Here is a 55,134-nt window from a genome sequence, read left to right as displayed (position 1 = left end):
GCTGCTCGGCAACGGCGACGTGCGGCTGTCGTACGTCGTCGCCGACAAGGAGAGCCCGCTCTACCGCAACGGCATCGGCGACGAGTGCCTCTACGTCGAGGACGGCGACGCACTCGTCGAGACGGTCTTCGGCGACCTCGAGGTGGGCAAGGGCGACTACGTGATCGTGCCGCGCGCGACGACGTTCCGGATCGTGCCGCGCGGGAAGATCCGGATCTACGTCATCGAGGCCAACTCCCACATCGGCCCGCCCAAGCGCTACCTCTCCAGGTTCGGCCAGCTGCTCGAGCACGCGCCGTACTGCGAGCGCGACCTGCGGCTGACCACCGAGCCGCGGGTGCACACCACCGACGAGCCGGTCGACGTCTACATCAAGCACCGCGGCCCGGGCCCGGGCGGCATCGCCGGCACCGTCCACACCGTGCCGCACCACCCCTTCGACGTGGTCGGCTGGGACGGCGGTCTCTACCCCTACGCGTTCAACATCAAGGACTACGAGCCGATCACCGGGCGCGTCCACCAGCCGCCGCCGGTGCACCAGGTGTGGGAGGGCCACAACTTCGTCGTCTGCAACTTCGTGCCGCGGAAGGTCGACTACCACCCGCTCGCGATCCCGGTGCCCTACTACCACTCCAACGTCGACTCCGACGAGGTCATGTTCTACGTCGAGGGCGACTACGAGGCGCGGAAGGGCTCGGGCATCGGCCCCGGCTCGATCAGCCTGCACCCCGGCGGTCACGCCCACGGCCCGCAGCCGGGTGCCTACGAGCGGGCGATCGGCGCGGAGCGCTTCGACGAGCTCGCGGTCATGGTCGACACGTTCCGGCCGCTCGACCTCGGCGAGGCGGCGCGGGCCAGCGACGACGGTCTCTACGCGTACTCTTGGGCGCAGGGCCCGCAGTGACCGGGCCGCACCACGGCCTGTTCGACGGCCTGTACGACGACGCCGCCATCTTCCCGCCCGGCAACGGCCCGCTCGACGAGGCCGTGCCCGCCCACCGCGCGTGGCTGCGGTCGCCGTACGCCGGGCTGGTCGGCGTCTTCGTCTGCGCCGCTGCCCGCCTCGACGAGCTGGTCGCGCTGGGCGCCGACTTCCCGGTCTCGGTGACCTACCCCCCGGCGGTCGAGGCCCCGGGGGTCGAGGAGGCCGTCTACGGCCGTCACGAGACCCACGAGACCCTCGACATCGCCTCCGTCGAGGTCCCGTTCGCCGAGGACAGGTGGGACCTCCTCGCCGCTGCCGTACGGCGGACGCGGGTGTTCGCCGAGGTCGCACTCGGTGACCTCACCCCCGCGCTCGCCGAGCGGCTCGGCGGCGCCGGGATGTTGCTCAAGGTGCGCACCGGCGGTGCGGAGGCCTCGATGTTCCCGACCGCCGCGGCACTTGCCGGCGGGATCACCACCGCGGTCGCGGCCGGCCTGCCGTTCAAGCTCACCGCGGGCCTGCACAACCTGCTGCGCCATCGCGACCCGGCGACCGGCTTCGAGCACCACGGCTTCGGCAACGTGCTGGCGGCCACGGCGTCCGCGCTGGGCGGCGCCGGAGCCGACGAGGTGGCGCGCGTCCTCGACACCACCGACGCCGACACCGTGGCCGGACTGCTGCGCGGCCTGTCGGCGACGGAGATCGGCGCGGTGCGCCGGCAGTTCCTCTCCTTCGGCACCTGCAGCATCCAGGAGCCCCTCGACGACCTCGCGGCCCTCGGGCTGCTGCCCGCAGGAGCTGACGCGTGACCCGACTGACCGTGCCGGACGATTCGCTCTTCGGCCTCGCCAACCTGCCCTACGGGGTCTACTCGGTCGCGGGGCAGGAGCCGCGGGTGGCGACCCGCTTCGGCGACCACGTCGTCGACCTGGCGCTGCTGCTCGACGACCCGGTCTTCGCCGGGCCCACGCTCAACCCGTTCATGGCGCAGGGCCACGAGCGGTGGGTCGCGGTGCGCGAGCGCATCACTGAGGCGCTCGGCGGCGACGTACCGGACGAGGCGGTGCACGACCTCGGCGACGTGACCCTGCACCTGCCGTTCGAGGTGGCCGACTACGTCGACTTCTACGCCTCCGAGCACCACGCGTCCAACCTCGGCCGGCTGTTCCGCCCCGACAACCCGGAGCCGTTGCTGCCGAACTGGAAGCACCTGCCGGTCGGCTACCACGGCCGGTCCGCGTCGATCGTGGTCTCCGGCACGGACGTGGTGCGACCGTCCGGGCAGCGGAAGGGCCCCGCTGACCCGGCCCCGGTGTTCGGTCCGTCGGTGCGCCTCGACATCGAGGCCGAGCTCGGCTTCGTGGTCGGCATCGGCAACCCGATGGGGGAGCCGATCCCGGTGGCCGACGCCGACCGCCACATCTTCGGCGCGGTGCTGTTCAACGACTGGTCGGCGCGCGACATCCAGGCCTGGGAGTACGTCCCGCTCGGGCCGAACCTCGGCAAGTCGTTCGCGTCCACCATCTCGCCCTGGGTGGTGCCGCTGCTCGCTCTCGACGCCGCCCGGGTGCCGACACCGGTGCAGGAGCCGGCGGTGCTGCCCTACCTCGCGCTGGACGAGCCGTGGGGCCTCGACATCGACCTGGAGGTCGAGTGGAACGGCGACGTGGTGACGCGGCCGCCGTACGCCGCGATGTACTGGTCGCCCGCGCAGATGCTCGCGCACCTCACGGTCAACGGCGCGCCCACGCGCACCGGCGACCTGTTCGCGTCTGGCACGATCTCCGGGCCGGAGAAGGACCAGCGCGGCGCGTTCATCGAGCTCACCTGGGGCGGCAAGGAGCCGGTCACCGTCGCGGGGCAGGAACGCACGTTCCTCGAGGACGGCGACGAGGTCGTGCTGCGCGCGACCGCGCCCGGTCGCGCCGGCGCCCGGCTCGGCTTCGGCGAGGCCCGCGGGCGGATCCTGCCCGCTGTCGGTGGTTGAGGGCGGGCAGCGCTAGCGACGAGGGGTACGCCGGTGGTCGAGGTGCGAGGAGCGCTAGCGACGAGGGTACGCCGGTGGTTGAGGTGCGAGGAGCGCTAGCGACGAGGGGTACGCCGGTGGTTGAGGTGCGAGGAGCGCTAGCGACGAGGGTATGCCGGTGGTTGAGGTGCGAGGAGCGCTAGCGACGAGCCTCGAAACCTCCGGCTCCAGCGTCAACCTGCTCCCCGAGCACGCGCCGGAGCTCGCCGACCGGCATCGGCCGGTGGAAGAGGTAGCCCTGGGCGGTCAGCCCGGTCGTGTCCTCGCGGAGCGTCGCGAGCTGGCTCTCGCGCTCGATCCCCTCGACCACGACGCCGAGGCCCAGCGTCTGGCCCATGACGGCGACCGACCGCAGCAGGGTGCGGGCACGCTCGTCGACGTCGATCCCGGCGGTGAGCGACGCGTCGACCTTGACGAAGCTGACGGGCAGGTCGGTGAGATAGCTCATCGAGGAGAAGCCCACGCCGAAGTCGTCGACCGCGAACCGGACGCCCATGGCCGCGATCGTCGACATCGCGTCGAGAACGCCCGCGGTCAGCGTGACGTCCTCCCGCTCGGTGATCTCGAGGACCAGGGGGAACGGCCGCGCCGCCGCCACGGCGGTCTCCACGCTCGCCACGAAGCCCGGGTGGAGCAGCTGTGACGGGGACACGTTGACCGTCACGGTGGGCGGGCCGGACCCGGCGCCCACCCGCAGGGCACCGACGTCGGTGGCGACCTTGGCCAGCACGACGTCGCCCAGCGGCACGATGAGGCCGTTCTCCTCGGCGACCGAGATGAACAGGTCGGGACGGATCTGCTTCCCGTCGCGCTGCCAGCGGGCGAGCGCCTCGAAGCCGACCACTTTCAGGTCGTCGACGGCCACGATCGGCTGGTAGACGACGTCGATCTCGCCCTCAGCGACGGCCGCGCGCAGGTCGTCGGCCAGGACCAGGCGCCCCAGCCTCCGGCGCCCGATCGCGTCGTCGTAGACGACGAGGTCGCTGCTCCCCGCCGACTTCGCCTCGTACATCGCCAGGTCGGCACGCCGCAGCAGGCTCTCCGCCGAGTCGCCGGCGCCGCCGTACGCAACCCCGGCACTGGCGGACAGGTGGATCTGCTGGCCGGGCACGTCGATGCCGGCCTCGATCGCGGCGAGGGTCCTCGCCCACAGCGGGTCGGGGTCTGCCGTGCCGTGCCCGTCGACCAGGATCGCGAACTCGTCCCCGCCCACCCTCGCGACCTCGTCGTGCTCGCCGAGGCAGGCGCGGATCCGGCGGGCGAGCTCGATGAGCACCTGGTCGCCGGTCGCGTGACCGAAGCGGTCGTTGATCGGCTTGAAGCCGTCGAGGTCGAAGAAGATGAGGGCGACGCTCCGACCGTCGATGCGCGCGGCCTCGAGCGCCGCGTTGACCTTGTCGACGAGGATGCCCCGGTTGGGCAGGTCCGTCAGCGGGTCGTGGCGCGCGACGTGGACCATCTCCTCGTTGAGCTCGATCCGCGACCAGGCGTCGGAGGCGACGGCGGCGAGCGCGCGCAGCGCCTCCTGGTCGGCGGCGACCGTCGAGCGCGCGCGGTCCGTGGCCCGTGCGACGATCCAACACTCGGTGCCGCGCTGGACCGCGGCGCCGATCTCACCGTCACCGGGAGCCGTGGCGCGGATGTCGACGTCCTTGAGCTTGAGTAGCCGGCGTCCGTCCTCGACCAAGCCGGTCAGCACGGCGTCCCGCGTCGTGTAGCGCTGGGCGCGGACCGAGGCGTCGAAGAGCACGGTCAGCCGGCGCGCGTTCTCGCGACCGCGGGTGACCGCGCGGGTGGCGACCAGCAGGGTGACGAGCGGGATCGCCAGGATCGCCTGCGTCCACCACGGGTGGTCGCGGTAGACCACGGCTCCGAGGTAGCCCAGCGTGTCGAAGGGCACGAAGCAGCCGAAGGCGAACGCGGTGCCGCCGTTGACGAGCAGGGGCCAGAAGCGGGCGCCGCTCTGCAACCAGACGGCGATCGCGGACAGGACGTAGTCGGTGAGGAAGTACGCCGTCGCGCCGAGCGCCACGGCGATCAGCTCGCGCGGTGCGCCGATCATCTCGGCGCGCACCATGTCGAGCACCCCGGTGGCCAGGGCCCCGGCGAGGATCCCGACGCCGGTGTTGAACACCTTGGCCGGCCACCGCTTGCCGCTCGTCAGCTGCGTCGCCAGGACCCCGACCGACCAGATCGCGAGCGCTTCGTGGGCGTCGTGCGTGCAGAGCAGGAACATGAGGATCGAGGAGTCGAACCCGACCTCGATGCCTGCACCGTCGTCGCGGTCGAGGATCAGAGGCACCCGGGCGACGACCACGATCAGCAGGATCGTGATGACCGCGGTCGACGGCGTCGTGACGCCGCTCCGCGCGGTCTCGACGGCCGCGACGGCGAACACCGCGAGCCCGGCGAGGCACACGAGCACGTGGAACCGCTCGGCGAGCGGCTCCGTCGCGGTGCCGGGCGGAGGCGAGGTCATCGTCGAGCGTGATCGGCCAGCGTCGGGAGCGGGTGAGCCATCCGACCTCCTCGGTCCAACGGGTGACCGGTGGAGTACCCGCCCGACGCGGCCGTATCCACCGCGCGGGTCTTGCCCGGGCGGCGGCGGGGTACTGCCGCAGCATGCGCAAGACTTGGTTGCTCGGTCCGCTCGCGGCCGTCGGAGCCGTCGCCGCCCGCGACCTCGTGCAACGCGATCACGCGATCCTGCGGACGTTCCCGGTGCTGGGACACGCCCGGTTCCTGCTGGAGTCGATGGGCCCGGAGCTGCGGCAGTACATCGTGGCCGGCAACGACGAGGAGCGGCCGTTCAGCCGCGACCAGCGACGCTGGGTCTACGCGTCGGCGAAGCTCCAGAACAACTACTTCGGCTTCGGCACCGACAACGACCTCGAGCACTCCAACGGCAACGTCGTGGTGCACCACCGCACGTTCGGCGAGGAGGAGCCGACCCACGGCGCGGTCGGCCAGGAGGCGCGGCTGCCCTCCGCCAAGGTGCTGGGCGGCCCGCGCGGCCGGCGGCACGCGTTCCGGCCCGACTCGGTCGTCAACATCTCGGCGATGAGCTTCGGCTCGCTCTCGGGCAACGCGATCGAGGCGCTCAACCGGGGCGCGGCCGAGGTCGGCTGCCTGCACAACACGGGGGAGGGCGCGGTGTCGCCGTACCACCGGATGGGCGGCGAGCTGGTCTTCCAGATTGGGACCGCCTACTTCGGGTGCCGTGACGAGCAGGGCCGGTTCAGCATCGACCGGCTCAAGGACCAGGTCGACCGGTCGCCGATCCGAGCCCTGGAGATCAAGCTCAGCCAGGGCGCGAAGCCCGGCCTGGGCGGCGTGCTGCCGGCGGCGAAGGTGTCGCCCGAGATCGCGGCGACCCGCGGCGTGCCGGTCGGGCAGGACTGCCTCAGCCCCTCGCGCCACGCGGAGTTCAACGACGTCGACTCGATGCTCGACTTCGTCGAGATGCTCGCCGCCGAGACCGGGCTCCCGGTCGGGATCAAGTCCGCCGTCGGTGACCTGGGGTTCTGGCAGCAGCTCACCGACGAGATGGCTCGCGGCGACCGCGGCGTCGACTTCGTCACGATCGACGGCGGCGAGGGCGGCACCGGCGCCTCGCCGCTGATCTTCACCGACTCGGTGTCGCTGCCCTTCCGGCTCGGTTTCGCCCGGGCGTACGCCGAGTTCGCCCGCCGTGGTCTGCACGAGCAGGTGACGTTCGTCGGCGCCGGCAAGCTCGGGCTGCCCGACAACGCCATCGCTGCCTTCGCCCTCGGCGCCGACCTGGTCAACGTCGGGCGGGAGGCGATGCTCGCAGCGGGCTGCATCCAGGCGCAGAAGTGCCACACGGGCGGCTGCCCGACCGGCGTCGCGACGCAGCACCCGTGGCTGGTGCGCGGCGTCGACCCGGTCGCGAAGGGCGAGCGGGTCGCCAACTACGTGCGCACCCTGCGGCGCGACCTCCTGAAGGTCGCCGAGACCTGCGGGGTGCCGCACCCGGGCCTGATCGACGCCGACGCCGTCGAGGTCCTCGACACGCTGTCGGACGGCCGGTTGCTCGGTCAGGTCTACGGCTACGAGCCCGGCTGGGGGCTCCCGTCCGCGGCCGACCGCAAGGAGATCTCCCGGATCATGGCGCGCACGGTCGAGGAGGAGGCCGCGACCGAGGGCCCGCCCGAGACCGCCCAGGGAGGCGCGCCCAGCGACGACATGGAGGGCGACCTGCCGGACACAGCCGGTGGCTGAAGCGCGAGGAGCGCCAGTGACCAGCCTCGAATCCACCGGCCGACGTCACGGATGACGCCAGCCGGTCTCCTTCTGGTCGTGCCCGTGTGCGGCCATCATCGACAATCCGCCGTCAACGGTGTAGGTGCTGCCCGTGACGTACGCCGCCCGCGGGGACGCGAGGAAGCCGATCACCGATGCGACCTCGTTGACGTGGCCCGGTCGTCCGAGCGGGTTGCCCGGTCGCTCCTGGTGGTAGGCCTCCTCGGTCTGCATGCCCGTCATGTCGGTCGCGATCTCACCGGGTGCGACGTTGTTGACGGTGATGCCGTGCTCGCCGAGCTCGAGCGCCAGGACCTGGGACAGCGCGCCGAGCCCGGCCTTCGCCGCGCAGTAGGCCGCGGAGCCGACCCGGGGAAGGTACTCGTGCACGCTCGTCACGTTGATGATCCGGCCGCCCTCGCCGCCGCGCACCAGATGACGCGCGGCGGCCTGGCACGTCAGGAACGGCCCGTCGAGGTCGGTCGCGACGACGTGGCGCCACTGGTCGAAGGCGAGGTCGAGCACGGGCGTGCTGTGGCCCGTGCCCGCCACGTTGACGAGCACGCCGAGGCCGTCGAGCTGCTCGACCAGCCGGTCGACCACCGCGCCCGCATCGGACGACGACGCGTCGAACGGCTCCACGAACGCCCGTCCTCCACGCTGCTCGATGTCGCGGGCGGTGTCCTGGGCCCCGCCGACGTCCTGGTGGGAGGTGAGACCCACGTCGAACCCCTCGGTCGCCAGCAGGGTCGCGGCCGCCCGGCCGATGCCGGAGTCGGCGCCGGTCACGATCGCCTTGTACGGATAGGTCATCTGAGCCTCCTCGGTTCGACTGCACGGTGCCCCGTGGGCGCATTTCCATGAGGACCGGACCGAAGCTGGCGCGTCGATGCTGGCCGCGCTACTCCGGTGGCTCGGCGTTGCGGCGCCGCGTCGCCCACGCCTTCTTCGCCGCCCGGCTCCGCTTGCGGCGCAGCCGTTCGGCCTCGGCCGCCCGTCGCTCGCGGGCGCGCTGCTCGCGACGTACGGCGTTCTCCGCCCGCCGGATCTCCGCCGCGACGACGGCCGGCGACCGGACCGGCCACACGTACGGCAGGTCATCGGCCACGTCCACGAACAGTGGTCCGTAGTGCTCCGGGTCCTTGCGGAGCAGGGACGACTGATGGCTGCGGTGGAGCTCGTCGTCTCCCAGCCAGGGTGGCAGCGCCCCGGCCGCCGCCAGCTCGGCCTGGCTGCGCACCGTGTCGACACCCGCTGCGCGCAGGTCGGTCGCGATCGTGAGCGCGCAGGAGTCGCCGTGTCCCAGCTCGGTCCAGACGGCGCAGCAGGTGAAGCCGTAGCGTCCCAGCGCCTCCTCGAATCCCTTCCACATCAGGACCGCGGGGTGGTTGGCCCAGCCGTAGCCGGGACGGGTCAGGGCCCGTACCACCTGGATCGTCTCGACGCGCTGCTTGCCGAGCCTCTTCTGGTCGAGGGCGCGTGCCGACGCCTCGAAGTCGGGATAGGGCAGGAACGTCTGCACGTCACCAGTCTCCGGTCACGACGGTCAGCCCAGCTCGGCGAGCACGGCGGGGACCTGCGCGGGCAGCTCTCGGGCGAGGTAGCCCACCGGGCCGACCGACGCCGCGAGGCGCTCCCCGCACCGGGCGTGCAGGTGCCCGGCCCACAGGGCAGCGACCAGCGGGGCGGCTCCGCGCGCCAGCACGCCGGCGACGATGCCGGCCTGTACGTCGCCGGAGCCCGACGTCGCGAGTCCGGGGCCGCCGCCCTCCACGACCCACGCCTCGCCGTCCGGTGCTACGACGTGCTTGACGGTCCCTCCGCACAGCACGACGACCCGGCTGCTGCTGGCCACCCGCGCCGCTGTGCCGACCGGGTCCTCGGCCACCTCGTCCCGGTCCGCGCCCGCCACGTGGGCCAGCTCGCGCGGGTTGACCGTGAGCACCACGCGTCCGTCGAGGTGGTGGAGCCCGTCGGGGCGGCGCGCGAGGAAGGCGCTCCCGAGCGCGTCCAGCACCACGGTGGCCCCGGTGCGGGGGAGCACCCGGTCGAGGAGATCGACGGCGTGGTCGGGGTCGACCAGGCCCGACCCGGCGAGCAGCACGTCGGCATCCCCGGCGTGCTCGATGATCCTTGGTGCCTCGTCGACGTCGATCGACCCGTCGGCGCCGGTCGCGAGCGGGACCAGGGCCGCCTCGGGCACCAGGGGCGCCAGCCCGGCCAACACCTCCTCGACGGTCGCGAGCGCGACCTTGCCGGCGCCGGCACGGAGCGCGCTCTCGCCGGCGAGCCGCACGGCTCCGGGCGAACGCGTCGAACCGCCGACGACCACCACCCGCCCGCTGTCGTTCTTGTCCTCGCCCGGTGGGGGCAGGGGGCGCTCCCGCAGCGCGGCAGGGGAGACCACCTGCACGCTCCGTCCCTCAGCCGACACGGTCGCCCCGCTCGCCCTGCGGTGCCTCGTGGGTGGTCTCGACGTCGACCTGGTCGACGGCGGTGGTGTCGGCGAACTCCTCCGGCTCGAGGACGTCGCCGCGCCGGCGATAGGTGGTCACGGAGGCGTTGGGGATCCGCACCGTGCGGTCCAGCTCGAGCACCTCCGCCTCGTCGATGCCCTCCAGCACGTAGCGGAACGTCATGATCACGGCCTGGTGCGTGAACAGCCACACCTGCTCGCCGTCGTGGCCGACCCGCAGGTCGGCGAGGAACGTCCGCACCCGGTGAGCGACGTCCGCCCAGCTCTCCCCGCTCGGCGGCTGGTAGTAGAACTTCCCCAGTCGCTTGCGCCGGGCGGCCTCCTCGGGGTGGCGGGCCCGGATCCCGGCGCCCGTCAGGCCGTCGAGCACCCCGAGATCGCGCTCGCGCAGCCGCTCGTCGTGCTCGAGCGGGAGGTCGACGCCCTCGAGCGCGAGCCGCGCGGTCTCCGCCGCGCGTTTGTACGGCGACGTCACGACCCGCGTCGGCCGCGACCTCTCGTCGCGCTCCGCGAGCCAGCGTCCGAGTGCGCGGGCCTGCTCGCGTCCGGTGTCGGAGAGCTCGACGTCGGCGTCGCGCGCATCGAGCTCGAGCTCCTCCGCTCCTGCTTCGCGCGCGGCCGCGTCGGCCCGGTTTCCCACGCTCTCGCCGTGCCGCACCAGCACCAGCCCCGCGGGGCCGCTGTCCCACCTCGGTCGCATCCTGCCTCCTGTCCCCGGCGGCAGTACCCCGCAGCGGGCCCGGGATGCCCCACCCGTGCCGGGGTAGCTCCCGGTCGTGGCGACGACGATCGACGAGGGCAACCTCGGGGCCTGGCTGCTCAAGTGCAATCCGGCCGTCTACGACCTGCGGGCCGCGGTCGATGCCGGCGTCGACTACGTCGACAGCTGGAGCGTCCGCCCGGGCTATCGCGCGGAGATGATGGCGCCGGGCCAGAAGGCCGTCCTGTGGGTCTCCGGCGACGGCACCCGCATGGCGCGAGGCATCTGGGGCGTCGGCTGGGTGCGTGGCCGGGTCCGTCCCGCGGACGCCGAGGGTGCCGGCTTCTGGACCGACCAGGGAGCCCGGCGGTCGGTGCGGATGGCGATTGCGCTCTGGATCCCCGTCCTGGCGGAGCCCGTCACGGTGAAGGAGATCCGCGCGGCGGGCGTCACGGACCTCGAGGTGCTGAGAATGCCGCAGGGGTCGAACCCTTCGTGGATCTCGCAGGCCCAGCTCGCCGTGCTCGAGCACCTGCTCCCCGAGTGGCCGACCGAGCCACGGGGTTCGGCGAAATGACAAAGACCCCCGCCGTGGCGGGGGCCTCTGTGCTCGGTGGGCAGGGGCGGGGTCGAACCGCCGACCTTCCACTTTTCAGGCGGACGCTCGTACCAACTGAGCTACCTGCCCGAGCGATGGGCCACCTTACCGGAGGCGGCGGCGCCGTCCGAATCCGGGGGAGCGCGGGCAAATACCGATGCCAGCCGCGGAGCCTGGTCCGTCTATGCTGAGCGGGCTGCGCCGGCCCGCCGGAGGCAGCGGGCCCCCTTCGTCTAGCGGCCCAGGACCCCGCCCTTTCACGGCGGTAGCGCCGGTTCGAATCCGGTAGGGGGTGCAAGCGTTGTCGAGGCCTTCGCCGCAGGTCTACTTCTGCTCCGTAAGGAGCCCGTGCGCGACTGCGTCCGTGGCGACGCGCAGGAGGTGGCGGAGCTCGTCGTCGGAGCGCCGAAGCGGATCGGAGCGCCACCCCAGGCTGATGATGCCGTTCCACGCTGCCCACAGCACCGTTGCGACGTCCTCGGGATCGACGTCGCGGATCGCTCCGGCCGCGATCCCGCGCCGCAGGGCGGTAACCATCCGCTCGTTCTGCTTGTCGACCGACGCGGCGAGCCGCTCGGCGAGGTCGCGGCCCGCGGGATAGCTGCCGGGGTCGCCGGGAAAGGCGAGCATCCGGAAGTACTCGGGGTTCGCGAGGTAGAACTCCAGGTACTCCTCGGCGGCCGCGTAGAGCTGGTCGACCGGAGAGCGCTCGGTCGTGTAGGCGCGGTCCATGAACCGGCGGTCTGCGTCCACCGCCCGCTCGACCAGCGCCGCGTGCAGGCCCGCCTTGGAGCCGAAGTGGTTGTAGACGGAGCCGATCGCCACCCCGGCGGTGGTCGCGATCTCCTCGACCGTGACCTGGTCGACCGGCCGCTCGCTGAACAGGCGCTCGGCGGCGCTCAGGAGGGCGTCGATCGTGCGCGCGGCACGCGGATCCACTCGTCCATCCCCTCTCCGGTGGCACGCCTTCGGCTCTCGGGCGCGGCCAACATAGCCCCAACGACTCGACCACACCGTCGCGAGTCGCTCACGCGACCCGGGTGCGTTCGCCGTCCGCGTCGATCCTGACCACCCTCTCGACGACGTCGTCGATGCGCGCCACCTGCCCGGACACGCAGACCTCGGCCAGCGCGTTGCTTCGCCCGCGCCGGCGTCGCTCCTCGTCGTAGGGATAGTCGGCGACCGGGCGGAACGATGCCGGTCCGCGGCGCGGCGCGTTCGGGTACAGGGTGCTGCCGGAGTTGAACGCGCAGAGCGTGACTGCCGGGCCGCACTCCTCGAGGAGGCGGCGGGTGCTCACCGTGATCACGTCGCGCCTGCGCCCGCGGTGGCCGCGGGCGCGGAGGTGGTTCTCGAGGCGCCGCTCGGTCGCCCAGAAGAAGACCCGGGCGTTGAGCTCACGGCAGAACTCCTCCACCGAGCAGTCGAGGCACCGCTGGAGGATCGGGAGCCGCAACGGTCGGTTGTCGAAGATGACCGCCCGGCCGTGGCGCGGATGGGTGAGCTCGACCGGCACCGGCCGCGGGCGGCTGAGGAGGGTGCCGCGGTCGGGCTCCGGCACCTCGAAGCGGTCGAGCAGGGCCCGGGTGCTCAGGAGGCCGGTCCGGCTGATCGCCTCCCAGGCTCCGCCGGTCGTCACGTGGTGCACGAGCGGGTGGCGCTCGGCGAGTTCTTCCGGAGACATATTGCAATCATTACAACAACCGTCGTACGGTGTCTTGCAATCCTTCCAAGAAAGGTTGCGACAGATGACGGACGCTGTGGTGGTCGGAGCAGGGCTCTCGGGCCTGGTGTGCGCGCGACGGCTCGCCGGGGCGGGCGTCGACGTGGAGGTCCTCGAGGCCCGCGACCGCGTCGGCGGGCGGACCCTCAACCAGGCCATCGGGCCCGGGCAGGTCACCGAGCTCGGCGGCCAGTGGGCCGGGCCGCAGCACACCGCCGTACGCCGGCTCGCCGCCGAGGTCGGGGTCGAGACGTTCCCGACCCACATCGCCGGCAGGCACCTCTACCACCACGCCGGCCGCGCGACGCGCTACCGCGGCGACGTTCCGGCGCGGATGCCGCTCGGACTCGGCGACTTCCGTCTGGCGCAGGCCCGGCTCGAGCGCCTTGCCCGCCGCATCGACCTCGACGATCCGGCTGGTGCGCCGTGGGCGCGGAGGTACGACGAGATGACCGTCGAGACCTGGATGCGCCGGCACATGCGCACTCGGTCCGGTCGGTCCCTGATGCGCTTGACCATCAAGGCTGTCCTGGCGGTCGAGCCCCGCGAGATCTCGCTTCTCGGCTGGTTGTTCTACATCGCCAGCGGCGGTGGCCTGGACTCACTGATCCGGACCGACGGCGGCTACCAGCAGGACCGCTTCGTCGGGGGCTCGCAGGAGATCGCACTGCGGATGGCGGCCGACCTCGGGCAGCGCCTGCGCCTGGCGACTCCGGTGCGTCGGATCGAGCACGGGCGCGACGGGGTGCGGGTCCACGCCGACGGCGCGGTCGTGGACGCCCGGTCCGTGGTGGTCGCGATCCCGCCGCACCTCCATCCCACCATCGAGTTCGCACCCGGACTCCCGGCCGTGCGCAACCAGCTCGCGACCGCGATGTCGGCCGGCATGGTGACGAAGTTCGTCGCCGTCTACCCCGAGCCGTTCTGGCGCGAGGCCGGGCTCTCGGGCCACGCGACCTCCACGGAGGGGCCGATCAGCATGACGTTCGACAACTCGCCCCCGGACGGGAGCCCGGGCGCCCTGGTCGCGTTCGCGTTGGCCGACGGCGCCCGCGCGTTGGAGGCGATGAGCCCGGCCGACCGACGCGGCGTCGTACTCGACGCCCTGGTCGCGCTGTACGGCGACCGGGCGAGCACGCCGCAGCAGCTCCACGAGCAGTGCTGGGCCCGCGAGCAGTGGACGCGCGGGTGCTACGTCGGCTACTTCGGGCCGGGCGGCTGGACGTCGTTCGGATCGGCGCTGCGCCGGCCGGTGGGACGGATCGTGTGGGCCGGCGCCGAGACAGCCACGCACGGCCACGGGTCCATGGACGGCGCCGTCACGGCAGGGGAGCGGGCCGCCGAGGAGGCGCTGGCCGCCTTGCGGCTCGAGGCCGGAGTGCGGGCGTGAGAAGGGCGGTGACGCCGGCGGCGCTCGTCGCGTTCGGCGCGAGCTACGTGGTCCTCGGCGCGTGGGCCGGTGTCCACGCCGCGTCCTTCACCGAGGCGGTCGCCGACTTCGGGCCGCCCAACGACCACCTCGTCCACGACTACGGCGCCGCGTCCGTCGCCGTCGGTGGCGGGCTCCTGCTCGCCGTACGACGGCCCGGGTGGTGGCTCCCGGTGCTTGCGGTGGCGGCGATCTGGAACGCGCTGCACACCGTCTCCCACCTCGTCGGCATCGATCAGGCGGGGTCGCGCGCTCTCGGCGTCGCCGAGGCGGTGGTGCTGTTCGCGTCGACCGTGCTCCTCGCCGGACTGGCGACGATGGCGAGGGAGGAGCCATGACCGACTGGCGTGCCGCTCACGAACGGGTGGTCGACAACTTCCGCACGGGCTGGGACCGGCCCGATCCCCACGCCTGGGACGAGCTCATGGATCCTGAGATGCGGTTCGTGCAGCCGATGCTGCGTGACGGCACCGGGCCGGAGCACTGGTGGCGGGAGAGCGCCCGCACCCTTGCCCTGCTGCCCGACCTGCGCGCCGACGTGCTGAGCTGGGCCGGTTCGGGCGAGAACCTGTTCATCCACATCCGGTTCACCGCGACGCTCGCCGGCCGGCCGCTGTCCTGGGAGGCGGTCGACCTGCTGAGGGTCACGCCCGAGGGCGTTGCGCTCTTCCGCGAGTCGTTCTTCGACTCCGTGCCCGTCGCGACCCAGGTCCTCAGCCGCCCGCGCTCGTGGCTGCGGTGGTGGCGGTCCGGGGTCGGCCCGTTCTTCGCGCGCAGGCGCCTGCTGCGACCCCCACCCACGCACGTCCACGGAGGCTCCTCATGACATCGACCCCCGACCTGCACACGGCCGCCCAGGCCTTCGTCGCCGAGGCCGAGCGGATGACCAACCAGCGCGACGTGGACGGCATCCGCGACGTGTTCGCCGAGGACGGTCACCAGGTCGCCGTGCTCGACGGCATCCTCATCGAGTCCCGAGGGATCGACGAGATCCATTCCGCGTGGCGAACGATGTGCGCCTTCATGGAGCGGCGGGCCATGTTCGTCGAGAAGTCGCTCGTCGCTGCCGACCGGACCACGATCGTCAACGAGTGGACCGGCACCGTCGCCGGGAGGAGGTCGGCGCGCGGCATCGAGGTCTGGCGCCGCGGTGAGGACGGGCGCGTGGTCGACCAGCGCCTCTACGGCTTCCTCGACCCTCGCCCCGAGAGCAGCCCCGTCGCGGGCCTCCGGATGCTCGCGTCGCACCCCTTGACGGCGCTGGCGCTCGCACGGGCGCGGCGCAACCCCTGACCCGGGGCAGCGGCGTCCACGCTCCGCTAGGGCGAGAGCTCCGAGAAGAAGTTCGCCCACCAGCCGGGGCGACCGGACGGCCCGCACGCCGTGCTCGCCACGACGATCGCAAGCTCGTCGACAGGATCGAGGACCTGGCTCTCGCGCCGCATCCGGAAGCGCAGCTCGGCGGTGCTGTCGTGACGTTGCCACGGCCACCGCCACCCGGTCCGCCGCATGGTGACCACCGGCGTCCCGTCCCGCTCGATCAGCGTCCGTCGGCGCGTCAGGTGGCGGACGGCGTACCTCCGGCCGGCGAGCACCACGTGCCCGTTCCGGTGCGTGCGCCTCCAGCCGTGCTGCTTGCCGTTCCATGCCTCGCCGACGGTGCCGTCGGGCATCAGGATCGACGCGAGGCCGCCGTGCAGCAACCCGCCGTGCCGGCTCTTCCATGCGCGGAGCGGGACCTCGTCCACCCACCGGCCGATGGGCCCGAGGATCTGTGTTCCAGGGGTGTCGGCGACGACGAGCGCGAGCGTTGCGCGGAGGCGCCTCCCGGCGTCATACAGCTCCAGCTGCGCCGTGTCGCTCCTCCAAGCAGCACGCCAGGTCAGAGGTGGTTCCCACGTCAGCCCCATGCGACGACCCCTCGGTGTGACGTCCTGTCCATCGGAAAGTCAGCAATCGTCGCTGTCGTCGGCCTATTCCCCGGCGCGCTGGTGCAAGCGGGGTCAGCCGTGGAGCTGGATCAGCTGGAGGTAGTTGCCGTCGGGGTCGCTGAAGGTCCCGAACCGCCCCGACGGCCGGTCCTCCGGCGGTGCGATCCACGTGACCTCCGCGGAGTCGAGCTGGGCCTGGTAGTGGTCGAAGTCGTCCACGTGGAAGTTGAGGATCGAGCGACCGGGCTCCGGGTTGACCTCGCTGACGTCCTCTCGCTGTTCGATGATCAGCCAGAGCTCACCCAGCACGATCGGGCCGTCTCCGGCGTGGTCCGGCGCGATCACCCGGCGGTACCAGTCGGTGAGGTCCGCGGCTCGGGTGCTGCCGAGGAGGATGCTTCCTGCAGGCATGGTGGGCATTGCTTCAATCTCCGTTTCTGTGCGGGTTGCGTCGGCGAGGATCCGAGGCGCGGTGCCGGCCGAAGCCCGCTCGCCACCGACGGGAGGACGGGCGGGCCGCCTTCAGCTGCACGAGCCGCTCGGTGATGCGCTTGATCCGCCTCAGGCGGTCGTCCCAGGCGTCCGGCTGCTGCACGGCTCGCCGTCCTTCCTCGGGCGTTCAATATGCAACGAATGGTTGCGTTGACCCTAGTGGACAAGGAGGGCAGATGCAACTATTGGTTGCGCGACAGCGGTTGCGCGCCAGGTTCAGTTGCCGCGGCGTCGAGCGAGCGCGTGGTCACCCGGCGCTCGGCATCGCGTCGACCTCCGCCGCGCCCGGGCACGGGAACGCGCGTCGATAGTCCGTGGGCGTGACTCCGACGACCTGCTGGAAGTGGCGCCGGAGGTTGGCCCCGGTCCCCATCCCGCTGCGATCGGCGATGCGCTCGACGGACAGGTACGTCGTCTCCAGCAACAGCTGCGCGAAGGCGATCCGCTGGTTCAGGAGCCATTGCATCGGCGCCATCCCGGTTGCCTGCTGAACCCTTCTGAACAGCGTGCGCGGGCTCAGGTGCGCGCGCTGGGCGAGCGAGTCGACAGTGATGGGCTCGGAGAGGTTCTCGCGCGCCCATTGCAGCACGGGTTCGATGCTCGCGTCGTCGGAGCGCGGCACGGAGAGATCGACGAACTGCGCCTGCCCCCCGGTCCGGTGCGCTGGGGTGACGAGTCGCCGGGCCAGGTGGTTCGCCGCGAGCGGGCCGAGGTCGGATCGGACGAGGTGCAGGCACAGGTCCATGCCGGCCGTCAGTCCCGCACTCGTGAGGACGTCGCCCTCGTCGACGTAGAGGACGGTGGGGTCGACCTCGACCTGCGGGAAGCGGCGCTTCAGGTCGTCGGTGTGCCACCAGTGGCCAGTCGCCCTCTTCCCGTCCAGCAGGCCCGCGGCAGCGAGGGCGAACACGCCGGTGCAGAGGGAGACCATGCGCGCACCGCGCCCGTGTGCCTCACGGAGGGCCGCCGTCAGCTCGGGCGCCGGGTCGTCCGTCCGGGTCAGCCAGCTCTCGGGAACCGACGGCACGATCACGGTGTCCGCCCCCGCGATGTCGTCCAACCCGTACGGCGTCGTCAGGCCGAAGCCGTTGTCCGGGCGTGGGACGTCGATCGAGCACCACCGCAGGTCGTACCAGGGATCGACGAGCTCCGGGGCGGGGATCCCGAAGACCGCGTTGACGATGCCGAACTCGAACATGTCCCACGGGTGGATGTTCGACGACTCGACCACGACTGCTGCGACGGTCCCGACGGCCATCACCCCAGTCTGGCACGATCCGTTCGCTCATAGGCAATCCTGCCACTGTCGGGAGGGCGCGCCGGCGGCGACGCTTCCGTGTCATGACAAGTGATGCCCTCGAGCCCGCGGCGCCCGTCGCCCGCCCTGTCCTTGACCCGCGGCGTTGGAAGGCGCTCGCGCTCCTGTGCGTGGCGTTCTTCATGGTCATCGTCGACTCCCAGATCGTGATCCTGGCTCTCCCCGAGATGCGGTCGGACCTCGGGATGTCGGCCACCGAGTCGACGTGGGTCATGAGCGCCTACATGCTCAGCTTCGGCGGCCTGTTGCTCCTGGGAGGTCGCACCGCTGACCACCTCGGCGGTCGCCGGATGTTCATGGTGGGGACGGCGCTGTTCATGGCCGCTTCCGTGGCGTGCGCGCTCGCACCCACGGGCGCCGCGCTCATCGCGGCGCGGCTCGTCCAGGGCGCGGCGGCGGCGATCATGACGCCGACCGCGATGACCGTGCTCATGGCGACGTTCCCCGAGGGCGCCGAGCGCAACAAGGCGCTGGGGATCTGGACGGGGATCGGTGCCTTCGGTGCCACGGCGGCCTTGCTGATCGGTGGCCCGATCACCGACGGGCTGGGTTGGCCGTGGGTCTTCTACATCAACGTGCCGCTCGGTCTGATCGTCCTGGTGCTCGGGCCGAAGGTCCTGCGTGAGACGGCGCGGGTGGTCGGAAGGAGCCGGTTCGACGCTCCCGGAGCCGCTCTTGTCACGGGTGCGGTGGGAGCGCTGGTGTACGCGATCATCGAGGCGCCTTCGGCGGGGTGGGCGAGCGGGCAGACGCTGGCTCTGCTCGTCGGCGCCGCGATCCTGATGGTCGGGTTCGTGCTCGTCGAGCAGCGCTCCCCGGCGCCGTTGGTGCCCCTTCGGATCTTCCGCTCTGCGACGTTCGTCAGCGGCAACGTGATCGTGCTGCTGGTGGGCATGGCGGTGTACGGCGGCGCCATGACGCTCTCCCTCTACGCGCAGGACGTCCTGGGCTACTCCGCTGTCGCGTTCGGGCTCAGCACCGCCATCTACGCTGCGATGTCGCTGATCGGCTCCAACGTCGCCGGGCGCCTGATCACGACAGCCGGATTCAGGCGCATCGCGCTCGTCGGGTCGACCCTGATGGGCACCGGGCTCGTCGTACTCGCGTTCGTCTCTCCCGACGGCAACTACTGGGACGACCTGTTCATCGGGCTGGTCGTCTTCGGCTCCGGTATCGGCACCACCCACGTGGCCGGGTCGGTCGCTGCGCTGAGCGGCGCCAAGCCGGAGGAAGCCGGCCTCGCCTCCGGCGTCACGAATGCCGTGTTCCAGGTGGGGGCGGCGCTCGGCATCGCCATCACGTCGACGGTGGCGCTGGCGACGAAGGGCGCCGGCGAGAGCGCGGGCGCCCTGACCGAGGGCTATCGGGCGTCCTTCTGGACGTGTGCGGTCTTCGTCCTCGTCGCGTTCGTGATCGCGTTGGCGACCCGACGGACGCCGCGGGACGAGCGGGAAGGGGCGAGCGCCGGGACCTCGGCTTCGTGATGCGCCGCGGCGATTCCTCGTGCGCCCGCGTCCGGTCCTTAGGGATGGAGCTCGTCGCGAGGGCTCGGGACCGGGAGGTCGAACGGGATGGAAGGCTCGGACGCGCTGATCGACAGGGTGCTGGCGCCGTCCCTGCGCTTCGCGACCCGCGCCTCCGCGCTCCTTGCGCCCGACGCGTCGCACCGGCCGACGCCGTGCGCGTCGTGGAACGTCGCGGAGCTGGCCCGGCACCTGCTGGAGTCGCTCCACGTCGTCACCACCTCGCTGAACTTCGGGATCACCCCACCGCCGCCGGCGTGGCTCGCGCACTGGGACGACCTCTCCGAGTTCGAGCAACGGCTCGGTGGCGTCGCGCGTGACCTGCTTGCCGCTGCGCGACGGGGGAGGCGTCCATCCGTCTCGATCGACGGCGTCGACCTGGACAGAGGGTTGGTGCTGATCGTCGCCTCGCTCGAGGCATCGGTGCACAGCTGGGACCTCCTGGCGGGCGCAGGTACGCCGCTCCCTCTTCCTGCGCCTCTCGCGCGGAACCTCGGACGCGTCCTTCCGGCGGTGCTCGACACCGAGGCGAGGGGATCCCAGTTCGCGCCGCCCGTCCCGGTGCCCGACGGCGCCTCCCCCAGCGACCGGATCCTCGCCGCCGTCGGACGGTCGCCGGACCGTTGGAGCCGGGGCGGCAACAGGCGGGCCTGACGCGGCGCGGGACTCGCGATTCCTTCGCGCCCGCACATCGGTCTCTTACTCCGTACCCGGAAAGCAAGGAACGGAGCGAGGAATGGGAACGATCACGGTGTCGGCGTTCGTGACCGTCGACGGCGTCCAGCGTGATCCGGTGGCCTGGATCGGCGACTGGTTCAGCGACGACCTCGTTGCCCACGCCACCGGCCTGCTCGGGCAGGCGGACGCGATGGTCATGGGACGGGGGACCTACCAGTACTTCGCCGAGCGGTTCCCCCACATCCCGGGGCCCCACGCAGACCGGGTCAACACGATGAGGAAGCTCGTGGTCTCGAGCTCCCTCAGCGAGGTGGGCTGGCAGAACGCCGAGCTGGTGCGCGGGGACGCCTTCGAGGTGGCGATGGGCCTCCTCGGGCGGGAGCAGGGCTCCTACGTCATGTACGGCTACGGCTCCCTCGCGGCCCGGCTGATCCACAACGGCTTCGTGGGGACGCTCGAGTTCCTCGTCGTCCCCACGTTGCGCGGTTCGGGGTCCTCGATGGTCCAGGAGAGCCTGGGCCGCGACCTGGTCCTGTCGTCGAGCCGCACGTTCGAGTCCGGCGTCGTCGGCCTCACCTACACGCCGCAGTGGGACTGAGCGGCGACAGCGTCATCCGCGACGCGGGTCGCCGCCCTCGGCCCCTCCGGCGCCGGGCACGGACGCCACGGTCACCATGAGCGGACGCAGGCCGTGCCGCTCGTAGAACCGGAGTGCGTCGGCGTTGCCGTGGACGACCCCGATCCACAGGTCGCGAACCCCGAGCTCGAGCATGCGCTCCCGCGCCGCCGTCAACAGGGCGCTCCCGATCCCCGCCCCGCGTCGGTGCGGGGCGACGGCCAACGACTCGACGTCCCCGATGCGGTCGCCGGTCGTCCAGGAGTCGTCGGGGCCCGGCAGGAAGTGCGCGACCAGGTAACCGACCAGGTCGTCGCCCTCGAACGCTCCGAGCGCGAAGGCGTCGGGCTCCGCCAGCCACTGCCGGTAGCGCTCGCGACGGATCTTCCAGGTGGTGGCGGGCTCCCACCAGGTGGCCCAGCTCGGACCGATCGACCGGTGTTGCCGGTCGAGAGCGAGCCACAGAGGCTCGACCATGTCGATCTCCGAAGCCTGGAGCACTCTGATGCGTCGCTCGGACGGTTCCATGTCCTCATCCTCTCTGCGAAGGACCAGTCACGTGCCACCTGAGGACGGCGATCCCGCACTCGTAGGCCCGCGAGTCGAGGAGGTCCCACCTGGCGCCCGCGAGCGCCCGGTCGAAGATCCTGGCTCCTTCGCCGGCCAGACCGGGGTTGACGAACAGCTGGAGCTCGTCGACCAGCCCGGCCCGGAGCAGGGCGGAGGCGAACGAGGCACCGCCGAAGCAGATGACCTTGCCGTCCACCCGCTCCAGGGCCTGCCGGACGCCGTCGACCAGCGGCCCGGTGATGACGGTGTGGTCCGAGCGACCGTGCTGATAGCTCTCGCTGGTCACCACGAGCTTCGGCACGTCGGTGACGTGGCGTGCGAAGGCGAAGTCGGGGTCACCTGCACGCTCCTCGGCGATGCCTTGCCAGTGGTCCGCGTAGCCGTCCGCCATGGGCCGGCTGAGCAGGATCGCGTCTGCGTCCGTCACGAGCTCGTTGAACCTGCTCATGAGGTCTGCGGACCAGGGCGAGTCAGGGCCCCAGTCCCACAGGCCCCACGGAACTCCCAGGGAGCTGTCCACGTAGCCGTCGATGGAGGTCTGCATCTGCAGGACGAGATCGGTCATCACGTTCCGTTCGGTTGGGGTTGCTGGGTGGAGCGGGCGGGTCGACGAGTTGGTCACAGGTCCAGCACGGACGGATGGCCGGCGGCGGTGACCAACCACGGGTCCTTGAACACCGTGGCCCTCCGGATCCGCCGGTCGGAGATGGTGAGGACGCAGAAGCCGGACGCGCGGTACCGCCCCTTCTCGTCGCGGAGGTAGGAGACCGCAGCGGGTTGCCCGTTGACCCGCGTGGGGAACAGGCGCCAGTCGCCCGGTGCGCCGAGGACGTGTCGCTCGAGATAGGGCAGGCACGTGGCGATGCCCTGGAACCAGGTCCGCGAAGGGGGGCACTCGATGCTGAAGTCCTCGTGCGCCAGCCGGCGGATCTCGTCGATGTCGGACTTCTCGAAGGCCAGGACGTACTGCCCGAGCAGCTCGGTCTCCACGATCGCCGGGTCGACCGTCGCTTCGGTCGGCGCCGCCGCCTCGATCCTGCGACGAGCCCGCTGCAGGAGGCTCTTGACGGCCGGGACGGTGATGTCCAGCGATCGGGCGACCTCGTCCGCGGGCCAGGCGAGCACCTGTCGGAGGAGGAAGACCGCCCGCTGTCGGGGCGGCAGGTGCTGGAGGGCCGCCACCAGCGCCAGGTTGACCGACTCGCGGTGGACCACGATCTCCAGCGGGTCGGTTGCCGCGCTCGGTCGGGTCGCGTCGTCGGGCAGCGGCTGCAGCCAGCTCGTCCCGAGCTCGAGCACGGGAGCCGCGTCCGGGTCGTCGGTCGGCGCGCCGAGACCTGCGGGAAGCACGCGTCGCTGCTTGCCGCCGAGAGCGTTCAGGCAGGTGTTGGTCGCGATCCGGTAGAGCCAGGTCTTCAGGGACGACCGCTGCTCGAACTGGCTGATCCCGCGCCGTGCGCGCAGGTAGGTCTCCTGGACGAGGTCCTCCGCATCGTGGAAGGACCCCGTCATCTGGTAGCAGTGCCGCAGGAGTGCCCCGCGAAGGGCGTGGAACTCGGTGTCGAGGAGTCCCTCAGGCGTCTCATCCGCCGCGTATCCGCTCACGCTGCTCCTTCGTCGACGTACCGGGCCTGGCCCGCTTGGTATGGAGACCGCCGGGAGCGTCGAAAGGAATCGCTCAGCGTGGAATTTCGATCCCAGGAGCCGCCGGGAGGAGCGGTTCGACCCACGCCGCGAACCGGCGGATCGCGTCGTCGGCCTCGGGAGCACGCCCGGCGGCCATCTGGAACGTGTGCTGCTGGCCCGGGAAGACATCGAGCGCCACCTGAACGCCGGCCTGCTCCGCCCGCAGCGCGAGGTTCCGGGCGTCGTCGAGCAACGTCTCGTCGCCGCCGACCTGGATGTACGTCGGTGGGAGCCCGGCCAGGTCCGCGAAGGCGGGGCTGGCCAGGGGATCACGGGGATCCGTGCTGCCCAGGTACATCGCCGCCAGCCCCTTCACGACGTCCTGGTAGAAGTACGCGTCGCGGCCGGCGTTGAGCTCGTAGCTGGCGTTCGACACGGTCATGTCGACCCACGGCGAGATCAGGTAGATCGCAGCGGGCATCGCACGCCGGTCGTCCCGGGCTCGGAGCGCTGTCGCCAGGGCGAGCGTCGCCGCGGCGGAGTCCGCGCCGAACACGACGTGCTGTGCCTCGACACCGCCGTCCAGGAGCCACTCGTACGCCGCCGAGGTCGCCGTGAGCTGGGCCGGGTGCTGGTGCTCCGGGGTGTGCGGGTAGGAGACCAGGAGCGCGCGGATCCCGGCCGTCTTGGCCAGGTGGCCGACCAGCTTGCGATGCGTGTAGAGCGAACCTCCGACGAACCCGCCGCCGTGGATGTAGAGCAGCACGTCGTCCTTCCTGGCGTTACGGGGCTCCACCCACAGCACGGCCGCGCCGTCGATCTCCCGCTCGAGGTAGTCCACCTCGCGTGGCTCCGCGGTCAGGTCACCCCAGTGGTCGTTGGTCTCTCGCGGCTCCTGTCGAGAGGGATCCGGGTTGTTCAGTTCTTCCGTCCACGCGCGATACATGGTGGCGACGGCCTCGGACTGCCAGCTGGGCACTGCGGTTCTCCTTCGAAGACGGGATCTCTGCCGGCCGGACTCCGGAACCCTTGCTCCGGCCTGCCGCTACAGACCGCTGGTTGCGCCAGAAGGGAGCGTGGTGCGCCGCGGGCGATTCGTTCCCGCCCGCGGACGGGTCAGATCCTCGACACGAACGTCCGACCGGGTCGGAGGCCCTCATGCGAAACATCTTCCAGTCCGTCCTCATCTCGCTCGACGGTGTGGTGGCAGATCCTGGCCCCTGGGCCATGCCCTACTTCACCGAGGAGAGCGGGAAGGACGCATTGGCCCAGCTCGAGCGGTCGGACGCGATGCTGATGGGCCGCACCACGTATGCGGACCTGGCTGCCCGCTGGCGCAACGACTCGGGGCCGTTCGCCCAGCGGATGGCGGCGATACCCAAGTACGTCTTCTCCTCGACGTTGCGGGAGCCGCTCTGGTCGAGCACGACCATCGTCCGCGGCGATCCGGTCGCGGAGGTGGCTCGACTCAAGGACGACGGTGACGGAGACCTGACGACCTACGGCTACGGCCGGCTCGCCCGGACCCTCCTGGAGGCCGGCCTGGTCGACGAGATGATGCTGTCGATCCACCCCGTCGTCCTGGGCGGGTCGGCGCCTCGCCTGGAGTCACCACCCCTCGGCCTGACGCTCTCCGGCGTGGTGCCGCGCACCTCGGGAGTGGTGGTGGCCAGCTATCGGGTCGGCCGGGTTGGAGCGTAGGTCGACCGGCGACCGCCCGGTTCCCTGCCGATTGGGACCGGCGAGGCACGATGGGTTAGAGTTCCACCGCTCCAGTGATGGAGCCGCAAGGCCCCGTAGCGCAGTTGGTTAGCGCGCCGCCCTGTCACGGCGGAGGCCGCGGGTTCGAGTCCCGTCGGGGTCGCCAGCACGCCCGGACCACCAGGTCCGGGCGTCTTGCGTTTCCCGGGCAGAATGGGCGGGTGCCCGTCGAGATGAGCCCCGAAAAGTTCGACGCGCTCGTCGACCAGGCGCTCGACGAGATCCCGGACGAGATCGCCACGCTGGTGCGCAACGTGGTGGTGCTCGTCGAGGAGGAGCCGCCCGAGGGGGAACCCGACGACCTGCTCGGCCTGTACGACGGTGTCGCCCTCACCGAGCGGGACAGCTCGGTCATCCAGCAGCTGCCCGACCGGATCTTCATCTTCCGGGGCCCGCTGCTCGACATGTGCGAGGACGAGGCCGACCTGGTCGAGGAGATCCGGATCACCGTGGTCCACGAGGTCGCTCACCACTTCGGCATCGACGACGCCCGCCTGCACGAGCTCGGCTACGCCTGATCCGCCGTACGCACCGAGGGCCCGGCGGCCCGAGGGCCCGACGTACCTGACGTTCTGGTTCGAAATCGGGCGCCAGGACGACCATTACGTCAGGTGCGTCGCCGCCCAGAAGCCGAGCGCGCACGCGGCCAGCCCGAGGACCACCGTCGCCAGGGCGTACGCCGCGCCGCGTCTCATGCCGAGGTCGCGCGTCTGCACCGCGAGCGACGAGTAGGTCGACAGCCCGCCGCAGAAGCCGGCGCCGAGGAACGCCAGCGCCTGCCCGTCGACCGACCAACCGACGCACAGCCCGAGCAGCAGCGAGGCGAGGGTGTTGGCGGCGAGCGTCCCGGCGTGCAGCGGGCGCTCCCACCGGCGGCCGAGGTAGTACCGCAGCGGTGCGCCGACGGCGGCGCCGAGCGCCACCCAGAGCGCGGTCACAACTCGTCCTCGGCGGGCAGCGGCGGGGCGAGCCGGCCCACGGCGACGACCGCGACCAGGCACGCGGCGAGCGTGCCCACGACGTAGGCCGCGGCGAGCGCCGTACGGCCGTCGGCGAGGAGGGCCCGACTCTGCTCCGACGTGGCCGAGAACGTCGTGAACCCGCCGAGCACACCCGGCCCGAGCGCCGCCGCCCACGCCTCCGACCGGCGCGCGAGGGGGAGCAGCTCGAGGCCGGCGAGCAGTGCGCAGCCGACGACGTTGACCGTGAACGTCGTCCACGGGAAGCCGGAGCCGTCGGCGGCCACCTCGCCCGCACCCCAGCGGAGCACGGCCCCGATCGCGCCTCCCGCGGCCACCGCGAGCAGCAGGCGCGGGGCGGGGGTCACGTCGTGATCGTAGGGGCGCCGTCGGACCACGCCACGGGCGAGGCGCCGCGGGCCTGGCGCCGGAACTCGCCCAGGAACCAGATCTGGAACGCCCGCTGCTCGGGCGTGCGGGGAGCGGTCAGCAGCCGCTCGGCGCGGCTGAAGTCGTCGGCGGCGTCGAGGAGGTCGACGAGGCCGCCGATCTGGAGCGCGACGTGGGGGCTCATCCGCAGGCGCAGGTCCACCGTGGTGTGGCCGCCGGTGCGCGCGGCGTCGACCTGCTCGCGGCCCATGTTGGCGCGCAGCGGCCGCTCGAGCGCGTCGAAGGCCTCGGCGAACTCGCGCGCCAGCGGGTAGTCATCCTCGTGGGCGAGCGCGAGCAGCCGGATCTCGCGGCGCAGGTCGCGGAAGTGCCGTTGGAAGCGGCCGAAGTAGTCGACCGGCACGCCGTTGACCTGGATCGCGACCTCGCCGATGCGGGTCTTGGTCTCGATGGGCGGGGTCGTGGTCTGGGTGACCTGGTAGGGAGCGCCGCGGTCGTCGGCGAGCTCGGTCGCCGGCTCGAACCAGACCGCCTTGCCGTCGTCCTCGATCTCGGCGCCCCACGCCACCGACGCCCGCGCGACGATGTCGAGGCCGCGGCCAAACGCCGTCAGCCCGGTGATGTCGATCTGGTCGACGGCGCCCGAGTCGAACGCGTCGAGGTCGAAGGCGTCCATGTCGATGCCCCCGGCCGGGGAGCTCGGCTGCGGGGCGACGGTCGACCGATCGTAGACCTCGATCCGCGGGTGCTCGGGGGTGCCGCGGAGCTGGAGCCGGATCGGGGGCTCGCCGTGGAGGATCGCGTTGGTGACCAGCTCGGAGACGCCGAGCTCGGCGCACTCGGACAGGTCGGCCCTGTCGATGCGCCGGCAGGCGTCAACGACCCAGCGGCGTGCTTCCTGCACGCTGCCAGGTCCGGTGCCCAGAGGTAGGGGCTTCCGGTGCGGCACCTTGGAGATGCACCTCCACTGGTTCCGATGCCCGAGTCTGTTGTCTGAGGGGAGTTTGGGTAGTGATCCTGCGTTCACTACCCGCGCCGCGAAGCGGCCAAACCCGAGAGGCGCACCCAGATTCTGCCCTTCGAAGGACGGTGCTCGCACACCGTCCATCCCTAGGGCGTGTCGCCCGCCGCGGCGGCGCGATGTGACCGACGAGACGCCCACCTGGATTGGGGGTCGCGCTCGGCCTTCAGGGACAATGAAAGGTGCAGGGACAATGACGTCGCAGGCATCGATCCCGCCGCAAGTCGCTCACAAGGAGGGCACTCATGGCAGCCAGCGAGACCACCGACACCACCGCGGTCCCGGGTTCGGGCCGGCACAGGGTGGTCGTGATCGGCTCCGGGTTCGGCGGCCTGTTCGGCACCAAGGCGCTCCGACGCTCCGACGTCGACGTCACCATGGTCGCGAAGACGACCCACCACCTCTTCCAGCCGCTGCTCTACCAGGTGGCGACCGGCATCCTCTCCGAGGGCGAGATCGCGCCGCCGACCCGTGAGGTCCTGGCCGGCCAGAAGAACGCCCAGGTCCTCCTCGGCGAGGTCACCGCCATCGACCTCGAGGCCCGCACCGTCACCTCGCAGGTGCTCGGCCGCGAGCTCGTCACGCCGTACGACTCGCTGATCGTGGCGGCCGGCGCCGGCCAGTCCTACTTCGGCAACGACCACTTCGCCGAGTTCGCCCCCGGCATGAAGAGCATCGACGACGCGCTCGAGCTGCGCGGCCGCATCTTCGGCGCGTTCGAGATGGCCGAGATCGGCGCCAAGCGCGGCGACAACGTCGACCACCTGCTCACGTTCGTCGTCGTCGGCGCCGGCCCGACCGGTGTCGAGATGGCCGGACAGATCGCCGAGCTCGCCCACCGCACGCTGACCCGCGACTTCCGCGCGATCAGCTCCAAGCAGGCCCGGGTGATCCTGGTCGACGCCGCGCCCCAGGTGCTGCCACCGTTCGGCCAGAAGCTCGGCGGCTGGGCGCACAAGGAGCTCGAGGAGATGGGCGTCGAGGTCAAGGTCGGCGCCATGGTCACCGGCGTCGACGAGCGCGGCCTCACCGTCAAGTACAAGGACGGCACCGAGGAGAACATCGCCGCCGTCACCAAGGTGTGGGCCGCCGGCGTCCAGGCCAGCCCGCTCGGCAAGACCCTCTCGGAGCAGACCGGCGCGCCGCTCGACCGCGCCGGCCGGATCGCTGTCAACCCCGACCTCACCCTCCCGGGCCACCCCGAGGTGTTCGTGGTCGGCGACATGATCGCGCTCGACAACCTCCCGGGTGTCGCCCAGGTCGCCATCCAGGGCGCGAAGTACGCCGCCAAGGAGATCGACGGCCGGCTCAAGGGCAAGGCCCCGCAGGCGCCGTTCAAGTACTTCGACAAGGGCTCGATGGCCATCGTCAGTCGCTTCCGCGCGGTCGCGATGGTCGGCAAGCTCCGGCTCACCGGCTTCATCGCGTGGCTGATGTGGCTCGCCGTGCACCTCTTCTACATCACCGGCTTCAAGAACCGTGTCACCGCGGTGCTGCACTGGTTCGTCTCGTTCATCGGCAAGGGCCGCTCGGAGCGCACGTCGACCGAGCAGCAGATCTTCGCCCGGGTCGCGCTCCAGCGGCTCCAGCGGGGCGCGACCGACCTGGTCTCGAACCCCGGCGAGTACGACGCCGAGGCCGAGCGCCGCCGGCGCGCCGAGCTCGAGGCGCAGGCCGCCGAGGAGGCCCGGCTCTCCGACGCCAACGAGCGCGGCGTCAAGGTCTGATCCGCGCTCAGGCGGTCAGGCCCCCGTCGACCACCAGCACCTGCCCGGTCATGTAGTCGTTGGCCGGGTCGGTGAGGAACTGGCACACGCGCGCGATGTCGGCCGGCTCACCGAGCCGGCCGGCCGGCGTACGCCGCACGATCTGGCCCATCTGGCCCTCGTCGAGGCCGTGCGACATCTCCGTGCGCAGATAGCCGGGAGCGATCGAGTTCACGATGATGCCGCGCGAGCCCAGCTCCCGCGACAGCGCGCGGGTCATGCCGTCGAGCGCGACCTTGGTCGCGCTGTAGACCGCGAGCCCGCGGTAGCCGGAGAGGCCGACGATCGAGGAGATGTTGACGATGTGGCCCTTGCGCCGCGCGAGCATCCGGCGCGAGACCAGCTTGGTCACGTGCAGCGTGCCCTTGATGTTGAGGTCGATCACGAGGTCGATGTCGTCGTCGTCGGCCATCGCCAGGATGCCGTCGCGCGCGACGCCGGCGTTGTTGACCAGCACCTCGATGCTGTCCCAGGTCTCGATGACCTGCTCGATGAACGCCGTCGTCGTCGGCCGGTCGCTCAGGTCGACCTCGGCGAAGAGGAACCGGTCCTTGGTCTCCGGGTCGCTCTCCCACCGGTCGACCTCGGGCGTCCGGCTGCGCGCACAGGTCGCGACACGGTCGCCCGAGTCGAGGTAGGACTGCACCAGACCGGCGCCCAGGCCGCGGCTCCCGCCGGTGATCACCACGGTGCGGGGGGCGATGGACACGGGCTCGCTCATGCGTCGTACTCCTGTCTGCGGCGCCGTCGGACTCGGGGGCAAGGGGTACGACGCAGCGGGCGTCACCCTAGTGCCCTCGCGACAGGTCGGGGCGGGTACTCGAAGTACGGCTACTCGAAGTACTTGGGCGTCGGAGCGACGATCTCCTCGCTCGCGATCCGCTCGCGGGCCCACTTCGGGAGGATGAACACGCCCTCCGCCTCGGCCGTGACGCCGTCGGGCCCGATGATGTGGCCCTTCGCCCACGTCTTGATGCCCTCGGCGCGATCGATCCAGGCCTCCGCCTTCAGGTCGCCCAGAGGCGTGCCCTGGCGGTAGACGATCGTGAGCGTGCCGGTCATGCCCGGGCGGCCGCCGGCGCCTGCGGCCTGGCCCAGCATCTGGTCGAGGACCAGCGACACCACGCCGCCGTGCACCAGCCCCGGCGGGCCCTCGTAGGCGGCGCCGAGGTGGAAGTCCGACCAGGACCGTCCGGACGTGTCGATCTCGATGGTGAGCGGCGGCGCGACCGGGTTGCGCAGCCCGATCACCGCGTTGCCCCACGGCCGCCCGCGCCGCTCCGGGTGGTAGAGCACGCCGAAGGAGCCCTCGAGCTGTCGGCGGCGCAGCCGCTCGGTGATCGCCTCGATCTCCGCCTGCGCGGCCCGGACCTCGTCGTCGTCGACCAGGGTGCGGATCGTCGCGTCGACCAGCCCGCGGACCGCGTCGGTGAACGGCCCGTAGAGGGCGGACTGCCGCGCGACCTCCTCGTCGCTCGCTTCGTCGATCTCGAACTGGGCCATGGGCCCAGACTAGAACACGTTCCAGGACTCCATGGACTCGAGGAGCTCGGGGCGGTTGGCGCGTGCCCAGTCACGCACGTCCGGCCGCAGCCGCAGCAGCGAGTCCATGAACCGGCCCGGGTCGACGAGCGACGCGTCGACCTCCAGCACCGGGCGGCCCGGTCGCTCGACCAGCACCAGCCAGCCGCGACGGCCGGGCACCCCGATCACCGCGACCGGGGTGTAGGGGTTGGACAGGTCGGCGACCTCGAGCGTGCCCCCGCGCTGGATCTCGAGCTGGCCGCGGTGGATCCGCACGTGGGTCGCCGTGGCGCCGGCGCGCACGGCCCAGACGGCGAGCACGAGCACGCCGCAGGTGGCGGCGACGCCGTACGTCGCGAACGAGGGGTCGCGGTACGCGTAGAGCCCGGCCGCCGCTGCGGCCAGCAGCACACCGAAGAGCGCGAAGCTCATCGCCCGGCGGATGCCGTGGCGGGGCGCGAACGTCACGTCCGTCGACCGGCCGCTGGAGGTGGCGGGTGGCACCTCGGTCGCGGGTACGGCGGCCGCGGGCGTCGTGGCGAGCGCTGCCTCGGCCCGCTCCTCCGTGGCCGGCTGGGGCGCCGGCTCGGACGCGGGCCGGGGGCTGATCGTGCCGAGGGCCTCGAGCACGGATCGCCCGGCGTCGTGGCCGCCGGGCTCGTGCCGCGTCGCGGGCGGAGGCACGTCGGCGCCGATCGCCTCGAGCACCGACCGCCCGGCCGCCCGGGTGTCCGGGCCGGCGGCGCGTCGGGGCGCGGACGCGGTCACGAAGACCGCTTCCTGGCTCGCCTCGTCGCCGCGGTGCTTGCCGCCGTCGCCCTTGTAGGTCTGTCGCTTCTCGAGCCAACGGCGGATGCTCTCCGTGTCGGGCCCGAACTCCATGTCACTCCCCATGACCGGAGCCTCCCTTCCTCCCAGGCCCGAAATGTACGCCGCCCGCGGGCCCGCCGTGGTCATGTTGGGGTTGCCCGCCCGCGGCCGGATACATTTGAGAGTGAGTCTCAATTGCTGATGGAGGAGTGAGCGTGACCGACGAGGGTGTCCCCGGGGCCGGCCAGCGGGCTCCGCTGCGGCCGACGCGCCAGCGGCGGGCGATCACCGACGCCCTCGCGGGGGCGGAGGAGTTCCAGAGCGCCCAGGACATCCACGACGCCCTCAGGCACGCGGGGGAGAAGGTCGGCCTGGCGACGGTCTACCGCACGCTCCAGGCGATGGCCGACGCAGGTGAGGTGGACGTGCTCCAGGCGCCGGGAGGCGAGGCGGCGTACCGCCGCTGCAGCGCGTCGCACCACCACCACCTCGTCTGCCGGGAGTGCGGGCGAACGGTCGAGATCAGCGGCTCGAGCGTCGAGCGGTGGACGGAGTCGGTCGCGCGCGACAACGGGTTCTCCGAGGTCAGCCACACGATCGAGCTGGTCGGGCTCTGCGCCGACTGCTCCCGCTGACGAGCAGCGCGCAAAAATTGAAGCAGCCCTGGCGTCTCGGGTCACCAGGGCTGCGACAGGAATATTGCCCGAGTCCGACGGAACTTGTCAGCGGTTTCGGGCAGGAACTCAAAAGTTTTACTTTCCGGATGTAACGGATCGCGCCCGTGGCGCCTCAGGTCTGATGATTCCCGCTCGCTCTAGGCTCGGCGCATGCTCAAGTACCTCGGCTCCAAGCGCACGCTGGTGCCGGTGCTGGGCGAGCTCGCTGTGGGGTCGGGGGCGGAGACCGCGGTCGACCTCTTCACGGGCACGACGCGGGTCGCGCAGGAGCTGAAGCGGCGGGGGCTCCGCGTCACGGCGACCGACGTGGCGACGTACTCCGGCGTGCTGAGCGACTGCTTCGTCGCGACCGACGCCGACACCGTCGACGAGCAGGAGCTGGACGACGAGCTCGCGCGCCTCGACGCCCTACCGGGAAGGCCGGGCTACTTCACCGAGACGTTCTGCGAGCGGTCGCGCTTCTTCCAGCCGCGCAACGGCGCCCGGGTCGACGCGATCCGCGACGCGCTCGAGGAGCAGCGGGAGTCGCCGCTGTTCCCCGTGCTGCTCACCAGCCTGATGATGGCCGCCGACCGGGTGGACTCGACGACTGGCCTCCAGATGGCCTACCTCAAGCAGTGGGCGCCGCGGTCCCACAAGGACCTCGAGCTCCGGCGGCCCGAGCTGATCCCCGGCGCCGGCGCCACGGTGCTCGGCGACGTGATGGCGACGATCGACGCGCTGCCGCCCACCGACCTGATGTACCTCGATCCGCCGTACAACCAGCACCGCTACTTCGCGAACTACCACATCTGGGAGACCCTCGTCCGCTGGGACGCCCCCGAGCACTACGGGGTCGCGTGCAAGCGCATCGACGCCCGCGACGCCGGCACCAAGAGCGTCTTCAACAGCCGCCGCACGATGCCCGCCGCGCTCGCGTCGGTGCTCGAGCGGGCGCGGGCCAAGGTGCTCGTCGTCTCCTACAACGACGAGTCGTGGATCAGCGCCGACGAGATGACCCTGATGCTGCGCGACGCCGGCCGCGAGGACGTGCGGCTGCTCGCGTTCGACGCCAAGCGCTACGTCGGCGCGCAGATCGGCATCCACAACCCGGCCGGGGTGAAGGTCGGCGAGGTGAAGCGGCTGCGCAACACCGAGTACGTCTTCGTCGCCGGGCCGACCGACCGGGTCGCGGCGGCGGTCGCCGCCGTCGAGGGCGGATCTCACCAGGTCGGGCGCCGGCGCTCCAGCCCGTCGAGCACGACGTCCAGCCCGACCTCGAACTCGTCGGCGTAGGCGTAGCCCGATCCCCGCGCGTGCTCGACCATCTGCGCGAGGTGCGGCAGCTCCGTCGCGAGCTCGCGCATGCCGGCGGTGAGCTCCTCCATCGCCTCCGGTGACGCGCCCGCGGAGTCGAACGGCATCGACGACTCCTGCACGACGAAGCCGTAGATGTAGCCGTCCAGCACGGAGAACGCGTGCGCGGCGCCGCCGATCGTGAAACCGCCGCGCCGCAGGCAGCCGATGACGGCATCGTGGTGTCGCAGGGTCTCGAGCCCGGGATTGGTGCGCGAGTCGAGCAGCCCGATCGCCCAGCGGTGCCGAAGCAGCGCCTCGCGCAGGGAGCGGGCGCGCTGCCGCATCGCGTCGCGCCACTCGGCGTCGGCCGGCACGTGGACCTCGGTGAAGACCAGGTCCACCATCCCGTCCAGGATCGCCTCCTTGTTGGGGACGTGGTGGTAGAGCGACATCGCTTCCACGCCCAGCCGCTCGGCGAGCTTGCGCATGCTGAGCGCGGCGACCCCGATGTCGTCGGCGAGGGCGACCGCGGACCTGAACACGGCGTCCCTGGTCAGCGGCGGCCGGTGTCTCGGCTGCTTCGCGGTCATCGCGTCCCCTCGGTCGTGCGCGGGCGTTCACCCGGTCGGCCTTGACAACCTTACGGCGTATGGCTGAACCTTACGGCGTAAGGTCGAGCGAAGGAGCACGGGATGACGAAGGTCTGCATCGTCGGGGCGTCGGGCAAGCTCGGCCGCTACATGGTCGAGCACGCGCTCGCCCGTGGCTACGAGGTCGTGGGCGTCTGCCGCGAGAAGAGCGTCCGCAAGCTGGCGGCGTACGAAGGACGGATCGCCGTCGTCCCGGGCATGACCGACGACCGCGACGTGATCGCCCGCGCGACGGAGGGCTGCGACGCCGTACTCACCGTGCTCGTGCCGTGGGGCCTGAAGAACTACGCGTCCGGTACGGCGACCGCGGTGCTCGACCTCGCCCCGCCAGGCGCGCGGCTGGTGTTCTCGTGCGGCTGGCACATCAGCCGCGACGGCAAGGACGTCTACAGCCGCCGGTTCCGGGCGTACGTCGCCGCCTTTACCCGGCTCGCCAGGTGGATCCGCCTCGCCGACATCGACGACCAGGTCGAGGCGACCAACCGGATCTTCGCGAGCGACCGCGCCTGGACCGTCGTCCGCGGAAGCGACCTCGAGGAGGGCGAGAGCCAGGGTCTTCCGGTGTGGAGCCACCACATCGGTGACCCGGTGCTGGCGAGCAACCGGACTCGGCGGACCGACTTCGCGCTGTTCATGGTCGAGGCCATCGACGACGAGTCGCTGGTCCGCGAGGCACCCGCGATCGTCGGCCGGCTGACGCCCTCCGCGCTCGCCCACGCGCGGTGAGCCGCTCGGCGTCATCCGGTGGGATCCCAGTCGCCAGGTGACTGGAATCCCACCGGATCGCGCGCAGGGGGTAGGCCCCGTGGGACTCGAACCCACAACCAAAGGATTAAAAGTCCTCTGCTCTGCCAATTGAGCTAGGGGCCCGGGGATCGCGACTCTAGTCGGGAGAAGCCCTCGGGAGCGCATCGGCTCGTCGGGGATCCTGTCGGCGACCCGCGGCCGACCTGATCGGCCGTGGTACCTGCGTTCTTTACCTCTTCTTGAAAGAAGGCTCCGCGGCGGACGAAGAGCGGAAGCATTCGACCTGCTCCCACTCGCGTCGGCGCCCCTCACCGGTCGGCATTCTCCCGAAGGTCCGACATGAGCCGTCGCCGCAACCTCGTCCCGTTCCTGCTTGCCCTCGTCGTCGGGTTGATCGGATTGCCTTTCCTCGGGCTGACGTCACCGCCGGCGGCGTATGCCGGTCCGGGCGACGAGAACGTGCGGATCAACGAGATCAGTCTCCTGTCGCCCAACACCGCGCTCGTCGAGCTGATCAACTCCGGCTCGACGACGGCGAACATGAACGGCGCGACCGTGCGCTCGGGTGGCACGTCGGCGGTGCTCTCCGGCAATCTCCCGCCGGGTGAGCGGTTGGTGCTGGCCGTTCCGCTGGCCAGCCCGACCCGGCTCGTCGAGTACTTCAGCCAATCCGGCCCTCCGGTCGACAGCCACACTTGGCAGTCGTTCGACGACCCAGCGACGAGCTTCGAACGATGCCTGGACGGCACCGGCGAGTGGCGGGTCTCCGCAGAGACGACGATGGGCTTCCTCAACTGCAGCCCGCTGCTGATCAACGAGGTCCAGGTCGCCAACGGTGCCATCCAGGTCGAGGTGATCAACCCGTCGAGCAACCTTGTCCGCCTGGACGGGCACGTGCTCAACAACGGCTCCTCCGGCAACACGCTGCTCCTCGGGAACCTTGCCCCCGGGGAGCGGGAGGTGTACAGCGTGGGCACGTCCGCGTTCAACGCCGTGTACCTGCGGGACACGTCCGGGACCATCGACGTCGACCGGTGGGCCTGGGGCAACGAGCCCCTCCCTGCGACCAGCTGGGGCCGCTGCCCCGACGGTTCGGGGGCGGGCATGGACAACGGCCTGACGGTGACCACGGGCGTCACGCTCGACGGGGAGAACGCCTGCGGCCCGCTGGTGCTCAACGAGGTGATCACCCCGGACGGCCACGGTGGAGATGGGCGGATCGAGCTCCATAACATCTCGACGGACCCGGTCCCTCTCGCCGGCTGGACGGTGGATCCCGGTTTCGGCGCCCCCTTCCCGCTGGCCGGCACCCTTCCCGGCGGCGGAACGTCCCTCCACGTCGTCCCGATGGGGAGCTCCGCGACGGTGAGGCTGCTCAAGGACAACAACCAGGTGGACGAGTTCACCTACGCCGCGGCGACGGCTGCGACGTCGTACGGACGCTGTCCAAACGGCACCGGGCCGTTCCTCGTTGCTGTGACGGCGACGCCCGGAGCCCCGAACGACTGCCGCACGCCGATGACGAACACCGGGGTCCCCACGATCAGCGGCGACCCGCGGGTCGGCAACGTGCTCACCGCGAGCGGTGGCACCTGGAGCCCGGCGCCGGACACCGTCAGCTACCAGTGGTTCGCGGAGGGTGCGCCCGGCACCCCGCTGGGCTCTGGCGCGACGTACACGCCGACCGCCGCTGACCGCACCAAGAGCCTGTACGTCGTCGCCACGCCCGCCAAGCCAGGTCACGTCGGCCCGTCGGCGCGATCGACCTCGGTGACGATCGACTTCGGGCAGTTCGCGAGCGACCTGCGGCCCTCGATCAGCGGCACGCCGAAGGTCGGCCAGACGCTGACGGTCGTCCCGGGCACCTGGACCCAGGTGCCGTCCGCGGTCACCTATGCGTGGACCGTCGACGGCGACAACGTGGGCAGCGGAACCACGCTGGTGGTCCCCTCGTCCGCGGCGCTCAAGACCGTGAGGCTTACGGCCACAGCATCACGTCCCGGCTACGCCGATGCCACCGCCACGGCCACCGCGGGCCCGGTCGCGCTCGGCACCTTCACCAACACCCGGCTCCCGGTCATCCAGGGGAGCCTCCGCGTGGGCCAGGCCCTGACGGTGGCCGAGGGTGCCTGGACGCCGGACCCGAGCGTCCTCGGCTACGAGTGGTACGTCGGCAACACCCTCGTGCACACCGGTCTGTCCTACACGCCGACCAACGCCCAGGTCGGCTCGACGATCACCGCCGTCGAGATCGCCCGTCGGCCCGGTTACGAGGCCGGTCGGGCGACGTCGCCCCCGGTCACGGTGCTGTCCGGCGACTTCGTCAACAACGCGCTGCCGACGATCACCGGCACGGCGCAGGTCGGCCGGACGCTCACCGCGCACAGCGGTGACTGGACGCCGGACCCCGACAGCTCCGCCTGGCAGTGGTACGCCGACAACCAGCTCATCCCCGGCGCGACCGGCGCGACGTACGTGCCGACCGTCGATGAGCTCGGCGAGCAGGTCACCGTCCGGGAGACGGTGGCGAGGACGGACGGCTCTGTACCGCCGAAGGCGGCGACGAGCGCACCGACTGCGAAGGTCGTCCCGGGCCTCTTCGTCAACGACGCCCGGCCGACGATCACGGGCGTGGTTCGGGTGGGCGAGGAGCTCACGGCGCACGCCGGGGATTGGACGCCGGACCCGGTGGCCTCGACCTGGCAGTGGTACGCCGACGGCAACCCGATCGCGGGCGCAGCGGGCGCGACGTACGTGCTGACGGCCCAGGAGCTCGGTCAGCGGGTCACCGTCGTGCAGACGGCCACCCGGCCGGGCTACGTGGACGGGAAGGCCGAGTCCGTTCAGACGGCTGCGGTCCTGCCGGGGATCATCGACAACCTCACGCTGCCCGGCGTGACCGGGGACGTGCGGGCCCACGGGACCGTGCGCGCCTCGACCGGCACCTGGGACCCGAGCGTCGTCAACCTGGCGTATCAGTGGTACGTCGACGGCGCGGCGGTGCCGGGCGCGACCAGTGATTCGTTCGTGCTGCGGGCGAGCGACCTCGGGTCGCGGGTCTCGGTGCGGGTGACCGCGGCCAAGCCCGGCTACAACCCCACGACCGTAGAAGCGCCGTGGGTCGGCCCGGTCCAGACTTGCGTGTTCCGTCAGACGCAGCCCGTCGAGGTCCGCGGCCAGGCGGTGGTCGGGACCACGCTCGAGGCGCTGCCGGGGGCCTGGGCGCCCGAGCCGGGCTCGACGACCTATCAGTGGTACGCCGACGGCGAGCTCATCGCGGGTGCGACACAGGCTGGGTACACCTTGACGCCGGCGGAGCTGGGCGAGCGGGTCACGGTGACCGTGACGGTGTCCAAGACGGGGTGCGAGGGCGCCACCGCGCAGTCGTCTGCGACGGGTGACATCGAGCCCGGCACGTTGAAGACCCTGGTCAAGCCGCAGATCGTCGGGGACTTGGTCGTCGGCGAGGAGCTGAGCCTCGAGGGCGGGGAGTGGGACGCCGATCCTGCGACCCTGACCTACCAGTGGACGCGCGGCGGCGTGCCGATCCCCGGCGCCACCGACGCGTCGTACACGCCGACGTCCGATGACGTGACCAAGTGGCTCGCCGTGCTGGTCATCGTGTCCGCGCCGGGTTATGACGACCTGCAGGTCGTCACACCGGCGGCGTTCCCGGTCGCGCCGGTGAAGTCGGAGAACCTCGTGGCACCCAGCATCACCGGTGGTGCGCGGATCGGGGAGACCTTGACCGCGGATCCGGGCGAGTGGTCCTTCGGCCCGGAGACGTTGGTCTACGAGTGGTTCGCCGGTGCCCGTCGGATCGGCGTCGGGAGCGGCCCGCGGCTGGTGCTCGACGACCCCGCCTGGGTCGGCGAGGCGATCAGCGTCAAGGTCACGGCGTCCTCGGAGGTCCAGCCGCCGGTGTCGGCGTCGTCGGAGCGGACCGCCGCGGTGCGCAAGGGACCGGCCGCGGTGGAGGCGGAGTTCTCCACGACCACCCCGAAGGCGAAGCGGACGAAGGTGAAGGTCGACGTCACCGTCACCGCCCCCGCCGGTTTGCCGGTCACCGGCCAGGTGCGGGTGCTGGTCGCTGACAGGCGGGTCCTCACCGCTCGGCTCGGCGATGGCTCCGCGCGGATCACGCTCCCGGTGTTCCCGGCGAAGGGCGAGCGCACCGTCGTCATCCGCTATGACGGAAGCCCGCTGCTGGGCAAGGCTGTCTCGAAGACGGTGGTGCGCGTGCGCTGAGGCGGCCCGCCGCCCCTACCGGGACGCGCGACGCGGGCGGTCGGGGCCGGTCGCGGCCTCGTCCGGCTCGGCGAGTGGCTGCCAGCACGCGTCCCGCACCCTCCGCGCGACCTCCGGGCCAGGAGATGCCGCGCACGGTGGCGCGCGGGGCGACGAGCGCGGCCGCCGTACGGTCGATCGAGGGGTGGACGGTGAACAGGTGCCGCCCGCCATGTAGCGGTCATGACCGGATTTCTCAGCAGCGTGGTCGCGTTGACACCTCGCGGACATCGATCGTGGCCTGACCGTTACCGGACCGTGCCCGAGTGCCCGGTGCGGCGCCGCCGGTACGGTCGGCGCGTGACAACGGTCGGGATCGTCGGCGGCGGGATCCTCGGGCTCGCCGTGGGCCGCGAGGTCACCCGGCGATGGCCGGGCGCCCGGGTCGTGGTCTTCGAGAAGGAGAACCGGGTCGCGGCGCACCAGACCGGTCACAACTCCGGCGTGGTGCACGCCGGCATCTACTACCGGCCCGGCAGCCTCAAGGCCGAGCTCTGCGCGCGCGGCCGGCTGCTGCTCCGCGACTACTGCGCCGAGCACGCCCTGCCCTACGACGAGTGCGGCAAGGTCGTGGTGGCGGTCGATGCCGAGGAGATGGCTCGGTTCGACGCGCTCGAGGTGACCGCCCGCGAGAACGGCGTGCCCGACCTCCGGCGCCTCGACACCGCCGCGCTCCGCGAGGTCGAGCCGCACGCCGCGGGCATCGCCGCGCTGCACTCGCCGCGCACGGCCATCACCGACTACGTCGCGATCGCCCGGTCGCTCGCCGCCGGCATCGAGGCCGCCGGGGGAGAGGTGCTGCTGTCCACCGCCGTCACCGCCGTACGGCGCACCGCAGCCTCCGTCGAGGTGACCCACGCCGGCGGCAGCACCCGCGTCGACCGGCTGGTGCTGTGCGCCGGGCTCCAGGCCGACCGCGTCGGGCGGCTCGCGGGCGACGGGCCGTCTCCGCGCATCGTGCCGTTCCGCGGCGACTACATGGCGGTGAGCGAGGCCAAGCAGCACCTGGTGCGCGGCATGGTCTACCCGGTGCCCGACCCTCGCTACCCGTTCCTCGGCGTCCACTTCACCCGCCGGGTCGGCGGTGGCCTCGAGGTCGGGCCCAACGCGGTGCTCGCGCTCGCCCGCGAGGGCTACCACCGGTCCGCCGTACGCCTGCCCGACCTCGCGGACACCGCGCGGTGGCCCGGGTTCTGGCGGATGGCCGGCACCCACTGGCGCACGGGCGCCCGTGAGCTCCGTGGCTCGCTGTCGAAGCGCGCCTACATGCGGGTCGCGCAGCGCTACGTGCCCGAGATCGGCGCGGCCGACGTGCTCCGCGCCGGGTCGGGGATCAGGGCCCAGGCGGTCGAGCGCGACGGCTCGCTGGTCGACGACTTCCGGATCAGCACGGCCGACGGCGTGACCAGCGTCCGCAACGCGCCGTCGCCCGCGGCGACGTCCAGCCTGGCCATCGCCGAGCACGTCGTGGACCGGATGGCGGTGGCCGGTTGAGGTCAGCTGCGAGCCGCGTTTCCTACGCCGACACGCACGTGTAGCGCAACCTTCATACCGTTGGCCGAAATCCCTACCGGCTCCACCGTTTGCCTGTCCGTTCTGCTTGGTACTGTCGGGATCGCAACAGATGCAAGGTCCAGCTGGTCTGACGCCTGCGGAGTCTTTGGCCGACGGCGTTTCTGAGTTGTGGTGTGCCAATCACGGGTCGGAGCGACGTGTCATCGCATCTGGTGCGGGTCGCCGAGGTGGCGGCTCTCGCCCCGACACAAGGAGTAACGAGCACAATGGCTCAGGGCACCGTGAAGTGGTTCAGCGCCGAGAAGGGCTTCGGCTTCATCGAGCAGGAGGGCGGCGGCGACGACGTCTTCGTGCACTACTCGGCGATCCAGTCGTCCGGCTACAAGTCGCTGGAGGACAACCAGAAGGTCGAGTTCGACGTCACCCAGGGTCCGAAGGGCCCGCAGGCGGAGAACGTCCGTCCCCTCTGACCCCGGTCAGACCATCTCGGGATAGAGGTCTTCGGCAGGTCCCCCGGCGCGTGAGCGCCGGGGGACTTGTTCTTTCTCACCGGAACCCGGGCCGACTTTTTTCCGTGTCTCCGCACCGACGCGACTACATTCGATAAAACTCGGGTATGTGCAGGTTTACCAGCCGTGAACGGGGGCAAGATGGCCCGGAACGGGACTCGGCCCCGGAGCAGCGCCGGGTATCCCTGTGAGGACCGGTGAGGAGGGACGTGTCCGACCAGTTCGACGTGGAGCTCGAGGATGCCGACCTGCTCGGCGAGGTCGAGCTGACGATGAACCTGATCGTCGCCGCGAGCGCGACGGACGATCAGCTCTCGATCGAGGAGATCGACCGGATCCTCGGTGTCGAGAAGCAGCGCCCTGCCTCCTGAGGCCGACTCTCAACGCTCCGGTCGGAAGCCCCGCAGCCGCAGGCTGTTGGTGACCACGAAGACCGACGACAGTGCCATCGCCGCCCCCGCGAGCATCGGGCTGAGCAGCGCCGCGGCCGCGAGCGGGATCGCCGCCACGTTGTAGGCGAACGCCCAGAACAGGTTGCCCTTGATGATCCCGAGCGTCCGCCGGGACAGCCGTACGGCGTCCGCGGCCCCGCGCAGGTCGCCGCTCACGATCGTCAGGTCGCTCGCCTCGCGCGCGACGTCGGTGCCCGCACCCATCGCGATGCCGAGGTCGGCCTGCGCCAGCGCGGCCGCATCGTTGACGCCGTCGCCGACCATGGCGACGACCCGGCCCTCGTCCTGGAGCCGCCGGACGTAGGCGACCTTGTCGGCCGGCAGCACCTCGGCCTCGACCTCGGCGATGCCGACCTGGGCGGCCACGGCGCGCGCGGCCCGCTCGTTGTCACCCGTCAACAGCACCGGCGTGAGCCCGAGGCCCCGCAGCCGCTCGACCGCCTCCGCGGAGGTCGGCTTCACCGTGTCCGACACGACGAGCACGCCGCGCGCGGCCCCGTCCCAGCCGACGACGACCGGTGTGCGACCGGCCTCCTGGGCCTCGTCGACCGCGGTGCCCAGCGACGCCGGCAGCGGCCAGCCTGCTTCCTCGATCAGCGCAGGACGCCCCACGACCGTCTCGACGCCGTCGACGAGCCCGCGGACGCCGAGACCGTCGATGCTGCGGAAGTCGTCTGCCGCCGGCACGTCGCCGTCGAAGCCGGCGACCACGGCACGGGCGATCGGATGGGCTGACGCCCCCTCCAGTGCGGCCGCGCGGCGCCGTACCTCCTCCTCGATGGTGCCGTCGGCCACGGTGGCGACCAGGGTCATCTCGCCCGTGGTCACGGTGCCGGTCTTGTCGAGCACGACCGTGTCGACGACCCGCGTGGACTCCAGCACCTCCGGCCCCCGGATCAGGATGCCGAGCTGGGCGCCGCGGCCGGTGCCGACCATCAGCGCCGTCGGCGTGGCCAGCCCGAGTGCGCAGGGGCAGGCGATGATCAGCACCGCGACCGCCGCGGTCAGCGCCACGGCCCAGCCGGCGTCGGCGCCGACCCAGAAGCCGAGCGTGCCGACGGCCAGCGCGATCACGACCGGCACGAAGAACCCGGAGATCCGGTCAGCGAGCCGCTGGGCGGCCGCCTTGCCGGCCTGGGCGTCCTCGACCAGCCTCGTGAGCTGGGCGAGGTGGGTGTCGGCGCCGACCCGGGTCGCCCGCACGACCAGGCGGCCGCCGGAGTTGAGCGTCGCGCCGACGACGGCGTCGCCGGGTCCGACCTCGACCGGCACCGACTCGCCCGTGAGCAGCGACTGGTCGACGGCCGACCGGCCCTCGACGACCTCGCCGTCGGTGGCGACCTTCTCGCCCGGACGGACGACGAAGGAGTCGCCGACCGCGAGCTGGGCGACGGGCACCAGCACCTCGGCACCGTCGCGCAGCACCGCGACCTGGCTGGCGCCGAGGTCGGCCAGCGCCCGCAGGGCGTCGCCGGCCCTTCGCTTCGACCGCTTCTCGAAGTAGCGGCCCGCGAGGAGGAACGCCGTCACGCCGGCGGCGGTCTCGAGGTAGATGTTCCCGAGGCCCGAGCCCGGCGTGCGGTCGGGCACTAGGTCGAACGGGTGCGTCATGCCCGGCTCGCCGGCGGTGCCCCAGAAGAGCGCGACCAGCGACCAGCCGAAGGCGGCCAGGACGCCGACCGACACCAGCGTGTCCATCGTCGTCGTGCCGTGCCGCAGGTTGGTCCACGCCGCGCGGTGGAACGGCCAGGCCCCCCACGTCGCCACCGGCGCCGCGAGCGTCAGCGACGCCCACTGCCAGTTGTCGAACTGCAACGCGGGCACCATCGCGACCAGCACCACGGGGATGGCCAGCAGCGTCGACCCGATCAGCCGCTGCCGCAGTGCCGTCAGCTCCGGGTCCGCGGGGGCGGAGCCGTCGTCCTCGGGTACGGCGGCCGCGGGCTGGTGGACGCGGGCGCCGTAGCCGGCCGCCTCCACCGTCGCGACCAGGGTCGTCGTGTCGACGGTGCCGGGATGCGCGACGGTGGCGCGCTCGGTGGCGTAGTTGACGGTGGCGGTCACGCCCTCGAGCTTGTTGAGCTTGCGCTCGATGCGGTTCGCGCACGAGGCGCAGGTCATGCCCGTGATCGCCAGATCGGTGCTGCTGGTGTCAGTGCTCATGGCCGCCCTCCTCCTCCTGCTGCTCGTCGTCGTGGTCGTCACCGTGGTCGCCGCCGTGCTCCTCCTCGGGAGCGTCGGTCCCGCCCGTGCCCTCGGCGGTGATCGTGAACACCGCCGTGCGCACCACGCCTTCGTGCTTGAAGTCGAGGAACAACCGGTAGCGCCCGGGCTCGGTGAACTCGGCGTGGAAGCCGATCTCGGGCCCGGACGGCCCGTCCTCGGGGTGCACGTGCAGGTAGGCGAGGTCCTCGGCGCGGATCGCCACCAGGTGGCCGTAGGCGCCCAGGTAGGGCTGCAGGTCGGTGACCTCCCGCCCGTCCTTGGTGACGTGCAGGGTGACGGCCGCCCCCTCCCGAGTCAGGTGGACCTCGTAGCCGTCGACCGTGTCCGTGGCGGTGTCCGGGCCGAGCGGCTCGGTGGCGGCGCCCGTGCCCACCGTCAGGTCGGCCTCGGCGAGCGTGGCCTCCTCGCCGGCGGGCGCGAAGTCGGCGTACACCCGCCAGCTGCCGTCCTCGAGGCTCACCGGCACGGTCCACCCGCCGGTGGCCTCGTCGAGCTCGGGGTGGACGTGGCGGTAGCCGCCCAGGTCGAAGCGCGCCAGGATCAGGTGCAGCTCCTTCCCGTGCGCGACGTCGTACGCCGTCAGCGGCTCGCCGTCGGCGTCCACCACCGTGAAGGCCACCTCCGAGCGGCCGGCGGGCAGGGACGGGTCCTCGATCGCGAGGGAGTAGGAGGCGGCGGGGTCCGCCGGGTTCACGTGGATCACCTCGGAGTGGGAGTCGGGGCCGGAGTGGGCATCGGTGTGCCCGTCGTCGGTCTCGATCGGCCCGACCGCCCGCCCGATGCCGATGCCGGCGGCGAGCACGACGGCGAGACCGACCGCGAACGCCGAGATCCGCCAGATCGGCTGCGTGAGCATGATCAGGCCAGGGCGTAGCCCGCCTCGGCCACGGCGGCCTCGACGGTCTCGCGGGTCAGCGGCGCGGAGCTGGTCACGACGACCGCGCCGGTCTCGAGGGTGACGGCGACGTCCTCGACGCCCGGGATCTCGCTGATCTCCTCGGTGACCGACGCGACGCAGTGGCCGCAGGTCATGCCGGTGACGGTCCAGGTGGTGGTCTCGCTCATGACGGTTTCCTCTCGGTTGGGTGTGCTCAGGACTTGACGAGTCGGGTGATCGCGGCGACGGCCTCGGTGACCTTCTCCCTGGCCGCTTCATGACCGGCGTCGCCGTCGCGGGCCGCGACAGCGGCATCAAGGACGCAGTGGTTCATGTGCTCCTCGAGGAGGCCGAGGGAGACCGACTGCAGCGCGCTGGTCATCGCGGCGACCTGGGTGAGGATGTCGATGCAGTACTTCTCGTCCTCGACCATGCGCTGCAGGCCGCGGGCCTGTCCCTCGATGCGGCGCAGGCGCTTGAGGTAGTCGTCCTTGCGCTTGATGTAGCCGTGGTGGTGCTCGTGGCTGGCGTCGTCCATAGACGACACCATACCCCCCTAGGGTACTAAGTCAAGCCCGCCTCAGCAGGTCGCGAAGAGCACCGGCCCCGTCGAGAGGTCGCTGAGGGGGAACGTGCCCTCCACCGGGTCGAGCCGCATCGTGACGACCGTGCCGTCGGCCTCGATCCGCTCGACCGAGAACCGGTCGGGGAACGACCCGCCCTGGCCCGGCGCCGGACCGGCCAGCAGCTCAGCGCGGCTGTCGGCGTTGGTGCGCGCCTGGTCCTCGGTCTCGAAGCCGAGCGCGACGCGCAGCTCGCCGTCGGGCATCAGCCCCATCGCGAAGCCGCGGTAGGGGCCGACCTCGCCGGCCTCGTCGATCAGCTGCTCGGCGCGCACCCGGTCGGGTCCGTCGGCCTGCGTCATCGCCAGGTCGGCGCAGGCGTTGTCGCCGGCGAGCACCGACGCGGCGAGCGGCTCGCCCATGGCGGCCACCGCGTCGGCGACGCCGTCGTCGCTGTCGCCGCGCGCGGCGTCGTCCCTGTCGAGGAGGTAGTCGGCGCCGTCGGACGCCGCCACCACGCCCGCCTCGGTGTCGATCGAGACGTAGGAGAACTCGGGCGTGATCCCCCGCGGTTGCAGCTGGGCCAGGTCACCGGTCCAGATCGAGTCGTCGCCGGTCGGTGCGTCGTACCCGAGTCCCTCGAGGCGGCTCTCCAGGTCGTCGGGGTCGAAGCCGTCGGGCACGCCCAGGAGCAGCAGCGCGCCCTCCGCGCCCTGGGTGAACAGCTCCCACGAGACGGTGGCGGGGGAGAGGCCGAGCTCCGCCTGGAGCGGCTCGGCCGCGCTGACGATCGCGGACGTCGACGTCAGGTCGGCGGAGTAGGCCTCGTCGAGGAACCGGCGCAGGTCTCCCGCGGACGCGTCGGTCGGGATGTCGGACCCGAGGTCGTCCCGAACGGCAGCCCAGTCGGTCCAGCTGTAGCGCTGGGTGGACTTCGGCGCCATCGCGACGGCGCGGGCGAGCCGGGTGTCGTCGCCGGCGTCGTCGCGCAGCACGACCACGAGCGCGACCGCGACGACGACCAGCACAGCGAGCACGGCACCACCGACGAGCAGGCGTCGTCGTCCCAGGACTGCCACACGGTCTCCTCGTGATTCGGATCGGAGCCTCGACACTAGTGCGGACACCACTAGTCTTTCCGCCGTGGCCGCGCCCGAGTCCCAGCCCGACGTCCGGGCAGCCGGCGTCGTCACGTTCCGTCCGGGGCGCGAGGTGCTCCTCGTGCACCGCCCGAAGTACGACGACTGGTCCTTCCCGAAGGGCAAGCTCGAGCGCTGGGAGCACCCCACCGCCGCCGCGGTGCGTGAGGTGGCCGAGGAGACCGGCCTCCACGTGCGGCTCGGGCCGCCGCTGCCCGACCAGCGCTATCCCACCGGCCGCCGGATGAAGACCGTCCACTACTGGACCGGGCGCACCGTCGCCGACGACGACGTCTCCCACTACCGTCCCAACGACGAGATCGACGACGTCCGGTGGGTGCCCGTCGCGGAGGCGGCCGACCTCCTCACCTACGAGTTCGACCGCGAGACGCTCGCGCACGCGAAGGCCGTACGGCGCAAGACGCACGCCCTCGTCGTGCTCCGCCACGCCGTCGCGCGCTCCCGCCGTACCTGGCGCGGCGACGACCGCGACCGCCCCCTGCTGCGCACGGGCGAGGCGCAGGCCGACCGGCTGGTCCCGGTCCTGGCGGCGTACGACGCCGCGGCCGTCGTCAGCTCCGCGAGCAAGCGGTGCGTGCAGACGGTGCAGCCCTACGTCGAGACCACCGGCTACGAGCTGGACACCCGCAAGCGCCTGAGCGAGGAGGGCGCGACCGAAAAGGCGGTGGAGCGGATCGTCGAGGACCTGCTCTCGAGCGGGGAGGGCGCGGTGATCTGCACGCACCGGCCCGTCCTGCCGCTCGTCTACGACGCGATCGGCCTCCGCGCCGTCCAGCGGGAGCCGGAGCTCGCTCCCGGGGAGATGCTCGTCGTGCACGCGCGCAAGGGCGTCGTCGTCGCGGTTGAACGGCACCGGGTCGGCCCCTAGCCTCTCGGGAGACCCCTCGCGAGCCGGCCGGCGTGACGCCGCTCTCACCGCTCCGCCGTCTGCTCGGCCGCTGTTCACCGTCCGTTCAGGATTGTCACTGAGTTGCGTTACCCGTGCTCCCTACGTTCGTCGCGTCCAGAGAACATCCGTGGGGGGTCCAAGACGCGCCCCTCAGGTCCCGAGAGGCAAGACTCTTGAACCGAATCTCCATCCGACGCGCCATCGTCCCCGGCGTGGCAGCGCTCGCGCTGGTCCTCACCGCCTGTGGCAGCGACGACGGCGGTGACGACACCAGCGCCGGCGGCTCCGGCGGCGACAACGGCGCCGCGGCCGGCGAGCTCGACACGAGCGTCGAGGGCGAGGTCGCCGTCGACGGCTCCTCCACCGTCTACCCGATGACGACGGCCGCCGCCGAGCTGATGACCGTCGACGGCTCGCCGATCCAGGTGTCCGTCGGCGAGGCCGGCACCGGTGGTGGCTTCGAGGTGTTCTGCACCGGCGAGACCGACATCTCCGACGCCTCCCGCCCGATCGACGAGGAGGAGGAGGTGCCGGTCTGCGAGGAGAACGGGATCGAGTACACCGAGCTCCTCATCGCCACCGACGCGCTCACCGTCGCCGTGCACCCCGACCTCGCCGTCGACTGCCTGACCGTCGAGGAGCTCGTGAAGCTCTTCGGTCCCAAGTCGAAGGCGACGAACTGGCAGGACATCAACCCCGAGTTCCCCGACCAGGAGATCGTCGGCTTCATCCCCGGCACCGACTCCGGCACCTATGACTACATGGCTGCCGACGTCGTCGAGGACGAGTCCGAGACCCTGCGCAAGGACTTCGAGACCTCCGAGGACGACAACGTGCTCGTCACCGGCGTCTCCGAGACCGAGGGTGGTGTCGGCTTCTTCGGCTACACCTACTACGAGGAGAACCAGGACAAGCTGAAGGCCGTCGCGATCGACGGTGGCAACGGCTGCGTCGAGCCCTCCGCCGAGACGGCCCAGGACGGCAGCTACTCGCCGCTCGCCCGCCCCCTGTTCATCTACGTGAACAACAAGTCCTACACGGACGAGCCGGCCGTCGCCGAGTTCACCGACTACTACATCGCCAACCTCGCCGACATCGCTGCCGGCGCCGGCTTCATCCCGCTCAACGACGAGGACTACGCGGCCACTCAGGACGCGCTCGCCGGCATCGGCGGCTGAACGAGCCGGTCGAATCGAATCGAGTAGCCATCCCATGACGGCTATCAGTGAGCCGGGCTCGCCCTCCGGGGCGGGCCCGGCCCCCGTCCTCACCGCCCGGCCCCGCCCCGGGGAGGCGGTGATCAAGTTCTTGCTGGTCTCGGCCGCGGTCCTGTCGGTGCTCGTCACCGTCGGGATCATCGGGGCCGTCCTGCAGCCGGCGCTGGACTTCTTCGCGGAGATCCCGTTCGGGGACTTCTTCCGCACCTCCGACGTCTCCGACGATCGCCCGTACGCCGTGATCCCGCTGATCGTCGGCACGGCCATCACGACCGTGATCGCCCTCTGCATCGCGGTCCCGATCGGTCTCGGTGCGGCGATGTACCTCTCCGAGTACGCCTCGAAGCGAGCACGCAAGTGGCTCAAGCCGACGGTCGAGCTGCTCGCGGGTGTTCCGTCGGTCGTCTACGGCGCGTTCGCCGTCTTCTTCGTGATCCCGGTCGTTCTCAAGCAGTGGCTCGGTCTCGAGGTCAGCGCGTTCAACTCGCTCGGCGCCGGCCTGGTGCTCGGCGTGATGATCATCCCGACGGTCGCCTCGCTCTCCGAGGACGCGCTCTCCGCCGTGCCGCTCGCCATGCGCCAGGGCTCGCTCGCCATGGGCGCCAACCGGATGCAGACCACGCTCCGCGTGGTGTTCCCCGCCGCTCTCTCGGGCATCGCGGCAGCCATCGTGCTCGGCATGTCGCGGGCGGTCGGCGAGACGATGATCGTGCTGATGGCCGGCGGCTCGATCAAGAACATGTCGCTCGACCCGACCGAGGCCCACGAGACCATGACGGGCAAGATCGCCCGCACGGCGCTGGGCGAATCTCCGGTCGGATCGACCGAGTACAACTTCCTCTTCGCGGTCGCCCTCCTGCTCTTCGTGCTCACGTTCATCATGAACATGTTCAGCATCGCGATCGTCCGTCGATTCAGGCAGGCCTACTGATGAGCGCCGCAGCAACCACCGCCCGCGCGGTGACCTCGTCCACGATCGCGACCGGCAAGAGCAAGGACCGCGACGTCAAGTCGCTCGTGTTCCTCGGGGCGCTCTGGTTCTCGTTGTTCTTCGGCGTCATGGTGCTGATCGCGCTGATCGTCGACACCGTCATCGACGGCTCCGGCCGTTTCGACTCCTCGCTGTTCACCCATTACACGCAGTCGTTCGCGGCCGACAAGGCCGACGAGCTGGCCGCGGCCGGCCGTGACCCGAAGGATCTGTCGGTCGAGTACACCGGCTTCCGTGCCGGCATCCTCGGGTCGGTCGTCCTCATGATGACGACAGCATTGCTCGCGATCCCGCTCGGCGTGGCCGCCGCGACGTACCTCGAGGAGTTCGCCGACAACAACACCTGGTACAACCGGGTGATCGAGGTCAACCTGCAGAACCTGGCGGCCGTCCCGGCCGTCATCTACGGCATGCTGGCCGCGGCGATCATGTCGTTCCTCAGCGTCGAACGAACCTGGGCGATCGGGGGCGCGGTTGCACTAGCCCTGCTGATCCTGCCCGTCGTCATCATCACCACGCGTGAGGCGCTGAGGTCGGTGCCGGAGGAGATCCGGCAGGGCTCGCTCGCCCTCGGGGCCACGGTCTGGCAGACCACCTGGCGCCAGACCCTCCCGTCGGCGATCCCTGGCATCTCGACGGGCACCATCCTCGGCCTCTCGCGCGCCATCGGCGAGGCCGCGCCGCTGGTCATGGTCGGCTTCGCAGCCGCCAACTGGGACCCCGAGTTCCCGTTCGTCTTCAGCAGCATCGAGGCATTCCCGCTGGAGATCTTCCAGGCCGCGAGCAGCCCGCTCGCCGTCGTCCGCGAGGCAGCGTCGGCCGGCATCATCGTGCTGCTGGCCATGATCCTCGGCATGAACGCGCTCGCCATCATCATCCGCAACAAGTTCCAGCGATCCTGGTAAAGGGAGACCCGCACATGTCCACCCACCCCGCCACCGCCAGCACCGACGAGCCTGGCGAGAAGCCCGGGATCGCGTTGTCGATCGACGAGGAGGCCGCGCACCCCACCATCGGTGACGTCCCGGCCGAGTCGGTCATGGACACCTACCACCTCAACGTGTTCTACGGCGACTTCCACGCGGTCCACGACGTCAACCTGACGTTCGGCAAGAACGAGATCACCGCGATGATCGGCCCGTCCGGCTGCGGCAAGTCGACCGTGCTCCGCTGCCTCAACCGGATGAACGACCTGGTGCCGAGCGCCCGCGTCGAGGGCGAGGTCAACTACCACGGCCAGAACATCTACGCGAAGGGCGTCGACCCGATCGCGGTGCGCCAGCACATCGGCATGGTGTTCCAGAAGCCGAACCCGTTCCCCAAGTCGATCTACGACAACATCGCCTACGGCCCGCGGGTCATCGGCATGGACGTCGACAACATGGACGACCTGGTCGAGCAGGCGCTGCGCGGCGCCGCGCTCTGGGACGAGGTCAAGGACAAGCTGAAGCAGTCCGCGTTCGGCCTCTCCGGTGGTCAGCAGCAGCGGCTCTGCATCGCGCGCACGATCGCGACCCGTCCCGACGTGATCCTGATGGACGAGCCGTGCTCGGCCCTCGACCCGATCGCGACGTCGAAGATCGAGGACCTGATGCTGGAGCTCCGGAAGGACTTCACGATCATCGTGGTCACCCACAACATGCAGCAGGCCGCACGCGTCTCCGACCGCACGGCGTTCTTCACCGCCAAGCCCGACGAGACGACCGGCAACCGGACCGGGCTCCTGGTGGAGTTCGACCTCACCAAGCGGCTCTTCTCGAGCCCGGAGGACAAGCGGACCGAGGACTACATCTCGGGTCGCTTCGGCTGAGCGGACGCATGTCCACTCGGGAGACGGCGGTGCGGACCTACCTGCACCGCTGGGCCGAGGCTGCCGGCGCGCACCTGCTCGTCGTCGACCCCCACGAGGAGTCGGACAGCCTCTCCGAGGCGATGGCGGCGCGCGGTGTGCACGTCACCTGGGCGCGGACGACGACGGACGGGCTCATCGAGTTCGGTCGCCACGATCCGCAGGCCGTGGTCGTCGCGCCCGAGACGCCCGGGGTGCCGGCGGAGGAGTTCGTCGCCGCGATGATGAGGTACGGCGCGCCGTACGTCGTCGCTGCGCTGGAGCATGCGCGGGCGGCCGACGTCGCCGCCGTGATGCTGGCCGGCGCCAGCGCGGTGGTGACCCGCCCCTACTCCGCGCCGGAGCTGTGGGAGCTGCTCAACCGCTCGCCCCGGCCCCTGGAGGAGCACGCCCGCGTCGTCGTCGGCCCGATCGAGCTCGACGCCGGCGCCTACCGGGTGGCGATCAACGGCGAGCGGATCGCCGACCTCCCGCTCAAGGAGTTCGAGCTGCTCCGCACCCTGATGCTGCGGGCGCCGGGCATCGTCACCGACGACGAGCTGCGCGCCGCCCTGTGGGGCACGGCCGACCGCCGCCCCTCGGGCAACACGATCGCCATGCACGTCACCCGACTGCGCGGCCGCATCGGCGACGTCGCCGACGTACGCCGGATCCGCGGCCGCGGCTACTCCCTCACCATCAACTGACCGCCGAACCGGCAGGGATGGCGCGCCGAGCCGTCAGACGGGGACGATCAGGTGCAGGATCTCGTAGGAGATCCAGGCCGCGGTGGCGGCCATCGGGAACGTCAGCACCCACGCCGTGAGGATCGTGCCCGCGACGCCCCAGCGCACGGCCGAGAGGCGCTTCGTCGCCCCGACACCCATCACCGCCGAGGTGATCGTGTGCGTGGTGGAGATCGGGGCCTCGTAGACGTAGGCGGTGGTGTAGAGGACCGACGCGGCCACCGACTCGGCGGCGAAGCCCTGCGGCGGGTCGAGGTGGATGATCCGCCGGCCGAGGGTGCGCATGATGCGCCAGCCCCCGGCCCAGGTGCCGAGCGAGATCGCGGCAGCGGCCGCGAAGATGACCCACAGCGGCAGCTCGCCGCCGTCGGCCTCCGACGCGACGTAGCCGCCGGTGACGAGGGCGAGGAAGATCACGCCCATCGTCTTCTGGGCGTCCTGGAGGCCGTGGCCGAGGGCCATCGCGGCAGCCGAGATGGTCTGTGCGATGCGGAAGCCCTTGTTGGCCTTGTGCGGGTTCGCCTTCCGGAAGATCCAGAGCACCAGCAGCATCACCAGGAAGCCGGCGCAGAACGCGAAGATCGGCGACAGGAACATCGGGATGACGACCTTCTCCAGCACCGTCGACCAGGCAACGGTGACGCCGCCGGCGATCGCGGCGCCGACCAGCCCGCCGATGAGGGCGTGGGACGACGACGAGGGCAGCCCGAAGTACCAGGTGATCAGGTTCCAGGTGATCGCCCCGATCAGGCCGGCGGCCACGATGATCAGGCCGTGGTCGTCCGGTGGCGGGGAGATCACGTCGCTCACCGTGTGGGCGACCTTCTGGCCGAGGAACGCGCCGACGAAGTTCATGATCGCCGCCAGGGCGAGCGCGACGCGAGGCGTCAGCGCGCGCGTCGACACCGAGGTGGCGATGGCGTTGGCGGCGTCGTGGAACCCGTTGGTGTAGTCGAAGACCAGCGCGATGACGACGACCGCGATCACGATCGCGAGGGAGAGGTCCATCCGGAGGCCTGGTTCAGCTTTCCTTGACGGCGATCTGCTCGACGATGTTGGCGACCTTCTCGAACGCGTCGATCGCGCCCTCGAGGGACTCGACGACGTCCTTGAGCTTGAGCACCTCGATCGTGGCGTACTCGCCGGAGAACAGCGTGGCGAGCATCCGGCGGTGGTTCTTGTCGCCGGCGTTCTCGAGCCGGTTGATCTCGATCCAGTAGTCCTCGAGGGACTTCATCGAGCGCAGCCGCGGCATCGCCTCGGCGGTGAGCTCGGCGCACCGCTGGATGACCTCGACCTGCTGCGAGACCTCGGCGGGCAGCGTCTTCACCTCGTAGAGGAGGATCAGGTCGACCGCCTCGTCCATCATGTCCATGATGTCGTCGAGGCCCGAGCCGAGGGCGTAGATGTCCTCGCGGTCGAACGGCGTGACGAAGGTGGCGTTGACCTTCTTGACGATCTCGTGGGTGGTCTCGTCGGCCGCGTGCTCGGCGTCGCGCATGCGCTGCGCGACGGCCTCCTTGTCGGAGGACTCCGAGAGCATCTCGGCCAAGAGCTCGGCACCGCGGACCAGGTGCTCGGCGGAACGGGCGAACAGGTCGTAGAACGACGTGTCGGCGGGTCGCAGACGCAGGCGCACATGTACTCCCGGTTAGGCGGAGGCGAACGCGATCATGCTAGGGGGTGTACGCCGGGGGAGCGCAAACGGGCGCTCCGGTGGTACGGCGTTCAGCCTGCCGAGCGCCGCCTGCGCTGCCGCTCGATCAGCGCCTGCTGGAGGTGCACCGGGCCGTCGTTGCGGACCCACTCGCCGCTCGGCTGGAGCTCCCAGGCCTCGGTGTCGGGGGCGAACGAGAGGTCGAGCAGGGCCTGCACCTCCTCCTTCGCCTTCTGCGGCAGCTGGACGAGCACCTCGACCCGGCGGTCGAGGTTGCGGTGCATCATGTCGGCCGAGCCGATCCAGGCCACCGGGTCGCCGGCGTTGGCGAACCAGAAGGCCCGGCTGTGCTCGAGGAACCGGCCCAGGATCGACCTGACCGTGATGTTCTCCGACAGGCCGGGCACGCCCGGGCGCAGCGCGCAGATGCCGCGGGTGACCAGGTCGACCTTCACGCCCTCCCGCGAGGCGAGGTAGAGCGCGTCGATGACCTGCTCGTCGACGAGAGAGTTGGCCTTGATCCGGATGCCCGCGGGTCGTCCGGCCTTGTGGTGGGCGATCTCCGCGTGGACCTGCTCGATGAGCCCCGAGCGGACCGAGTCGGGGGCGACGAGCAGTCGGTCGTAGGTCGCCTTGCGGCTCCAGCCGGACAGGTTGTTGAACAGGTGGGCGACGTCCTCGCCGATCGTGTCGTCGGTGGTCAGCAGGCCCAGGTCCTCGTACATCCGCGAGGTCTTGGGGTTGTAGTTGCCGGTGCCGATGTGGGTGTAGCGGCGGATGCCGTCGGGCTCGTCGCGCACCACCATCGCCAGCTTGCAGTGCGTCTTCAGGCCCACCAGGCCGTAGACGACGTGGCAGCCGGCCTGCTCGAGCTTGCGCGCCCAGCGGATGTTGGCCTGCTCGTCGAAGCGGGCCTTGATCTCGACGAGCACCAGCACCTGCTTGCCGGCCTCGGCGGCGTCGATCAGGGCGTCGATGATCGGCGAGTCGCCCGACGTGCGGTAGAGCGTCTGCTTGATCGCGAGCACGTGCGGGTCGGCGGCCGCCTGCTCGATGAACCGCTGCACCGACGTGGCGAACGAGTCATAGGGGTGGTGCAGCAGCACGTCGCGCCGTCGCAGCGCCTTGAACACGTCGACCGGCGCGGACGACTCGACCTCGGCCAGGGCCTGGTGGGTCGAGGGCACGAACGAGGGGTACTTCAGCTCCTCGCGAGGCAGGTCGGCGATGCCGTGCAGTCCGCGCAGGTCGAGCGGCCCCGGGAGGGTGAACACCTCGTCGGCGGAGACGTCGAGCTCCGACACCAACAGCTCGAGCACGGAGGGGGCGATCGACTCCTCGACCTCGAGCCGCACCGGCGGGCCGAACTTGCGCCGCAGCAGCTCCTTCTCCAGGGCGGTGAGGAGGTTCTCGGCGTCGTCCTCCTCGACCTCCAGGTCCTCGTTGCGGGTGACCCGGAACGTGTGGGCCTCGAGCACCTCCATGCCGGGGAAGAGACGCCCGAGGTGCTCGCGGATCACGTCCTCCAACGGCACGAAGCGCGCGTTGCCCAGCGGCACGAACCGGTCGAAGTTGGAGGGCACCTTCACGCGGGCGAAGTGCTCCTTGCCCGTCTTGGGGTTGCGGATGATCACCGCGAGGTTGAGCGAGAGGCCCGAGATGTAGGGGAACGGGTGCGCGGGGTCGACGGCCAGCGGCGTCAGCACCGGGAAGATGCGCTCCTTGAACAACCGCTTGCAG

General features: G+C 71.4%; 57 protein-coding genes and 4 tRNA genes (2 of these 61 cut by a window edge). 30 read left to right on the top strand and 31 right to left on the bottom strand.

Annotated elements, in window-relative coordinates; translation table 11 throughout:
• The 3 genes in view from HNR19_RS18425 to fahA are tightly spaced (each overlapping or abutting the next) and all read left to right on the top strand, a layout consistent with a single transcriptional unit that may run on beyond the window.
• On the top strand, positions 1–904 hold the 3' portion of the coding sequence (locus HNR19_RS18425; protein ID WP_179669266.1) for a homogentisate 1,2-dioxygenase. Its footprint begins 290 nt before the window's first position; only the last 904 of its 1,194 coding nucleotides appear in the window; its start codon lies off the left edge, out of view; its stop codon occupies positions 902–904.
• Complete coding sequence (locus tag HNR19_RS18420; RefSeq protein ID WP_218910312.1) at positions 901–1,734, top strand: hypothetical protein; 834 nt, start codon at positions 901–903, stop codon at positions 1,732–1,734. Before HNR19_RS18425 ends, HNR19_RS18420 begins: the two co-directional genes overlap by 4 nt.
• Positions 1,731–2,912: a fumarylacetoacetase gene (gene fahA / locus HNR19_RS18415; RefSeq protein WP_179669265.1), complete on the top strand. Its 1,182-nt coding sequence runs from the start codon at positions 1,731–1,733 to the stop codon at positions 2,910–2,912. The genes HNR19_RS18420 and fahA overlap by 4 nt, the downstream gene beginning before the upstream one ends.
• 178 nt (positions 2,913–3,090) lie before the next feature.
• Here fahA and HNR19_RS18410 read toward each other — a convergent pair whose 3' ends face one another.
• On the bottom strand, positions 3,091–5,430 hold the full coding sequence (locus tag HNR19_RS18410) for a putative bifunctional diguanylate cyclase/phosphodiesterase (protein WP_179669264.1): 2,340 nt from the start codon (positions 5,428–5,430) through the stop codon (positions 3,091–3,093).
• Positions 5,431–5,573: 143 nt separating this feature from the next.
• Between HNR19_RS18410 and HNR19_RS18405 the strand changes: the two genes are divergently transcribed.
• A complete protein-coding gene (locus tag HNR19_RS18405; protein WP_179669263.1) occupies positions 5,574–7,193 on the top strand; it encodes an FMN-binding glutamate synthase family protein in 1,620 nt (539 codons plus the stop codon).
• A 45-nt stretch (positions 7,194–7,238) separates the two neighbouring features.
• On the opposite strand, the gene HNR19_RS18400 is transcribed toward HNR19_RS18405, so the two are convergent.
• From HNR19_RS18400 to HNR19_RS18385, 4 genes are all read right to left on the bottom strand, one after another.
• Entirely contained in the window at positions 7,239–8,027 is a 789-nt protein-coding gene (locus HNR19_RS18400; protein WP_179669262.1) for an SDR family oxidoreductase, read from the bottom strand.
• Between the two features lie 88 nt (positions 8,028–8,115).
• A complete protein-coding gene (locus tag HNR19_RS18395; RefSeq protein ID WP_179669261.1) occupies positions 8,116–8,736 on the bottom strand; it encodes an MSMEG_6728 family protein in 621 nt (206 codons plus the stop codon).
• A 24-nt stretch (positions 8,737–8,760) separates the two neighbouring features.
• A complete protein-coding gene (locus tag HNR19_RS18390; protein ID WP_218910311.1) occupies positions 8,761–9,627 on the bottom strand; it encodes an NAD(P)H-hydrate dehydratase in 867 nt (288 codons plus the stop codon).
• Positions 9,628–9,637: 10 nt separating this feature from the next.
• On the bottom strand, positions 9,638–10,390 hold the full coding sequence (locus HNR19_RS18385; RefSeq protein ID WP_179669259.1) for a histidine phosphatase family protein: 753 nt from the start codon (positions 10,388–10,390) through the stop codon (positions 9,638–9,640).
• A 76-nt stretch (positions 10,391–10,466) separates the two neighbouring features.
• Here HNR19_RS18385 and HNR19_RS18380 point away from each other — a divergent pair, with 76 nt between their 5' ends.
• The gene (locus tag HNR19_RS18380; RefSeq protein ID WP_179669258.1) at positions 10,467–10,967 is read left to right on the top strand and encodes an EVE domain-containing protein; all 501 of its coding nucleotides are present in this window, start codon (positions 10,467–10,469) and stop codon (positions 10,965–10,967) included.
• Between the two features lie 37 nt (positions 10,968–11,004).
• On the opposite strand, the gene HNR19_RS18375 is transcribed toward HNR19_RS18380, so the two are convergent.
• Positions 11,005–11,078: transfer RNA gene (locus HNR19_RS18375), tRNA-Phe, on the bottom strand.
• A 132-nt stretch (positions 11,079–11,210) separates the two neighbouring features.
• On the opposite strand from HNR19_RS18375, the gene HNR19_RS18370 reads away from it, so the two are divergent.
• Positions 11,211–11,283 (top strand) — tRNA-Glu (locus tag HNR19_RS18370).
• A gap of 29 nt (positions 11,284–11,312) precedes the next feature.
• Here HNR19_RS18370 and HNR19_RS18365 read toward each other — a convergent pair.
• Both HNR19_RS18365 and HNR19_RS18360 read right to left on the bottom strand, forming a co-directional pair.
• Positions 11,313–11,927 (bottom strand): TetR family transcriptional regulator, encoded by a 615-nt coding sequence (locus tag HNR19_RS18365; RefSeq protein WP_179669257.1) that lies wholly within the window; start codon positions 11,925–11,927, stop codon positions 11,313–11,315.
• 88 nt (positions 11,928–12,015) lie between these two features.
• On the bottom strand, positions 12,016–12,672 hold the full coding sequence (locus tag HNR19_RS18360) for a DUF7002 family protein (RefSeq protein WP_179669256.1): 657 nt from the start codon (positions 12,670–12,672) through the stop codon (positions 12,016–12,018).
• 64 nt (positions 12,673–12,736) lie between these two features.
• Here HNR19_RS18360 and HNR19_RS18355 point away from each other — a divergent pair, with 64 nt between their 5' ends.
• The 4 genes from HNR19_RS18355 to HNR19_RS18340 are packed head-to-tail and all read left to right on the top strand — an operon-like array spanning position 12,737 to position 15,433.
• Complete coding sequence (locus HNR19_RS18355) at positions 12,737–14,101, top strand: FAD-dependent oxidoreductase (RefSeq protein WP_179669255.1); 1,365 nt, start codon at positions 12,737–12,739, stop codon at positions 14,099–14,101.
• Positions 14,098–14,478 carry a hypothetical protein gene (locus HNR19_RS18350; protein WP_179669254.1) on the top strand — a complete coding sequence of 127 codons (381 nt, stop codon included), beginning with the start codon at positions 14,098–14,100 and terminating at the stop codon, positions 14,476–14,478. Before HNR19_RS18355 ends, HNR19_RS18350 begins: the two co-directional genes overlap by 4 nt.
• Positions 14,475–14,966, top strand: coding sequence for a nuclear transport factor 2 family protein (locus HNR19_RS18345; RefSeq protein ID WP_179669253.1), 492 nt, complete (start codon positions 14,475–14,477; stop codon positions 14,964–14,966). The genes HNR19_RS18350 and HNR19_RS18345 overlap by 4 nt, the downstream gene beginning before the upstream one ends.
• Positions 14,963–15,433 (top strand): YybH family protein, encoded by a 471-nt coding sequence (locus HNR19_RS18340; protein WP_179669252.1) that lies wholly within the window; start codon positions 14,963–14,965, stop codon positions 15,431–15,433. Before HNR19_RS18345 ends, HNR19_RS18340 begins: the two co-directional genes overlap by 4 nt.
• 26 nt (positions 15,434–15,459) lie before the next feature.
• Here the strand turns inward: HNR19_RS18340 and HNR19_RS18335 are convergent, their stop codons facing one another.
• From HNR19_RS18335 to HNR19_RS18325, 3 genes are all read right to left on the bottom strand, one after another.
• Positions 15,460–16,050: a hypothetical protein gene (locus HNR19_RS18335; RefSeq protein WP_179669251.1), complete on the bottom strand. Its 591-nt coding sequence runs from the start codon at positions 16,048–16,050 to the stop codon at positions 15,460–15,462.
• A gap of 93 nt (positions 16,051–16,143) precedes the next feature.
• Positions 16,144–16,491, bottom strand: a complete 348-nt coding sequence (locus tag HNR19_RS18330) for a VOC family protein (protein WP_179669250.1) — start codon at positions 16,489–16,491, stop codon at positions 16,144–16,146.
• Positions 16,492–16,810: 319 nt separating this feature from the next.
• Entirely contained in the window at positions 16,811–17,821 is a 1,011-nt protein-coding gene (locus tag HNR19_RS18325) for a helix-turn-helix domain-containing protein (protein ID WP_179669249.1), read from the bottom strand.
• 83 nt (positions 17,822–17,904) lie between these two features.
• Here HNR19_RS18325 and HNR19_RS18320 point away from each other — a divergent pair, with 83 nt between their 5' ends.
• The 3 genes from HNR19_RS18320 to HNR19_RS18310 all read left to right on the top strand — a co-directional run bounded on the left by HNR19_RS18320 (position 17,905) and on the right by HNR19_RS18310 (position 20,680).
• Entirely contained in the window at positions 17,905–19,365 is a 1,461-nt protein-coding gene (locus tag HNR19_RS18320; protein ID WP_179669248.1) for a DHA2 family efflux MFS transporter permease subunit, read from the top strand.
• A gap of 87 nt (positions 19,366–19,452) precedes the next feature.
• Positions 19,453–20,058: a maleylpyruvate isomerase N-terminal domain-containing protein gene (locus HNR19_RS18315; protein ID WP_179669247.1), complete on the top strand. Its 606-nt coding sequence runs from the start codon at positions 19,453–19,455 to the stop codon at positions 20,056–20,058.
• An 82-nt stretch (positions 20,059–20,140) separates the two neighbouring features.
• Positions 20,141–20,680, top strand: coding sequence for a dihydrofolate reductase family protein (locus tag HNR19_RS18310; protein ID WP_179669246.1), 540 nt, complete (start codon positions 20,141–20,143; stop codon positions 20,678–20,680).
• A 12-nt stretch (positions 20,681–20,692) separates the two neighbouring features.
• On the opposite strand, the gene HNR19_RS18305 is transcribed toward HNR19_RS18310, so the two are convergent.
• From HNR19_RS18305 to HNR19_RS22395, 4 genes are all read right to left on the bottom strand, one after another.
• On the bottom strand, positions 20,693–21,226 hold the full coding sequence (locus tag HNR19_RS18305) for a GNAT family N-acetyltransferase (RefSeq protein ID WP_179669245.1): 534 nt from the start codon (positions 21,224–21,226) through the stop codon (positions 20,693–20,695).
• A gap of 4 nt (positions 21,227–21,230) precedes the next feature.
• A complete protein-coding gene (locus tag HNR19_RS18300) occupies positions 21,231–21,833 on the bottom strand; it encodes a dihydrofolate reductase family protein (protein WP_179669244.1) in 603 nt (200 codons plus the stop codon).
• A gap of 53 nt (positions 21,834–21,886) precedes the next feature.
• Positions 21,887–22,873, bottom strand: coding sequence for an RNA polymerase subunit sigma-70 (locus tag HNR19_RS18295; protein ID WP_218910310.1), 987 nt, complete (start codon positions 22,871–22,873; stop codon positions 21,887–21,889).
• A gap of 73 nt (positions 22,874–22,946) precedes the next feature.
• Entirely contained in the window at positions 22,947–23,873 is a 927-nt protein-coding gene (locus tag HNR19_RS22395) for an alpha/beta hydrolase fold domain-containing protein (RefSeq protein WP_218910309.1), read from the bottom strand.
• Between the two features lie 179 nt (positions 23,874–24,052).
• Here HNR19_RS22395 and HNR19_RS18290 point away from each other — a divergent pair, with 179 nt between their 5' ends.
• The 3 genes from HNR19_RS18290 to HNR19_RS18280 all read left to right on the top strand — a co-directional run bounded on the left by HNR19_RS18290 (position 24,053) and on the right by HNR19_RS18280 (position 25,173).
• On the top strand, positions 24,053–24,595 hold the full coding sequence (locus tag HNR19_RS18290) for a dihydrofolate reductase family protein (protein WP_179669242.1): 543 nt from the start codon (positions 24,053–24,055) through the stop codon (positions 24,593–24,595).
• Between the two features lie 89 nt (positions 24,596–24,684).
• Positions 24,685–24,761: transfer RNA gene (locus tag HNR19_RS18285), tRNA-Asp, on the top strand.
• A 55-nt stretch (positions 24,762–24,816) separates the two neighbouring features.
• The gene (locus HNR19_RS18280) at positions 24,817–25,173 is read left to right on the top strand and encodes a metallopeptidase family protein (protein ID WP_179669241.1); all 357 of its coding nucleotides are present in this window, start codon (positions 24,817–24,819) and stop codon (positions 25,171–25,173) included.
• Between the two features lie 84 nt (positions 25,174–25,257).
• On the opposite strand, the gene HNR19_RS18275 is transcribed toward HNR19_RS18280, so the two are convergent.
• From HNR19_RS18275 to HNR19_RS18265, 3 genes are read right to left on the bottom strand one after another with little or no spacing between them, the layout of a single operon-like run.
• Entirely contained in the window at positions 25,258–25,593 is a 336-nt protein-coding gene (locus HNR19_RS18275) for a CrcB family protein (protein ID WP_179669240.1), read from the bottom strand.
• Positions 25,590–25,982, bottom strand: a complete 393-nt coding sequence (locus HNR19_RS18270) for a CrcB family protein (RefSeq protein ID WP_218910308.1) — start codon at positions 25,980–25,982, stop codon at positions 25,590–25,592. The genes HNR19_RS18275 and HNR19_RS18270 overlap by 4 nt, the downstream gene beginning before the upstream one ends.
• A complete protein-coding gene (locus HNR19_RS18265; protein ID WP_343047268.1) occupies positions 25,979–26,908 on the bottom strand; it encodes an ATP-binding protein in 930 nt (309 codons plus the stop codon). The genes HNR19_RS18270 and HNR19_RS18265 overlap by 4 nt, the downstream gene beginning before the upstream one ends.
• 362 nt (positions 26,909–27,270) lie before the next feature.
• Here HNR19_RS18265 and HNR19_RS18260 point away from each other — a divergent pair, with 362 nt between their 5' ends.
• A complete protein-coding gene (locus HNR19_RS18260; protein ID WP_179669237.1) occupies positions 27,271–28,752 on the top strand; it encodes an NAD(P)/FAD-dependent oxidoreductase in 1,482 nt (493 codons plus the stop codon).
• A gap of 7 nt (positions 28,753–28,759) precedes the next feature.
• Here HNR19_RS18260 and HNR19_RS18255 read toward each other — a convergent pair whose 3' ends face one another.
• The 3 genes from HNR19_RS18255 to HNR19_RS18245 all read right to left on the bottom strand — a co-directional run bounded on the left by HNR19_RS18255 (position 28,760) and on the right by HNR19_RS18245 (position 31,209).
• The gene (locus HNR19_RS18255; RefSeq protein WP_179669236.1) at positions 28,760–29,512 is read right to left on the bottom strand and encodes an SDR family NAD(P)-dependent oxidoreductase; all 753 of its coding nucleotides are present in this window, start codon (positions 29,510–29,512) and stop codon (positions 28,760–28,762) included.
• A 110-nt stretch (positions 29,513–29,622) separates the two neighbouring features.
• Positions 29,623–30,294, bottom strand: coding sequence for a PaaI family thioesterase (locus HNR19_RS18250; RefSeq protein ID WP_179669235.1), 672 nt, complete (start codon positions 30,292–30,294; stop codon positions 29,623–29,625).
• 9 nt (positions 30,295–30,303) lie between these two features.
• Positions 30,304–31,209, bottom strand: a complete 906-nt coding sequence (locus HNR19_RS18245) for a hypothetical protein (protein ID WP_179669234.1) — start codon at positions 31,207–31,209, stop codon at positions 30,304–30,306.
• Between the two features lie 131 nt (positions 31,210–31,340).
• Here HNR19_RS18245 and HNR19_RS18240 point away from each other — a divergent pair, with 131 nt between their 5' ends.
• A complete protein-coding gene (locus HNR19_RS18240) occupies positions 31,341–31,760 on the top strand; it encodes a transcriptional repressor (protein ID WP_179669233.1) in 420 nt (139 codons plus the stop codon).
• Between the two features lie 192 nt (positions 31,761–31,952).
• Positions 31,953–33,077, top strand: a complete 1,125-nt coding sequence (locus HNR19_RS18235) for a DNA adenine methylase (RefSeq protein ID WP_179669232.1) — start codon at positions 31,953–31,955, stop codon at positions 33,075–33,077.
• On the opposite strand, the gene HNR19_RS18230 is transcribed toward HNR19_RS18235, so the two are convergent.
• Positions 33,005–33,670, bottom strand: coding sequence for a TetR/AcrR family transcriptional regulator (locus tag HNR19_RS18230; RefSeq protein ID WP_179669231.1), 666 nt, complete (start codon positions 33,668–33,670; stop codon positions 33,005–33,007). The two genes, HNR19_RS18235 and HNR19_RS18230, sit on opposite strands and share 73 nt — an antisense overlap.
• 102 nt (positions 33,671–33,772) lie before the next feature.
• Here HNR19_RS18230 and HNR19_RS18225 point away from each other — a divergent pair, with 102 nt between their 5' ends.
• Positions 33,773–34,456, top strand: a complete 684-nt coding sequence (locus tag HNR19_RS18225; RefSeq protein ID WP_179669230.1) for an NAD(P)-dependent oxidoreductase — start codon at positions 33,773–33,775, stop codon at positions 34,454–34,456.
• Between the two features lie 71 nt (positions 34,457–34,527).
• On the opposite strand, the gene HNR19_RS18220 is transcribed toward HNR19_RS18225, so the two are convergent.
• Positions 34,528–34,600, bottom strand: a tRNA-Lys gene (locus tag HNR19_RS18220).
• Positions 34,601–34,816: 216 nt separating this feature from the next.
• Here HNR19_RS18220 and HNR19_RS18215 point away from each other — a divergent pair.
• From HNR19_RS18215 to HNR19_RS18200, 4 genes are all read left to right on the top strand, one after another.
• Complete coding sequence (locus HNR19_RS18215; protein ID WP_179669229.1) at positions 34,817–38,725, top strand: hypothetical protein; 3,909 nt, start codon at positions 34,817–34,819, stop codon at positions 38,723–38,725.
• A gap of 339 nt (positions 38,726–39,064) precedes the next feature.
• Complete coding sequence (lhgO, locus tag HNR19_RS18210) at positions 39,065–40,258, top strand: L-2-hydroxyglutarate oxidase (RefSeq protein WP_343047267.1); 1,194 nt, start codon at positions 39,065–39,067, stop codon at positions 40,256–40,258.
• Positions 40,259–40,545: 287 nt separating this feature from the next.
• Positions 40,546–40,749, top strand: coding sequence for a cold-shock protein (locus HNR19_RS18205; protein WP_109697153.1), 204 nt, complete (start codon positions 40,546–40,548; stop codon positions 40,747–40,749).
• A 248-nt stretch (positions 40,750–40,997) separates the two neighbouring features.
• The gene (locus tag HNR19_RS18200) at positions 40,998–41,159 is read left to right on the top strand and encodes a hypothetical protein (protein ID WP_179669227.1); all 162 of its coding nucleotides are present in this window, start codon (positions 40,998–41,000) and stop codon (positions 41,157–41,159) included.
• A 9-nt stretch (positions 41,160–41,168) separates the two neighbouring features.
• Here the strand turns inward: HNR19_RS18200 and HNR19_RS18195 are convergent, their stop codons facing one another.
• From HNR19_RS18195 to HNR19_RS18175, 5 genes are read right to left on the bottom strand one after another with little or no spacing between them, the layout of a single operon-like run.
• Positions 41,169–43,403 (bottom strand): heavy metal translocating P-type ATPase, encoded by a 2,235-nt coding sequence (locus tag HNR19_RS18195; RefSeq protein WP_179669226.1) that lies wholly within the window; start codon positions 43,401–43,403, stop codon positions 41,169–41,171.
• On the bottom strand, positions 43,393–44,322 hold the full coding sequence (locus tag HNR19_RS18190; RefSeq protein WP_179669225.1) for a hypothetical protein: 930 nt from the start codon (positions 44,320–44,322) through the stop codon (positions 43,393–43,395). The genes HNR19_RS18195 and HNR19_RS18190 overlap by 11 nt, the downstream gene beginning before the upstream one ends.
• Positions 44,323–44,324: 2 nt before the next feature.
• On the bottom strand, positions 44,325–44,531 hold the full coding sequence (locus tag HNR19_RS18185; RefSeq protein ID WP_179669224.1) for a heavy-metal-associated domain-containing protein: 207 nt from the start codon (positions 44,529–44,531) through the stop codon (positions 44,325–44,327).
• A 26-nt stretch (positions 44,532–44,557) separates the two neighbouring features.
• Complete coding sequence (locus HNR19_RS18180) at positions 44,558–44,881, bottom strand: metal-sensitive transcriptional regulator (RefSeq protein ID WP_179669223.1); 324 nt, start codon at positions 44,879–44,881, stop codon at positions 44,558–44,560.
• A 42-nt stretch (positions 44,882–44,923) separates the two neighbouring features.
• Entirely contained in the window at positions 44,924–45,985 is a 1,062-nt protein-coding gene (locus tag HNR19_RS18175; protein ID WP_179669222.1) for a hypothetical protein, read from the bottom strand.
• A 64-nt stretch (positions 45,986–46,049) separates the two neighbouring features.
• Here HNR19_RS18175 and HNR19_RS18170 point away from each other — a divergent pair, with 64 nt between their 5' ends.
• The 6 genes from HNR19_RS18170 to HNR19_RS18145 all read left to right on the top strand — a co-directional run bounded on the left by HNR19_RS18170 (position 46,050) and on the right by HNR19_RS18145 (position 51,698).
• Positions 46,050–46,934 carry an NUDIX domain-containing protein gene (locus HNR19_RS18170; RefSeq protein ID WP_179669221.1) on the top strand — a complete coding sequence of 295 codons (885 nt, stop codon included), beginning with the start codon at positions 46,050–46,052 and terminating at the stop codon, positions 46,932–46,934.
• Between the two features lie 233 nt (positions 46,935–47,167).
• The gene (locus HNR19_RS18165) at positions 47,168–48,133 is read left to right on the top strand and encodes a PstS family phosphate ABC transporter substrate-binding protein (protein ID WP_343047265.1); all 966 of its coding nucleotides are present in this window, start codon (positions 47,168–47,170) and stop codon (positions 48,131–48,133) included.
• A 34-nt stretch (positions 48,134–48,167) separates the two neighbouring features.
• Entirely contained in the window at positions 48,168–49,103 is a 936-nt protein-coding gene (pstC, locus tag HNR19_RS18160; RefSeq protein WP_179669219.1) for a phosphate ABC transporter permease subunit PstC, read from the top strand.
• Positions 49,103–50,068, top strand: coding sequence for a phosphate ABC transporter permease PstA (gene pstA, locus HNR19_RS18155; protein WP_179669218.1), 966 nt, complete (start codon positions 49,103–49,105; stop codon positions 50,066–50,068). The genes pstC and pstA overlap by 1 nt, the downstream gene beginning before the upstream one ends.
• 134 nt (positions 50,069–50,202) lie before the next feature.
• Entirely contained in the window at positions 50,203–50,973 is a 771-nt protein-coding gene (gene pstB, locus HNR19_RS18150) for a phosphate ABC transporter ATP-binding protein PstB (protein WP_218910817.1), read from the top strand.
• Positions 50,974–50,981: 8 nt separating this feature from the next.
• Positions 50,982–51,698 carry a response regulator transcription factor gene (locus HNR19_RS18145; protein ID WP_179669216.1) on the top strand — a complete coding sequence of 239 codons (717 nt, stop codon included), beginning with the start codon at positions 50,982–50,984 and terminating at the stop codon, positions 51,696–51,698.
• Positions 51,699–51,731: 33 nt separating this feature from the next.
• Here HNR19_RS18145 and HNR19_RS18140 read toward each other — a convergent pair whose 3' ends face one another.
• The 3 genes from HNR19_RS18140 to HNR19_RS18130 form a co-directional block, all read right to left on the bottom strand.
• On the bottom strand, positions 51,732–52,745 hold the full coding sequence (locus HNR19_RS18140) for an inorganic phosphate transporter (protein WP_179669215.1): 1,014 nt from the start codon (positions 52,743–52,745) through the stop codon (positions 51,732–51,734).
• A gap of 13 nt (positions 52,746–52,758) precedes the next feature.
• Positions 52,759–53,376: a DUF47 family protein gene (locus tag HNR19_RS18135; RefSeq protein WP_179669214.1), complete on the bottom strand. Its 618-nt coding sequence runs from the start codon at positions 53,374–53,376 to the stop codon at positions 52,759–52,761.
• 89 nt (positions 53,377–53,465) lie between these two features.
• A protein-coding gene (locus HNR19_RS18130) for an RNA degradosome polyphosphate kinase (RefSeq protein WP_246303544.1) crosses the window boundary here: on the bottom strand, positions 53,466–55,134 show its 3' portion. It continues 524 nt past the right edge of the window; the window shows 1,669 of its 2,193 coding nt (coding positions 525–2,193); its start codon lies beyond the right edge, outside the window — the gene reads right to left on this strand; its stop codon occupies positions 53,466–53,468.

Origin of the sequence: Nocardioides thalensis (assembly GCF_013410655.1) — a bacterium.
Taxonomy (GTDB): domain Bacteria; phylum Actinomycetota; class Actinomycetes; order Propionibacteriales; family Nocardioidaceae; genus Nocardioides; species Nocardioides thalensis.
Note: the sequence above shows the minus strand (reverse complement) of the source record. Positions and strands in the feature narration are given on the sequence as shown.

Excerpts from the sequence above, each read along its gene's own strand:
- HNR19_RS18250 (WP_179669235.1), bottom strand. The coding sequence starts at position 30,294 with ATGGCCCAGTTCGAGATCGACGAAGCGAGCGACGAGGAGGTCGCGCGG.
- HNR19_RS18385 (WP_179669259.1), bottom strand. The coding sequence starts at position 10,390 with ATGCGACCGAGGTGGGACAGCGGCCCCGCGGGGCTGGTGCTGGTGCGG.
- HNR19_RS18235 (WP_179669232.1), top strand. The coding sequence starts at position 31,953 with ATGCTCAAGTACCTCGGCTCCAAGCGCACGCTGGTGCCGGTGCTGGGC.
- pstB (WP_218910817.1), top strand. The coding sequence starts at position 50,203 with ATGGACACCTACCACCTCAACGTGTTCTACGGCGACTTCCACGCGGTC.
- HNR19_RS18255 (WP_179669236.1), bottom strand. The coding sequence starts at position 29,512 with ATGAGCGAGCCCGTGTCCATCGCCCCCCGCACCGTGGTGATCACCGGC.
- HNR19_RS18225 (WP_179669230.1), top strand. The coding sequence starts at position 33,773 with ATGACGAAGGTCTGCATCGTCGGGGCGTCGGGCAAGCTCGGCCGCTAC.
- HNR19_RS18180 (WP_179669223.1), bottom strand. The coding sequence starts at position 44,881 with ATGGACGACGCCAGCCACGAGCACCACCACGGCTACATCAAGCGCAAG.
- HNR19_RS18290 (WP_179669242.1), top strand. The coding sequence starts at position 24,053 with ATGCGAAACATCTTCCAGTCCGTCCTCATCTCGCTCGACGGTGTGGTG.
- HNR19_RS18195 (WP_179669226.1), bottom strand. The coding sequence starts at position 43,403 with ATGAGCACTGACACCAGCAGCACCGATCTGGCGATCACGGGCATGACC.
- HNR19_RS18140 (WP_179669215.1), bottom strand. The coding sequence starts at position 52,745 with ATGGACCTCTCCCTCGCGATCGTGATCGCGGTCGTCGTCATCGCGCTG.
- HNR19_RS18330 (WP_179669250.1), bottom strand. The coding sequence starts at position 16,491 with ATGCCCACCATGCCTGCAGGAAGCATCCTCCTCGGCAGCACCCGAGCC.
- HNR19_RS18305 (WP_179669245.1), bottom strand. The coding sequence starts at position 21,226 with ATGGAACCGTCCGAGCGACGCATCAGAGTGCTCCAGGCTTCGGAGATC.
- HNR19_RS18190 (WP_179669225.1), bottom strand. The coding sequence starts at position 44,322 with ATGCTCACGCAGCCGATCTGGCGGATCTCGGCGTTCGCGGTCGGTCTC.
- HNR19_RS18215 (WP_179669229.1), top strand. The coding sequence starts at position 34,817 with ATGAGCCGTCGCCGCAACCTCGTCCCGTTCCTGCTTGCCCTCGTCGTC.
- HNR19_RS18320 (WP_179669248.1), top strand. The coding sequence starts at position 17,905 with ATGACAAGTGATGCCCTCGAGCCCGCGGCGCCCGTCGCCCGCCCTGTC.
- HNR19_RS18325 (WP_179669249.1), bottom strand. The coding sequence starts at position 17,821 with ATGGCCGTCGGGACCGTCGCAGCAGTCGTGGTCGAGTCGTCGAACATC.
- HNR19_RS18410 (WP_179669264.1), bottom strand. The coding sequence starts at position 5,430 with ATGACCTCGCCTCCGCCCGGCACCGCGACGGAGCCGCTCGCCGAGCGG.
- HNR19_RS18230 (WP_179669231.1), bottom strand. The coding sequence starts at position 33,670 with ATGACCGCGAAGCAGCCGAGACACCGGCCGCCGCTGACCAGGGACGCC.
- pstA (WP_179669218.1), top strand. The coding sequence starts at position 49,103 with ATGAGCGCCGCAGCAACCACCGCCCGCGCGGTGACCTCGTCCACGATC.
- HNR19_RS18260 (WP_179669237.1), top strand. The coding sequence starts at position 27,271 with ATGGCAGCCAGCGAGACCACCGACACCACCGCGGTCCCGGGTTCGGGC.
- HNR19_RS18400 (WP_179669262.1), bottom strand. The coding sequence starts at position 8,027 with ATGACCTATCCGTACAAGGCGATCGTGACCGGCGCCGACTCCGGCATC.
- HNR19_RS18315 (WP_179669247.1), top strand. The coding sequence starts at position 19,453 with ATGGAAGGCTCGGACGCGCTGATCGACAGGGTGCTGGCGCCGTCCCTG.
- HNR19_RS18310 (WP_179669246.1), top strand. The coding sequence starts at position 20,141 with ATGGGAACGATCACGGTGTCGGCGTTCGTGACCGTCGACGGCGTCCAG.
- HNR19_RS18405 (WP_179669263.1), top strand. The coding sequence starts at position 5,574 with ATGCGCAAGACTTGGTTGCTCGGTCCGCTCGCGGCCGTCGGAGCCGTC.
- HNR19_RS18245 (WP_179669234.1), bottom strand. The coding sequence starts at position 31,209 with ATGGGGAGTGACATGGAGTTCGGGCCCGACACGGAGAGCATCCGCCGT.
- HNR19_RS18185 (WP_179669224.1), bottom strand. The coding sequence starts at position 44,531 with ATGAGCGAGACCACCACCTGGACCGTCACCGGCATGACCTGCGGCCAC.
- HNR19_RS18360 (WP_179669256.1), bottom strand. The coding sequence starts at position 12,672 with ATGTCTCCGGAAGAACTCGCCGAGCGCCACCCGCTCGTGCACCACGTG.
- HNR19_RS18145 (WP_179669216.1), top strand. The coding sequence starts at position 50,982 with ATGTCCACTCGGGAGACGGCGGTGCGGACCTACCTGCACCGCTGGGCC.
- HNR19_RS18335 (WP_179669251.1), bottom strand. The coding sequence starts at position 16,050 with ATGGGGCTGACGTGGGAACCACCTCTGACCTGGCGTGCTGCTTGGAGG.
- HNR19_RS18355 (WP_179669255.1), top strand. The coding sequence starts at position 12,737 with ATGACGGACGCTGTGGTGGTCGGAGCAGGGCTCTCGGGCCTGGTGTGC.
- HNR19_RS18205 (WP_109697153.1), top strand. The coding sequence starts at position 40,546 with ATGGCTCAGGGCACCGTGAAGTGGTTCAGCGCCGAGAAGGGCTTCGGC.
- pstC (WP_179669219.1), top strand. The coding sequence starts at position 48,168 with ATGACGGCTATCAGTGAGCCGGGCTCGCCCTCCGGGGCGGGCCCGGCC.
- HNR19_RS18340 (WP_179669252.1), top strand. The coding sequence starts at position 14,963 with ATGACATCGACCCCCGACCTGCACACGGCCGCCCAGGCCTTCGTCGCC.
- HNR19_RS18300 (WP_179669244.1), bottom strand. The coding sequence starts at position 21,833 with ATGACCGATCTCGTCCTGCAGATGCAGACCTCCATCGACGGCTACGTG.
- HNR19_RS18345 (WP_179669253.1), top strand. The coding sequence starts at position 14,475 with ATGACCGACTGGCGTGCCGCTCACGAACGGGTGGTCGACAACTTCCGC.